General features: G+C 66.4%; 90 protein-coding genes. 4 read left to right on the forward strand and 86 right to left on the reverse strand.

Annotated features, from left to right (window positions below; all coding sequences use genetic code 11):
- Positions 1-264: 264 nt before the first annotated feature.
- The 37 genes from ACL03I_RS32485 to ACL03I_RS32660 form a co-directional block, all read right to left on the reverse strand.
- On the reverse strand, positions 265-441 hold the full coding sequence (locus tag ACL03I_RS32485; RefSeq protein ID WP_412807793.1) for a hypothetical protein: 177 nt from the start codon (positions 439-441) through the stop codon (positions 265-267).
- A gap of 9 nt (positions 442-450) precedes the next feature.
- Complete coding sequence (locus ACL03I_RS32490) at positions 451-753, reverse strand: hypothetical protein (RefSeq protein ID WP_412807794.1); 303 nt, start codon at positions 751-753, stop codon at positions 451-453.
- 43 nt (positions 754-796) lie between these two features.
- Positions 797-1,192 carry a helix-turn-helix domain-containing protein gene (locus ACL03I_RS32495; protein ID WP_412807795.1) on the reverse strand — a complete coding sequence of 132 codons (396 nt, stop codon included), beginning with the start codon at positions 1,190-1,192 and terminating at the stop codon, positions 797-799.
- 101 nt (positions 1,193-1,293) lie between these two features.
- Positions 1,294-1,641 carry a hypothetical protein gene (locus ACL03I_RS32500; RefSeq protein ID WP_412807796.1) on the reverse strand — a complete coding sequence of 116 codons (348 nt, stop codon included), beginning with the start codon at positions 1,639-1,641 and terminating at the stop codon, positions 1,294-1,296.
- Positions 1,638-2,021, reverse strand: a complete 384-nt coding sequence (locus ACL03I_RS32505) for a hypothetical protein (protein WP_412807797.1) — start codon at positions 2,019-2,021, stop codon at positions 1,638-1,640. Before ACL03I_RS32505 ends, ACL03I_RS32500 begins: the two co-directional genes overlap by 4 nt.
- Positions 2,021-2,185, reverse strand: a complete 165-nt coding sequence (locus ACL03I_RS32510) for a hypothetical protein (protein WP_412807798.1) — start codon at positions 2,183-2,185, stop codon at positions 2,021-2,023. The genes ACL03I_RS32505 and ACL03I_RS32510 overlap by 1 nt, the downstream gene beginning before the upstream one ends.
- Entirely contained in the window at positions 2,182-2,409 is a 228-nt protein-coding gene (locus ACL03I_RS32515; protein ID WP_412807799.1) for a hypothetical protein, read from the reverse strand. The genes ACL03I_RS32510 and ACL03I_RS32515 overlap by 4 nt, the downstream gene beginning before the upstream one ends.
- On the reverse strand, positions 2,406-2,774 hold the full coding sequence (locus ACL03I_RS32520) for a hypothetical protein (RefSeq protein WP_412807800.1): 369 nt from the start codon (positions 2,772-2,774) through the stop codon (positions 2,406-2,408). Before ACL03I_RS32520 ends, ACL03I_RS32515 begins: the two co-directional genes overlap by 4 nt.
- Positions 2,767-3,111 (reverse strand): hypothetical protein, encoded by a 345-nt coding sequence (locus ACL03I_RS32525; protein WP_412807801.1) that lies wholly within the window; start codon positions 3,109-3,111, stop codon positions 2,767-2,769. Before ACL03I_RS32525 ends, ACL03I_RS32520 begins: the two co-directional genes overlap by 8 nt.
- A complete protein-coding gene (locus ACL03I_RS39580; protein WP_459561394.1) occupies positions 3,108-3,287 on the reverse strand; it encodes a zinc finger domain-containing protein in 180 nt (59 codons plus the stop codon). The genes ACL03I_RS32525 and ACL03I_RS39580 overlap by 4 nt, the downstream gene beginning before the upstream one ends.
- Complete coding sequence (locus ACL03I_RS32530; protein ID WP_412807802.1) at positions 3,284-3,661, reverse strand: hypothetical protein; 378 nt, start codon at positions 3,659-3,661, stop codon at positions 3,284-3,286. The genes ACL03I_RS39580 and ACL03I_RS32530 overlap by 4 nt, the downstream gene beginning before the upstream one ends.
- 6 nt (positions 3,662-3,667) lie before the next feature.
- Complete coding sequence (locus ACL03I_RS32535) at positions 3,668-4,045, reverse strand: hypothetical protein (protein ID WP_412807803.1); 378 nt, start codon at positions 4,043-4,045, stop codon at positions 3,668-3,670.
- Positions 4,042-4,488 (reverse strand): hypothetical protein, encoded by a 447-nt coding sequence (locus tag ACL03I_RS32540; RefSeq protein ID WP_412807804.1) that lies wholly within the window; start codon positions 4,486-4,488, stop codon positions 4,042-4,044. Before ACL03I_RS32540 ends, ACL03I_RS32535 begins: the two co-directional genes overlap by 4 nt.
- Before the next feature lie 72 nt (positions 4,489-4,560).
- A complete protein-coding gene (locus tag ACL03I_RS32545; protein ID WP_412807805.1) occupies positions 4,561-4,911 on the reverse strand; it encodes a hypothetical protein in 351 nt (116 codons plus the stop codon).
- Between the two features lie 322 nt (positions 4,912-5,233).
- On the reverse strand, positions 5,234-5,467 hold the full coding sequence (locus ACL03I_RS32550) for a hypothetical protein (RefSeq protein WP_412807806.1): 234 nt from the start codon (positions 5,465-5,467) through the stop codon (positions 5,234-5,236).
- Between the two features lie 3 nt (positions 5,468-5,470).
- Positions 5,471-5,761 carry a hypothetical protein gene (locus ACL03I_RS32555; protein WP_412807807.1) on the reverse strand — a complete coding sequence of 97 codons (291 nt, stop codon included), beginning with the start codon at positions 5,759-5,761 and terminating at the stop codon, positions 5,471-5,473.
- Positions 5,762-5,808: 47 nt separating this feature from the next.
- Positions 5,809-6,165: a DUF6283 family protein gene (locus ACL03I_RS32560; protein WP_412807808.1), complete on the reverse strand. Its 357-nt coding sequence runs from the start codon at positions 6,163-6,165 to the stop codon at positions 5,809-5,811.
- Complete coding sequence (locus ACL03I_RS32565) at positions 6,162-6,527, reverse strand: hypothetical protein (RefSeq protein WP_412807809.1); 366 nt, start codon at positions 6,525-6,527, stop codon at positions 6,162-6,164. The genes ACL03I_RS32560 and ACL03I_RS32565 overlap by 4 nt, the downstream gene beginning before the upstream one ends.
- Positions 6,524-7,012: a hypothetical protein gene (locus tag ACL03I_RS32570; protein WP_412807810.1), complete on the reverse strand. Its 489-nt coding sequence runs from the start codon at positions 7,010-7,012 to the stop codon at positions 6,524-6,526. Before ACL03I_RS32570 ends, ACL03I_RS32565 begins: the two co-directional genes overlap by 4 nt.
- An 87-nt stretch (positions 7,013-7,099) precedes the next feature.
- Complete coding sequence (locus tag ACL03I_RS32575) at positions 7,100-7,228, reverse strand: hypothetical protein (RefSeq protein ID WP_412807811.1); 129 nt, start codon at positions 7,226-7,228, stop codon at positions 7,100-7,102.
- A gap of 87 nt (positions 7,229-7,315) precedes the next feature.
- Complete coding sequence (locus ACL03I_RS32580) at positions 7,316-7,543, reverse strand: hypothetical protein (RefSeq protein ID WP_412807812.1); 228 nt, start codon at positions 7,541-7,543, stop codon at positions 7,316-7,318.
- A gap of 202 nt (positions 7,544-7,745) precedes the next feature.
- Positions 7,746-8,288: a hypothetical protein gene (locus ACL03I_RS32585; protein WP_412807813.1), complete on the reverse strand. Its 543-nt coding sequence runs from the start codon at positions 8,286-8,288 to the stop codon at positions 7,746-7,748.
- Positions 8,289-8,300: 12 nt separating this feature from the next.
- Positions 8,301-9,005 carry a hypothetical protein gene (locus tag ACL03I_RS32590; RefSeq protein WP_412807814.1) on the reverse strand — a complete coding sequence of 235 codons (705 nt, stop codon included), beginning with the start codon at positions 9,003-9,005 and terminating at the stop codon, positions 8,301-8,303.
- Between the two features lie 83 nt (positions 9,006-9,088).
- Positions 9,089-9,355 carry a hypothetical protein gene (locus ACL03I_RS32595; RefSeq protein WP_280185422.1) on the reverse strand — a complete coding sequence of 89 codons (267 nt, stop codon included), beginning with the start codon at positions 9,353-9,355 and terminating at the stop codon, positions 9,089-9,091.
- A gap of 79 nt (positions 9,356-9,434) precedes the next feature.
- The gene (locus ACL03I_RS32600) at positions 9,435-9,575 is read right to left on the reverse strand and encodes an RNA-binding protein (RefSeq protein WP_280185421.1); all 141 of its coding nucleotides are present in this window, start codon (positions 9,573-9,575) and stop codon (positions 9,435-9,437) included.
- Between the two features lie 133 nt (positions 9,576-9,708).
- Positions 9,709-10,677 (reverse strand): DUF3560 domain-containing protein, encoded by a 969-nt coding sequence (locus tag ACL03I_RS32605; RefSeq protein ID WP_412807815.1) that lies wholly within the window; start codon positions 10,675-10,677, stop codon positions 9,709-9,711.
- A gap of 125 nt (positions 10,678-10,802) precedes the next feature.
- A complete protein-coding gene (locus tag ACL03I_RS32610) occupies positions 10,803-11,021 on the reverse strand; it encodes a hypothetical protein (protein ID WP_280412308.1) in 219 nt (72 codons plus the stop codon).
- A gap of 92 nt (positions 11,022-11,113) precedes the next feature.
- The gene (locus ACL03I_RS32615) at positions 11,114-11,335 is read right to left on the reverse strand and encodes a hypothetical protein (RefSeq protein WP_412807816.1); all 222 of its coding nucleotides are present in this window, start codon (positions 11,333-11,335) and stop codon (positions 11,114-11,116) included.
- 31 nt (positions 11,336-11,366) lie between these two features.
- Positions 11,367-11,537 (reverse strand): hypothetical protein, encoded by a 171-nt coding sequence (locus ACL03I_RS32620; RefSeq protein ID WP_412807817.1) that lies wholly within the window; start codon positions 11,535-11,537, stop codon positions 11,367-11,369.
- An 11-nt stretch (positions 11,538-11,548) separates the two neighbouring features.
- The gene (locus ACL03I_RS32625) at positions 11,549-11,737 is read right to left on the reverse strand and encodes a hypothetical protein (protein WP_412807818.1); all 189 of its coding nucleotides are present in this window, start codon (positions 11,735-11,737) and stop codon (positions 11,549-11,551) included.
- 104 nt (positions 11,738-11,841) lie between these two features.
- Positions 11,842-12,123 (reverse strand): hypothetical protein, encoded by a 282-nt coding sequence (locus ACL03I_RS32630; RefSeq protein ID WP_412807819.1) that lies wholly within the window; start codon positions 12,121-12,123, stop codon positions 11,842-11,844.
- Between the two features lie 60 nt (positions 12,124-12,183).
- The gene (locus ACL03I_RS32635; RefSeq protein ID WP_412807820.1) at positions 12,184-12,588 is read right to left on the reverse strand and encodes a hypothetical protein; all 405 of its coding nucleotides are present in this window, start codon (positions 12,586-12,588) and stop codon (positions 12,184-12,186) included.
- Between the two features lie 165 nt (positions 12,589-12,753).
- Positions 12,754-13,356 carry a hypothetical protein gene (locus tag ACL03I_RS32640; RefSeq protein WP_412807821.1) on the reverse strand — a complete coding sequence of 201 codons (603 nt, stop codon included), beginning with the start codon at positions 13,354-13,356 and terminating at the stop codon, positions 12,754-12,756.
- Positions 13,357-13,789: 433 nt separating this feature from the next.
- On the reverse strand, positions 13,790-14,185 hold the full coding sequence (locus tag ACL03I_RS32645) for a hypothetical protein (protein WP_412807822.1): 396 nt from the start codon (positions 14,183-14,185) through the stop codon (positions 13,790-13,792).
- A 300-nt stretch (positions 14,186-14,485) separates the two neighbouring features.
- Positions 14,486-14,698, reverse strand: a complete 213-nt coding sequence (locus ACL03I_RS32650; RefSeq protein WP_412807823.1) for a hypothetical protein — start codon at positions 14,696-14,698, stop codon at positions 14,486-14,488.
- Positions 14,695-15,105, reverse strand: a complete 411-nt coding sequence (locus tag ACL03I_RS32655) for a hypothetical protein (RefSeq protein ID WP_412807824.1) — start codon at positions 15,103-15,105, stop codon at positions 14,695-14,697. The genes ACL03I_RS32650 and ACL03I_RS32655 overlap by 4 nt, the downstream gene beginning before the upstream one ends.
- Positions 15,102-15,887 (reverse strand): hypothetical protein, encoded by a 786-nt coding sequence (locus tag ACL03I_RS32660; protein ID WP_412807825.1) that lies wholly within the window; start codon positions 15,885-15,887, stop codon positions 15,102-15,104. The genes ACL03I_RS32655 and ACL03I_RS32660 overlap by 4 nt, the downstream gene beginning before the upstream one ends.
- 114 nt (positions 15,888-16,001) lie before the next feature.
- On the opposite strand from ACL03I_RS32660, the gene ACL03I_RS32665 reads away from it, so the two are divergent.
- Positions 16,002-16,226, forward strand: a complete 225-nt coding sequence (locus ACL03I_RS32665) for a hypothetical protein (RefSeq protein ID WP_412807826.1) — start codon at positions 16,002-16,004, stop codon at positions 16,224-16,226.
- Positions 16,227-16,284: 58 nt separating this feature from the next.
- On the opposite strand, the gene ACL03I_RS32670 is transcribed toward ACL03I_RS32665, so the two are convergent.
- From ACL03I_RS32670 to ACL03I_RS32905, 48 genes are all read right to left on the reverse strand, one after another.
- A complete protein-coding gene (locus ACL03I_RS32670) occupies positions 16,285-16,911 on the reverse strand; it encodes a hypothetical protein (RefSeq protein WP_412807827.1) in 627 nt (208 codons plus the stop codon).
- A complete protein-coding gene (locus tag ACL03I_RS32675; protein WP_412807828.1) occupies positions 16,908-17,264 on the reverse strand; it encodes a hypothetical protein in 357 nt (118 codons plus the stop codon). Before ACL03I_RS32675 ends, ACL03I_RS32670 begins: the two co-directional genes overlap by 4 nt.
- Positions 17,257-17,643, reverse strand: coding sequence for a hypothetical protein (locus tag ACL03I_RS32680; protein WP_412807829.1), 387 nt, complete (start codon positions 17,641-17,643; stop codon positions 17,257-17,259). Before ACL03I_RS32680 ends, ACL03I_RS32675 begins: the two co-directional genes overlap by 8 nt.
- Positions 17,636-18,193 (reverse strand): hypothetical protein, encoded by a 558-nt coding sequence (locus ACL03I_RS32685; RefSeq protein ID WP_412807830.1) that lies wholly within the window; start codon positions 18,191-18,193, stop codon positions 17,636-17,638. The genes ACL03I_RS32680 and ACL03I_RS32685 overlap by 8 nt, the downstream gene beginning before the upstream one ends.
- 76 nt (positions 18,194-18,269) lie before the next feature.
- The gene (locus ACL03I_RS32690) at positions 18,270-18,425 is read right to left on the reverse strand and encodes a hypothetical protein (protein ID WP_412807831.1); all 156 of its coding nucleotides are present in this window, start codon (positions 18,423-18,425) and stop codon (positions 18,270-18,272) included.
- A complete protein-coding gene (locus ACL03I_RS32695) occupies positions 18,418-18,573 on the reverse strand; it encodes a hypothetical protein (protein WP_412807832.1) in 156 nt (51 codons plus the stop codon). Before ACL03I_RS32695 ends, ACL03I_RS32690 begins: the two co-directional genes overlap by 8 nt.
- A gap of 25 nt (positions 18,574-18,598) precedes the next feature.
- A complete protein-coding gene (locus ACL03I_RS32700; RefSeq protein WP_412807833.1) occupies positions 18,599-18,832 on the reverse strand; it encodes a hypothetical protein in 234 nt (77 codons plus the stop codon).
- A 3-nt stretch (positions 18,833-18,835) separates the two neighbouring features.
- The gene (locus tag ACL03I_RS32705; protein WP_412807834.1) at positions 18,836-18,994 is read right to left on the reverse strand and encodes a hypothetical protein; all 159 of its coding nucleotides are present in this window, start codon (positions 18,992-18,994) and stop codon (positions 18,836-18,838) included.
- On the reverse strand, positions 18,991-19,170 hold the full coding sequence (locus ACL03I_RS32710; RefSeq protein WP_412807835.1) for a hypothetical protein: 180 nt from the start codon (positions 19,168-19,170) through the stop codon (positions 18,991-18,993). Before ACL03I_RS32710 ends, ACL03I_RS32705 begins: the two co-directional genes overlap by 4 nt.
- Complete coding sequence (locus ACL03I_RS32715; RefSeq protein WP_412807836.1) at positions 19,163-19,882, reverse strand: hypothetical protein; 720 nt, start codon at positions 19,880-19,882, stop codon at positions 19,163-19,165. Before ACL03I_RS32715 ends, ACL03I_RS32710 begins: the two co-directional genes overlap by 8 nt.
- Positions 19,883-20,187: 305 nt before the next feature.
- Positions 20,188-20,439 carry a hypothetical protein gene (locus ACL03I_RS32720; RefSeq protein ID WP_412807837.1) on the reverse strand — a complete coding sequence of 84 codons (252 nt, stop codon included), beginning with the start codon at positions 20,437-20,439 and terminating at the stop codon, positions 20,188-20,190.
- Positions 20,436-20,849, reverse strand: coding sequence for a hypothetical protein (locus ACL03I_RS32725; protein ID WP_412807838.1), 414 nt, complete (start codon positions 20,847-20,849; stop codon positions 20,436-20,438). Before ACL03I_RS32725 ends, ACL03I_RS32720 begins: the two co-directional genes overlap by 4 nt.
- Positions 20,846-21,286: a hypothetical protein gene (locus ACL03I_RS32730; RefSeq protein WP_412807839.1), complete on the reverse strand. Its 441-nt coding sequence runs from the start codon at positions 21,284-21,286 to the stop codon at positions 20,846-20,848. The genes ACL03I_RS32725 and ACL03I_RS32730 overlap by 4 nt, the downstream gene beginning before the upstream one ends.
- A complete protein-coding gene (locus ACL03I_RS32735) occupies positions 21,283-21,432 on the reverse strand; it encodes a hypothetical protein (protein WP_412807840.1) in 150 nt (49 codons plus the stop codon). Before ACL03I_RS32735 ends, ACL03I_RS32730 begins: the two co-directional genes overlap by 4 nt.
- Positions 21,432-21,821, reverse strand: a complete 390-nt coding sequence (locus tag ACL03I_RS32740) for a hypothetical protein (protein ID WP_412807841.1) — start codon at positions 21,819-21,821, stop codon at positions 21,432-21,434. The genes ACL03I_RS32735 and ACL03I_RS32740 overlap by 1 nt, the downstream gene beginning before the upstream one ends.
- Positions 21,818-22,138: a hypothetical protein gene (locus ACL03I_RS32745; protein ID WP_412807842.1), complete on the reverse strand. Its 321-nt coding sequence runs from the start codon at positions 22,136-22,138 to the stop codon at positions 21,818-21,820. Before ACL03I_RS32745 ends, ACL03I_RS32740 begins: the two co-directional genes overlap by 4 nt.
- Positions 22,135-22,683 carry a 3'-5' exoribonuclease domain-containing protein gene (locus tag ACL03I_RS32750; RefSeq protein ID WP_412807843.1) on the reverse strand — a complete coding sequence of 183 codons (549 nt, stop codon included), beginning with the start codon at positions 22,681-22,683 and terminating at the stop codon, positions 22,135-22,137. Before ACL03I_RS32750 ends, ACL03I_RS32745 begins: the two co-directional genes overlap by 4 nt.
- 229 nt (positions 22,684-22,912) lie before the next feature.
- Positions 22,913-23,296, reverse strand: a complete 384-nt coding sequence (locus tag ACL03I_RS32755) for a hypothetical protein (protein ID WP_412807844.1) — start codon at positions 23,294-23,296, stop codon at positions 22,913-22,915.
- A gap of 273 nt (positions 23,297-23,569) precedes the next feature.
- On the reverse strand, positions 23,570-24,166 hold the full coding sequence (locus ACL03I_RS32760) for a hypothetical protein (protein WP_412807845.1): 597 nt from the start codon (positions 24,164-24,166) through the stop codon (positions 23,570-23,572).
- Positions 24,163-24,690, reverse strand: a complete 528-nt coding sequence (locus tag ACL03I_RS32765) for a hypothetical protein (protein ID WP_412807846.1) — start codon at positions 24,688-24,690, stop codon at positions 24,163-24,165. Before ACL03I_RS32765 ends, ACL03I_RS32760 begins: the two co-directional genes overlap by 4 nt.
- Positions 24,690-25,073 carry a DUF7694 domain-containing protein gene (locus tag ACL03I_RS32770; protein WP_412807847.1) on the reverse strand — a complete coding sequence of 128 codons (384 nt, stop codon included), beginning with the start codon at positions 25,071-25,073 and terminating at the stop codon, positions 24,690-24,692. Before ACL03I_RS32770 ends, ACL03I_RS32765 begins: the two co-directional genes overlap by 1 nt.
- Positions 25,074-25,557: 484 nt before the next feature.
- Complete coding sequence (locus ACL03I_RS32775) at positions 25,558-26,109, reverse strand: hypothetical protein (protein WP_412807848.1); 552 nt, start codon at positions 26,107-26,109, stop codon at positions 25,558-25,560.
- A 358-nt stretch (positions 26,110-26,467) separates the two neighbouring features.
- Positions 26,468-26,746, reverse strand: a complete 279-nt coding sequence (locus tag ACL03I_RS32780; RefSeq protein ID WP_412807849.1) for a hypothetical protein — start codon at positions 26,744-26,746, stop codon at positions 26,468-26,470.
- Between the two features lie 16 nt (positions 26,747-26,762).
- A complete protein-coding gene (locus ACL03I_RS32785; RefSeq protein WP_412807850.1) occupies positions 26,763-27,527 on the reverse strand; it encodes a VWA domain-containing protein in 765 nt (254 codons plus the stop codon).
- Positions 27,528-27,541: 14 nt separating this feature from the next.
- Positions 27,542-27,925 carry a hypothetical protein gene (locus ACL03I_RS32790; protein WP_412807851.1) on the reverse strand — a complete coding sequence of 128 codons (384 nt, stop codon included), beginning with the start codon at positions 27,923-27,925 and terminating at the stop codon, positions 27,542-27,544.
- A complete protein-coding gene (locus tag ACL03I_RS32795; RefSeq protein WP_412807852.1) occupies positions 27,915-28,115 on the reverse strand; it encodes a hypothetical protein in 201 nt (66 codons plus the stop codon). Before ACL03I_RS32795 ends, ACL03I_RS32790 begins: the two co-directional genes overlap by 11 nt.
- A 17-nt stretch (positions 28,116-28,132) precedes the next feature.
- A complete protein-coding gene (locus ACL03I_RS32800) occupies positions 28,133-28,261 on the reverse strand; it encodes a hypothetical protein (RefSeq protein ID WP_412807853.1) in 129 nt (42 codons plus the stop codon).
- Positions 28,258-28,626, reverse strand: coding sequence for a hypothetical protein (locus ACL03I_RS32805; RefSeq protein ID WP_412807854.1), 369 nt, complete (start codon positions 28,624-28,626; stop codon positions 28,258-28,260). Before ACL03I_RS32805 ends, ACL03I_RS32800 begins: the two co-directional genes overlap by 4 nt.
- Positions 28,623-28,823 (reverse strand): hypothetical protein, encoded by a 201-nt coding sequence (locus ACL03I_RS32810; protein WP_412807855.1) that lies wholly within the window; start codon positions 28,821-28,823, stop codon positions 28,623-28,625. The genes ACL03I_RS32805 and ACL03I_RS32810 overlap by 4 nt, the downstream gene beginning before the upstream one ends.
- Positions 28,820-29,083, reverse strand: coding sequence for a hypothetical protein (locus tag ACL03I_RS32815; protein WP_412807856.1), 264 nt, complete (start codon positions 29,081-29,083; stop codon positions 28,820-28,822). The genes ACL03I_RS32810 and ACL03I_RS32815 overlap by 4 nt, the downstream gene beginning before the upstream one ends.
- Before the next feature lie 70 nt (positions 29,084-29,153).
- Positions 29,154-29,990 carry a DUF2303 family protein gene (locus ACL03I_RS32820; RefSeq protein ID WP_412807857.1) on the reverse strand — a complete coding sequence of 279 codons (837 nt, stop codon included), beginning with the start codon at positions 29,988-29,990 and terminating at the stop codon, positions 29,154-29,156.
- On the reverse strand, positions 29,987-30,352 hold the full coding sequence (locus ACL03I_RS32825; RefSeq protein WP_412807858.1) for a hypothetical protein: 366 nt from the start codon (positions 30,350-30,352) through the stop codon (positions 29,987-29,989). The genes ACL03I_RS32820 and ACL03I_RS32825 overlap by 4 nt, the downstream gene beginning before the upstream one ends.
- A gap of 59 nt (positions 30,353-30,411) precedes the next feature.
- Positions 30,412-30,738: a hypothetical protein gene (locus ACL03I_RS32830; protein ID WP_412807859.1), complete on the reverse strand. Its 327-nt coding sequence runs from the start codon at positions 30,736-30,738 to the stop codon at positions 30,412-30,414.
- Positions 30,735-31,340, reverse strand: coding sequence for a hypothetical protein (locus ACL03I_RS32835; RefSeq protein WP_412807860.1), 606 nt, complete (start codon positions 31,338-31,340; stop codon positions 30,735-30,737). The genes ACL03I_RS32830 and ACL03I_RS32835 overlap by 4 nt, the downstream gene beginning before the upstream one ends.
- A complete protein-coding gene (locus ACL03I_RS32840; RefSeq protein ID WP_412807861.1) occupies positions 31,337-31,681 on the reverse strand; it encodes a hypothetical protein in 345 nt (114 codons plus the stop codon). The genes ACL03I_RS32835 and ACL03I_RS32840 overlap by 4 nt, the downstream gene beginning before the upstream one ends.
- Positions 31,678-31,803, reverse strand: coding sequence for a hypothetical protein (locus ACL03I_RS32845; protein ID WP_412807862.1), 126 nt, complete (start codon positions 31,801-31,803; stop codon positions 31,678-31,680). Before ACL03I_RS32845 ends, ACL03I_RS32840 begins: the two co-directional genes overlap by 4 nt.
- A complete protein-coding gene (locus tag ACL03I_RS32850) occupies positions 31,803-32,102 on the reverse strand; it encodes a hypothetical protein (protein ID WP_412807863.1) in 300 nt (99 codons plus the stop codon). Before ACL03I_RS32850 ends, ACL03I_RS32845 begins: the two co-directional genes overlap by 1 nt.
- Entirely contained in the window at positions 32,102-32,761 is a 660-nt protein-coding gene (locus tag ACL03I_RS32855) for a hypothetical protein (RefSeq protein WP_412807864.1), read from the reverse strand. The genes ACL03I_RS32850 and ACL03I_RS32855 overlap by 1 nt, the downstream gene beginning before the upstream one ends.
- Positions 32,758-33,102, reverse strand: a complete 345-nt coding sequence (locus ACL03I_RS32860; RefSeq protein WP_412807865.1) for a hypothetical protein — start codon at positions 33,100-33,102, stop codon at positions 32,758-32,760. Before ACL03I_RS32860 ends, ACL03I_RS32855 begins: the two co-directional genes overlap by 4 nt.
- A gap of 157 nt (positions 33,103-33,259) precedes the next feature.
- The gene (locus ACL03I_RS32865; RefSeq protein WP_412807866.1) at positions 33,260-33,943 is read right to left on the reverse strand and encodes a helix-turn-helix domain-containing protein; all 684 of its coding nucleotides are present in this window, start codon (positions 33,941-33,943) and stop codon (positions 33,260-33,262) included.
- Positions 33,944-34,029: 86 nt separating this feature from the next.
- Positions 34,030-34,560 (reverse strand): hypothetical protein, encoded by a 531-nt coding sequence (locus ACL03I_RS32870; protein WP_412807867.1) that lies wholly within the window; start codon positions 34,558-34,560, stop codon positions 34,030-34,032.
- A gap of 38 nt (positions 34,561-34,598) precedes the next feature.
- Positions 34,599-35,102: a hypothetical protein gene (locus tag ACL03I_RS32875; RefSeq protein WP_412807868.1), complete on the reverse strand. Its 504-nt coding sequence runs from the start codon at positions 35,100-35,102 to the stop codon at positions 34,599-34,601.
- A complete protein-coding gene (locus ACL03I_RS32880; protein ID WP_412807869.1) occupies positions 35,099-35,965 on the reverse strand; it encodes a hypothetical protein in 867 nt (288 codons plus the stop codon). Before ACL03I_RS32880 ends, ACL03I_RS32875 begins: the two co-directional genes overlap by 4 nt.
- A gap of 131 nt (positions 35,966-36,096) precedes the next feature.
- Complete coding sequence (locus tag ACL03I_RS32885; RefSeq protein WP_412807870.1) at positions 36,097-36,429, reverse strand: hypothetical protein; 333 nt, start codon at positions 36,427-36,429, stop codon at positions 36,097-36,099.
- Positions 36,430-36,518: 89 nt separating this feature from the next.
- Complete coding sequence (locus tag ACL03I_RS32890; RefSeq protein ID WP_412807871.1) at positions 36,519-37,208, reverse strand: ERF family protein; 690 nt, start codon at positions 37,206-37,208, stop codon at positions 36,519-36,521.
- The gene (locus ACL03I_RS32895) at positions 37,205-37,789 is read right to left on the reverse strand and encodes a hypothetical protein (RefSeq protein WP_412807872.1); all 585 of its coding nucleotides are present in this window, start codon (positions 37,787-37,789) and stop codon (positions 37,205-37,207) included. Before ACL03I_RS32895 ends, ACL03I_RS32890 begins: the two co-directional genes overlap by 4 nt.
- A gap of 136 nt (positions 37,790-37,925) precedes the next feature.
- Entirely contained in the window at positions 37,926-38,168 is a 243-nt protein-coding gene (locus tag ACL03I_RS32900) for a helix-turn-helix domain-containing protein (RefSeq protein WP_412807873.1), read from the reverse strand.
- Positions 38,165-38,401, reverse strand: a complete 237-nt coding sequence (locus tag ACL03I_RS32905; RefSeq protein ID WP_412807874.1) for a helix-turn-helix domain-containing protein — start codon at positions 38,399-38,401, stop codon at positions 38,165-38,167. The genes ACL03I_RS32900 and ACL03I_RS32905 overlap by 4 nt, the downstream gene beginning before the upstream one ends.
- A 142-nt stretch (positions 38,402-38,543) precedes the next feature.
- On the opposite strand from ACL03I_RS32905, the gene ACL03I_RS32910 reads away from it, so the two are divergent.
- The 3 genes from ACL03I_RS32910 to ACL03I_RS32920 all read left to right on the forward strand — a co-directional run bounded on the left by ACL03I_RS32910 (position 38,544) and on the right by ACL03I_RS32920 (position 40,328).
- Positions 38,544-38,810 (forward strand): helix-turn-helix domain-containing protein, encoded by a 267-nt coding sequence (locus ACL03I_RS32910; protein WP_412807875.1) that lies wholly within the window; start codon positions 38,544-38,546, stop codon positions 38,808-38,810.
- 452 nt (positions 38,811-39,262) lie between these two features.
- A complete protein-coding gene (locus ACL03I_RS32915; RefSeq protein ID WP_412807876.1) occupies positions 39,263-39,577 on the forward strand; it encodes a helix-turn-helix domain-containing protein in 315 nt (104 codons plus the stop codon).
- A 58-nt stretch (positions 39,578-39,635) separates the two neighbouring features.
- Entirely contained in the window at positions 39,636-40,328 is a 693-nt protein-coding gene (locus tag ACL03I_RS32920; protein WP_412807877.1) for a hypothetical protein, read from the forward strand.
- Between the two features lies 1 nt (position 40,329).
- On the opposite strand, the gene ACL03I_RS32925 is transcribed toward ACL03I_RS32920, so the two are convergent.
- Positions 40,330-41,673: a tyrosine-type recombinase/integrase gene (locus tag ACL03I_RS32925; RefSeq protein WP_412807878.1), complete on the reverse strand. Its 1,344-nt coding sequence runs from the start codon at positions 41,671-41,673 to the stop codon at positions 40,330-40,332.
- Positions 41,674-41,804 lie beyond the last annotated feature (131 nt).

Genomic DNA, 41,804 nt, shown 5'->3' on the forward strand with positions numbered 1-41,804 from the left:
CTCCTATTCGTGGTCGAGTTGGGGGCTTGCGCCAGCGCGGCGGGCTGTTCGGACGGCGTCCAACCAGCATCGACGGTCGATCTCCCTATTCGTCTGGCTGCGGGTACGGCACGGTGGCCGGGTCGATGCGGAGATAGATCCCCGATCGGGTGGGATCACCGCATTTGCAGCAGCGGTCGGGCGGGCCGACGGGATCGTTGCCGGCCTGCCGGTCGGGGTTGTCGCGGTTCCAGCAAGCGACGCACAGGGGTTGTGTCCAGCCCATCAGAACACCTGGGGTTCGGCTGAAAGACCGGGATTGGTCTCGTACCAGGCATCGGCGGCAGCTTGGAGCGCGGACCGGAGGCCGTCGAACACCTGCTCCTGGTCCATGTTCTCGGGAAGGTGGTCGGTGTCGTTGACCACGAGACTGTATGTGCCACTGAGCATCAGCTTCGCCACGGTGATCTCCTAGTTCTGTTCGGCTGCGGCCGGGTCGAGCGCGGAATACGGCCGCAACACACCCTCCGCGAAGCGGGTGGGTACGAACACCTGCGGCAGCTGCACGACGTCCATTCCGGGGTACATGCCGGCGACCGTCTCCCGGTGCGGGTTGCACTGCGGGGTGAACATGTTGAGGCGGTGGAAGAACAGCGGGTCACCGTTGTGGTCCACGCACCACCAGTGGTCGATGACGTTGCGCCCCGCCCCCGGTTGACGGTTCAGCAGTTCGACGGGGGCGGTGTGCATGAGAGCGGCGATGGCGGGATTCACGGCGTGGCTCCGGCCTTGTCGTGTTCGGCGATCACGAGCGGTCTCATTCGTCGTCGTCGGGGTATCGGGGGCGGATGCGTGGCTGTTCGCGGGCGGCTTCCCCGACGACTCGCAGCCAGACACCGGGGAACGCCTGGGGCCATTCGGTGTTCTCGTCGCGTTTGCCGCGCCACACCCTGACGTTGACGGGGTCGGTGCCTTCGGGGATGGACTGGAGAAGCTGGTCGACTGCTTCGTCGAACATTTCGTACAGGCGTTCGACCCGCGGCCAGATGCCTGTGGGGATGCGGTCGCGTCCGTTCTCCCACCGCTGGTAGGTGGAGAGGGCGACGCCGAGCAGGGTTGCCATGTCCTGCATGTTCTTGATGTCGATCCCAAGGTGTGCGCGCAGTACTCGCATTTCGGCGCCGCGCCCGTACTCGTATCCCTGATCCGTCATTGTGTGGCCCCTCTCGCCATGCCATCCCGGGGTGGGGTGGCGGGGACCATGGTGGCACGGAGTCCAGTGCGACCACGGGGTGAGGGAGTGGCGTGTGACGGTCACGTGCGGTCCTCCCGCTCTGGCTGCCACAGGACGGCGATGCCCGGCCCGCAGGCGCGCATGACGGTCTTGCTGGCGTAGAAGCTCGGCCCGTTTGTCCAGTAGCCGATGGCACCGCACACCCATGTGCGAACCAGTCCATGCCCGGTGCGGATCACCGATCCCACGGGCAGTGCGTCAAGTTCCTCGGCGCTCCCGATCGCCCGGGGCTCGCTGGGCAGAGTCCATCCGAGTTCGATCAGATGCTCGGCCAGTGCACGCGCCTGCCGTTGGTCGGCGGGTGTGCGCTTCCGGATCTGGCGGGACAGGGCGCGGGTCATCTGCTCGCGGTCGTCATCTGTGGTCACGACCGCACCTCCCGCCACTCCATGCGGGCCCGCTGCTCGATGATTTTCCCGCCCGGATGGAACCGGTCACGGTTCTTGATCGCCTTCGCCAGGTCATCCCCGGCGAGCGCGCTCACATACCCGTCGTCGACGAAGTAGACAACGTGGTCGCGGGCGCGCACGGGTTCGCCCTGCCCGAGTGGGGGACACTGCGCTGCCTCCAGTGCCTCAGAGGCGTCTATGGCATGGCAGTGCGGGCACATCCGGTACTGACGAGGTGTGGACTGCGGGTTGTTGTGCCACTGCCAGTCGTGCTGGTTGCTGGCCCTACATGGGAGCTGGCCAGTCTTGTCACCGTCGCCGGGTTCGCCGACCATCCGATGCGCAGGGAACGCGCTCATCACTTGCCTCTCTTCTTGGTCACCCGGACCTCGAAACGGTCACCGTTCGGCATCCGGTAGATCAGGCTCTGACCCCACTGGCCGACGATGTGGAACCCGTTGTCCGCGAGCGTCTGCCGGACGTCATCCAAGGCGTCTGCCGCAGTGAAGGGTTCGGCGGTCACGGCTGCACCTCCCGGACGGCCGAATGCGCCTGTGCGATCAGCTGCTCCACCTCGGCCGCCGACTCCAGGCATTGCCGCTTCTCGCCGCCCTCCAGCAGGATTTGAGCCTTCGCGTGGTGGCCGTACGCCTGAGTTATTGGCTCGACCAGCACGACCGAGCTTGCCGACACCCAGAACGATTCGTACGGGGCCGTCGGCATCGTGAGTTTGATCAGGTCGCTCACGGCTGCACCTCCCGGACCTCGCCGAGCACGTACTCAACGTTGCCGTAGCGCTTGCGGTCCGCAATGGCCGCGTCCTGCCATGCCCCCGCGTCACTCTCGGCGGGCTCGCGCTCGCCCCAGATCGACCCGACAGGGCGGTAGTCGAAATCGCCGGGCTCGCTCCGGTGGGGACGCTTCTCCAGGACGACATACCCGATCGGGGGACGCTGCGCCGCCTCCAACTCCGCGATCCGGGTGCGTGCTTCGGCGAGCTTCTCCAGCGCCTCGAACACATACCCCGGGTCGATGACCAGGGTCCGGCCCTCCGCGTCCGCCTCACGAGCAGAGGTCTTGAGGAACGACAGCTCTGGGTTCGGCTCAGACATTGGTCTCTCCGTCCTCGGGGAGTGGGGACCACGCCAGCACGTGATGGAACAGCGCTTCACCGAGCCGGGTATTCGATGCGAAGTCTCGCGCCTCTTCGGCGGACTCGACCGGCACGACGCCCCATTCCGGATCCGCGCGCCACCCGTACTCCAGGCCGACAACCTCACTGTGGGGGACGACCAGGAACTGCTCGACGATCATGTCCGCCACATGCTCGGCGTGCTCGCCCTCGTGCATGAACTCCACACCGGGGCAACCAGTGCAGCCGATGCTGACACGGCCGGTGAGCTGATGGCCGGAGATGACGCGGGCGAGCTGGTCTCGGGTGGCGGTCATTCGGTGGCTCCTGCGAGATGTGTGCGGACCAGTGCGGCTACCGCCCTGCGGGCCGCATGCGCCACTGGACGTTTGTTGTGGAAGTAGTTGCCGCCGTGAGGCTTCATGCATCCCCAACCGATGAGGGCACCGCAGTGTGGGCAGGGCACTGCGAAGTCGCTAACGAGGTCGATCATTCGGTGTCTCCGTCCTCGGTCGGGACGTACAGGACTGTGACGCCAGCACCACGGCAGTCGGCCAACAGTTCGGCGCTGGTCTGGGGTCGGCCGGTGGGCTTCAGCCACAACGCGGGATAGTTCGACCGGCCGTAGCCGGGGCACGCCTGGTGCGCGACGCCATAGCCGCGGACCACAGACCCGATCGGCAGGGTGTCCAGTTCGGCGGGGTCAGTGATCACCCGGGCGGGTGGACGCCAGCCCAACTCGATCACGGCGTCCGCGAAAGCCCCCGCGTGCCCGGTGTGGATGTCGTCCAACTGTCGTGCGCGAGCAGTGTCGTACAGGTGTCGCGCGAGGCGATGGCGGGCGTGCAGTGGGTGTCGGTCAGCCATTGGCGCTCACCCCTGCGCTGGTGCGTCACCGGGCAGGTAGACGGTGACCATCGGGCGGCCGGGCGGCTCGCATGCGCACTCGACTTCGCCGCAGTTCATGCACTCGCCGCAGTCTGCGCACGGGTCGCGGCCCTCGTCGGCATCCAGGTGTATCCAGAACAGTTCGGCGACACTGAAGCGGGCGCGGCCGTGGCGGTCGACGGTGGCGAGCACGGCGTGGTCGGCGCCGACGTAGGTGGCGGTCGTCAGGCCGGGTTCGCTGCGTTGAATGCCGAAGTCGGCCGGGGTGATCGAGTCGGTGACGCCGTGCCGCTGCGCGAAGGCGCAGGCTTCGGCGAGTGCACCCTGGAGCGGTGTCTTCTGGTCACGGGCGCGGTCGGTCACGGCTTCACCTCGTGCAGCTCGTAGACGCGGAACTGTGTATCGGGGTCTTCGGGTCCGCACTCGGCGAGGAACAGCTGCGCCTCGCCGAGTGCGGTGGCGGGGTATGTGCGGGCGCGGTCGCCTAGGATGCCGACCTCGTCCTCATCGAGGGCGAGGAATGTCCGACCGCCGTGCTGCCAGCCGACGACGTACCCGAGTGGGGGACGCTGCGCCGCCTGCAGCTCGGCAACACGCTGCTCGGCCTCGATCGTGCGCTGGTCGGCTTGCATGCGATCCGTGTGGAGCTGGCCGCGCTCGGCCTCCAGCTCGGCGGCGCGGGCACGCAGCTCGCGCAGCTCGATGGCCATGCGGCGCGGAATGTCGGGGGCGTACGACACCCATGGGTCTTCGGCGATCTGGCGCAGCTCCTCATCGGTCGGGCGGCCGGTGATCTGGTCGGGCATGGGGCTCCTTCGGGTGGATAGGCTGAAGCCGCCAGACCCCGGCGGTGGGTCTGGCGGCCGGTGGTTTGGGGGTCAGGCCGCGACGTTGTGGACGTACGCCAGGTACCACGGGGACACGCGCAGGTCGATGTGCTCGGTGTGGTCGACGCTGTCCAGGTTGGAGAGGACGCCGAGGAGGTCGGCGAGGTGGTCACCGCAGCGGCTCTCGTCGGTGCGGCCGTCCTTGCGGTCGGCCCATTCGACGGCGGTAGCGGCAGTGCGTCCGCATTCCTCGCACTTGGTGCCCCGGAAGAAGTCGCCGTCCTCGATGTGCAGGACCAGGGAGCGGTCCTCGGCGCGGGCGGTGAGGTCAGGGTCCTCGAACACTTCGAGGACGCGGCGGCGGGTGTCGGTGTCGGTGCGGGCGTAGAGGGTGGTGCTCATGGCCGGTTCCTTCCGGTGGGTGACGGTTTATCCGTCTGACATGAGAGACATTACACACGCTCACCCCAATAGTCAAGTGGTGAGACGAGCATGAACCAACGGGGCGCAATACACACACCAACCCCGCTAGTGATGGTCAGAGCGAGTTCACAACAGGACCGTCAGCGACAGCGTCATGACCGTCATGAACGTCACCCACGACGCCGCCAACGCCAGCGCAGACCGATACGACGACAACGGCCGCGGCGCCGCCCGATGTCGCCCCGCACCCCGACGATGACGCGACACCGGATGCGTACCCACGAACACAACGCACGAGATCTCAGACATCGGCCACCGCCGGCACGTCACGAGATGTGTCGGCGCATCCGCATTCAGCGCGGGTGTCCGATAGGGGTTTGCCGTCGATGGCGTCTTGGATCTCCTGCATGGTGACGTCGCCGAGATCCCGGCCGCAGCCGGAGCACATGCGTTTGATGACCCCTGTACGTGAGCCGTCCGGGTTGGTACGGATCGGGGTGTATGGGCGTCCGGTCGGGGCGGTCTGGTCAGGCACGATTCACCACCTCCTGTCGGGGCACAGGCAGCCGGGGCAGTGGAGTTCGCGGCCGGGCTGCCACCTCTGGTCGTCCTCGAGGCGGTAGCCGTTCGGGAGGATCACCTCGTGGCCGGTGCGGTTGATGAGCGTCCGGCCCTGCGCGATCGCGGTTTCTAACCGCCAGGTGTCGGAGGGATGGAACGCCTGGCCGATGATGCAGTCCGTGCAGCCGCAGCCTTCGGGGTCGATCGCGAACGCATTGCCCGTGAACTCGGTTTCGGTTCTCAGGCCGTCGCGGTAGCCGTCAGTCACGGTCGCCTCCCGGCCTTCGCGCATACTCCGTTTTGAGGGCGGTCTGATCAGGCATGGTTGCTCGCTTTCTGGGTGGCCATCTCGGTGTAGGACTCGTGCAGCGGCGGCCATCCGTCGCCTGGGGAGAGGGCGGCGGGGTCGAGGCGACCGGACGCGACCGCCAGCCGGACACCGAGATGCTCGACACCGGCGACTGCGAGCCAGCCCGCGCAGGCTTCCTCGCGGCCCTCAGGGCTCTTGTGGCAGGCGAACATCGGGGCACTGAAGTCCGCCTCCCGCCCGGGACCGCCCGCGGTGCAGGAGAGCGCTTCGAACCGCTCGGCGGGGAACTGGCCGGGGGCAACGTCGGTGCGCCACGGGCATTCCGCGCAGGGATAGCGGCGGTGCGGCAGCGTTGAGCTCACGGCTGCACCTCCTTAAAACCCTCGGGGAACTTGGCGTCCAACTTGCGGGCGTCCTCGATCCAGGCGATCGAGTCGGCAACCCGAACGGCGTCATGCGTGAACCGCCGCCACACAAGCGACCCATCGGGCAGCCCACGGAACAGAGCATCGAAGGGGATGCCGTACACCGAGTTCCAGGTACGGGGCGTCGCCTCCGAACGGGGGACGACAAGGGCACGGGACAGCAGGCTGTCGACTACCGCGGCGATGCCCTCGCTTCCACGGATGGTCACCTCGTTGTTGCCGACCTCGACGTGTTCACCGCGGGCGTCGACCAACGCGGCACCCAACAGTTCGGCGACGGTTTCTCGGGTGTCGGTCATCCCAGGGATTTCCATTCGAGTTCGGTGATGCGGTTGGCCTGGATGTCGGCGGGCACCGGCATTTCATAGAAGGCGTTGCAGGTGCCGCACTTCGCGGTTCGGGTGAGGTAGACGGGGAACCCTTTCCGGTTCCTGTCCTGGGCGTAGTCGATGTCCTCGTGGGGGATGCGGGTGATCCGGTTGCAGCACGGGCTGCCGGTGAAGGCGGTGAATCCGGAGTGGAACACCTGCCGGACCACGACCACGCTGCGGCGGAGTTGCGACGGCTGGTAGGGCTGGCCGAGCGGGATGCGGTCCGGGTCGGGGTCCAGGCGTGTGGCGGCGTCTTTCAGGAGTTCGTTCGCGCGCTGATGGATGAGTCGGATGAGGTGTTCAGGGATGTCGGCGCAGTCTTCGTGGTCGAACACCTCGCTGTATTCGATGTCGGCGGTGAGGTGTTCGTTGACGAGGGTGCTGGCGATCTGGTCGATGTCGGCTTGTTGCACGGGTCGTGTCCTTACGTGGCGGGGGGGCGGGGTGAGGCGGCCGGGATCAAGTCCCAGTAATGCCATTGAGCGCGAGCAGAATTCGGTTCATATTGAGACCGCCGCCGACCACGCCAGTACGAACCAGACGAGCGCACCGGCGGCAATAATCAGGACGACGTTGCCGATTTCGCGCAGCAACCGCCGGGTACCTCGGGAGATGTGGGGCAGATGCATCGCTCTATCCCCGCGATCCGGCGATGACAAGTGCGACGATCCCGGCCGCGCCGAGACCGCCGAGCGCGACGATCGCGATCAGGGCGCTCACCGTTTGGCAGCTTTCAGCTCGTGCGCCTTGTCGCGTGCCCAGCGGCCCTCTTGCTTGCGTTGCTTCTGAGCCTGCGCGCGGGATTCGGCGGCGGCGCGGTTCGAGGCGGCCGACTGCTCGTCACGCAGGGCGCTCGGTGCCCGGCCCGCCAGCACGTCATTGAAGTGCTGTTCGGACTGGAATCCGAACGCGCGAGCGATCAAATCGAGGTGGGTTGTACTCATGCGATCGCCGCCTTGTATCGCCTCATGGTGTCGTGCGGGATCAGGGTGCATACCGTGAGATCGGCGGGGAGATTGTGGATGTAGTGCTGTGGCGGCTTGTGAGGGTGGGACATTGGTCCGGTCCTTGTCCGGTTGGTGACGGCGTTGTCCGTCGGAGATGGTGAGCGCGGCCCGCGCAGGGAGGGGCGGACCGCGCGCGGGGTTATTCGGCGGGACCTCCGTCCTGTGGCGTCCATTCGCCGGTGAAGCCCGGCCCGGATTTGCGGCGCATGAGGATGCCGAGCTTCCCTCGGGTTTCGCCCTGGGACAGGAACCGTTCGGCGGTCTCGGTCGCGATCGGCAGCGTGAGGCCGTTGTGCGCGTATCTGATCCCGAACTCGATACGGGTGAAGGGGGATTCGGGCGTCGGTGTCTCCTGGTCGTGAGATTCTTCGTCTATCTCGATGCCGTCTTCCGGATCGCTGTAGTACGAGCCGAACCACTGGCCGGGCGACGCCCATGCCCGCATCCGATAGGTACCGGGTTCGGGTGGAATCCCGTACACGTCCGGTTCGCCCGCAAATTCCCGGATGATGTGGTCGAGGTGGCAGCGCGGTTCCGGCCAGTGGTGGGGATCAGGGGCGGTATCGGCGGGCGCGCAGGTGTCGGGGTGGTCCAGTGTGTAGTCCAGCAGCGGCTTGCCGTCCTCCTCACCGTCGAACCCGACGGTGAGGGTGTGCCATTCGCCATAGGTCGTGTTGGACATCGGGTCTCCCGGTCAGTCGGGGGCGACGGCGGCGTACTCGTCGTCCAGGCGGCGGGCCTCCCGCCGGTACAGGGCGGCGATGGTGTGGGCCTTGGTGATCAGCGGGGAGAGCGCGGTCAGTTCGGCACGCATCTCGTCCAGGTCGAACGGCATCCGCACCGGCGACTTCTCGTACCATTCCTCGTGCCCGTACGGGGTTTCCGGCAGGTTGACGCCGAGGCTGCGGTAGGCGGAGAGGGTGTCGGCCACCTTGGTCCAGAAGTCGGCGGTGCCGTTCGCAGTCCCGACAGCCTCGGCCAGCGCCGCGAGCATCTGCCCTTCCTCCTCGAGGTCCACGGACTCACCCGATTTGAGGGGTTCGCCGATGGGGGCGGCGGATTCGATGTGCGCCTGCGCCTGGCTGAGCACATGCTGTTGTTCGTCGGTGGGGGTGATGACGTGTTCGGCGGCTTCGAACTCGTCGGTGAAGCGGACGTTGCCGACGATCTCGAATCGACCGTCCGGGTGGCGAACGACCCAGTTGTTCAGCCAGACGCGTTCTTGTCCGCCGTTGATGGTGAAGATGTAGAGGGCGGGCACTCCGGCGTTGGGGTCGTCGGCTCGCCACAGGTTCGGCGGTACCCAGTCCCAGATCTCGGTGTCGGGGGTGTTCTGGAGTGCTTCGACTTCGAGGCCGTCGGAGCGGCGGCGGTAGCGGGCGGGCGTGGAGGTAGGCATGTCCGGTTCCTTCCGGGTGGTGACGGGTGTGTCCGTCGGGGTGGTGCGCAGCCGCTGGTGTGCGGCTGCGCGGGGCGAGCAGGCTAGACGGCCCAGGGGAAGGCGTAGAAGGGCAGGTTGTCGGGATCGGCCGCGGGTGCCCAGACGGCGGGGAGGGCGGCGGGGTCGAGCGCGAGGAGAAGCATGAATCCGGGGTGTGGGGCGGTGGCGGGCGCGTACCCGGCGTCGCGCGGCGCGTCGGAGCCGAGCGCGCAGATCGCGACCTGGAGCGCGACGGTCTCGTTCAGGTCCGGGGTGAGCGTCGTGGGGTCGAGGCCGTCGATGATCGCGGTGGTGTTGTGGTTGAACATGTTCCGGGTCCTTCCGGGTGGTGACGGCTATTCCGTCAGTCCCAGGGGCCGCCTGGGTGGGGCGGCCCCGGGGGGTTGGTCAGGCGGCGGTTTCGAGGGCGGACGCCTCGGCGTACCCGCAGTAGGTGACCCATTCGCCGGTCTGGGTGTCGCGGAGGGTGGTGCAGTCCTCGACGTGTCCGCAGGTGGGGGTGGGGTCGGTGGTGAGGGTGGCTGCCATGTTCCGGTTCCTTCCGGGTGGTGACGGTGTAGTCCGTCTGCACCTCCAACTATACGGGTGACTGTGTGTAGAGTCAATAGGTTTGCGTGGGACCGGCCACCACGGACCGAAGCATCGGCGGCCGGCGGATTGCCTACGCCTCCGGCTTGTCGAGGTCGGCGGCTTTGCGGTGCGCGCGGATCTCCTGGTACGGCACGGTGCCGTCATGGCCTGCCATGAAACGGCTTTCGACGGTGACGGTTTTCGCGTTGGCTCGGACTACCCGGTACCAGTCGCCGCGGACTTTGACGGCGTCGCCCTTCTTGACGTCGGCTTTCGTCAGCCCCAGTGTTTCGCCGTCAGCGATCTGCTGCGCCCGCACAGCTTTCCAATGCTCGATGTCGTCGGCGCGCTGAGCCATCCGCGCGATCACCTTCTCGCGGTACTCACCCGAGGCGGGCGCGTGGATGGTCACGTACGGCGGGCGTCCCCGTTCGCCTCCGTCCAGGATGCGTTGGTCGCCGCGCTGTTCGGCTTCGAGCTTGTCGATACGGTTTGCGACGGTGACGGGGTTGTGCCGGTGCGCGGTGGTGCGCGACGCGGCGTCCGCGCGCTGGGCCGCCAAGTTGGCTTCGCGGTCCGCTGCGACGGATCGACTGGCCGCCTCTTGCGCCTTCTCGATGCTGCGGCGGTGCCGGTGCTCGGAGTGATGTCCGATCTTGATCGGCTCTCCCATCGGGGGCACGCGGTACGCGGCCCGCCTGCTCGCCTCATGGGCGGCGGTGGCCTTCGCCGCGCGGCGGTCGGCTTTCGCGTTGAGGGCGTCGACGCGGTCCTCCTGCCGTTCGGCACGGGCCGCTTCGGCTTCGGCGGCCGGGCGGTGGCTGCGGTCGATGGACAGTTCGACATCGAACCCCGCGGCGCGCAACGCTTTCGCGGCGGCGTCGATGTAGTAGTCCTTCGGCTGCCGGTCCCGCGACGAAACGATGTACCACTGTTGGATGCTGCGGCCCCATTTCCAGTTGGGCCACAGGGCTTTCATGACTTCGTAGCTGCCGTCTCCGCGCACGGTGCCGTCGAGCACGGTTCCGGTTTCGGCGGTGTGGGTGATAGTGAGGCTCATGGTGTCCCGGTCTCCTCCGGTAGGTGACGGTGCAGTCCGTCGAGGGGGTGGTTGGTTGTTGGGGTGGCTGTCGCACGCGGGAACATCGTTGGCCCTCCGCACGCCGCCCCGGCCAGGGCGGTGGGTCAGGCGGGGCTGTCGCCCTGGAGCCGCGCGAGCAGGGCGCGCAGGTCACCCCAGGTGATGCCGGTGGTGAAATGGCCGGGGATTGCGTTGCGGGTGGCGATGACCACCCAATCGTCGTCCGTCCGATTCGTGTACGCGGCGACGGTGTGCGCGAGACGCTGCACGGGGTCGTCGTTGAACTCGGGCAGGCGGGCGGCGATGTTGTAGCGGTCGAACATGGTGCGTTCCTTCGGGGTTGTAGGCCGGTGCGGGGTGTCCCGGCCGGGGTGGTGGGTCAGGCGGCGGCGTCGGCCGTCGGCGTGCGGGGCGGTTAGAACAGTCGGGCTGTCTGCCGAGACAGCGTGAACAGATAGAACGTCTTGTGCCCTGTGGTCCTCCCGTGGTTGTAGTCCCACGGGCCGTCTGGATAGCCGTGGTCATCGGCGCGGACGGTGGGGCCTTTCTCGCCGCAGGTACGGCACTGCAAGAACACGAACGTCACGTTCTCGTCCGGGCCGATCCCGTCTGGCAGCGTGATTTCAGTGGTTTCCATAGCGGGCTTTCCTGTCCGATTCGAGTTGTTGTCAGGCGCGGCGGTCGTCGGTGGTCCACGCCATGAGCGTTTGGGTGTTGTCGAGCAGGCGGCGGGCCTGCGCGTAGCGCTGTCCGGTCGGCACCTGGCCGAGGGCGAGTGCTTCCGCCTGCTGCGCAATGGCATTCGCCAGCGACCGGTACATGGTGTCGTTGCTGTCCATTGGGTCCTCCGTCAACTGATCCGGTGCCGGGTGCCGTTTGTGTCGGTGATGTAGACGCCTCCGGATTTGTAATCGCCGGTCGCGGCGAGGATGTCGGCGTACTGGGTGGCGCGGTTGCTGTTGGCGAACCGGGCGGTGGCAGCGGGGTCGGTCTTGCCGGGCAGGATTTCGGCGGTGACCTGGATAGGGAAGTCGTTCATCGTGAGTTCCTTGCAGGTGTTTGTTGCTGTCCATCTGGGATGCGCTTTTCGGGATGGGGCAGGGGGCCGCCCGACCTCCCATCGAGGCCGGGCGGCGGAGTAGGTCAGAACGGCGGCTCGTCGCCGTGCACGCGCAGGCCGGTGTCTACGGCGAGGACGTGGGCGAGGCGGGCGCGGGCGTTGTTCCATCGCCACGCGATTTCGGCGGCGATGATGTCGGCGGGATCGGGACCGGCGGCTTCAGCGCGCTCGGCCGCGGCGTCGAGTGCGGCGCCGATCGCCTCGCAGGCGTAGCAGTCGTACAGCTCGGTCTGGTGCGCGGTGGCGTCGTGCATCAGCGGGGGAAGAGGGCGGTGGGTGGTGATGAGCGAAAGCGGTGCGGGCATGAGGGGTTTCTCCTGGGAGGGGCGGCGGGCCGGGGCGGTGCGCCCCGGCCGGTGGGCAGGTCAGGCGGCGACCAGGTGGGCGGTCCGGGTGTAGGCGGCGAGACCATCGCGGATCACGGGCTCGGTCGCGGTGTAGGCGGCGACCTGGCGGGGGCGGCCGTTGACGACCTTCCACACCTGGACGGGTTCGCGGCCCTCGTAGGTGTTGAGGTAGGCCCGCTTGATCGCCTTGCCCGCCTGAGAGGCGTAGCGGCGGATCAGCTCGGCGTCGGCGCCCAGCTCGGCGAGGGCCTGGGAGACGGTGACGAACTCGCCGCGCTCGAGGAGGCTGGTCATCCAGAACCCGTTGAGGCGGCGGAGGGCGCGGACGAGGCGGGCGGCCTGGGCGGCGGAAATGCGGGTGCGGATGATGTGGGCGGTGGCGATGCGGGTGGCGCGGGCGCGGGTGTAGGTGGTGCGGATCATGCCGGTCTCCTCCGGTTGGTGACGGTTCCTCCGTCTGACACCATCAACTATACGGGTGAATGTGTGCATAGTCAAGTGCCATTCGGGATGATCCACTCGAATTCCCGTCAGGGTCTGAGGATCTGGTCAGCCTCGCGCCCACCACAGTGGGCGCGAGGCAAACGACTAGGCGACCGAGACGCCGTATGGGGCATCGCCTTTGCAGGCGTTGACGCTGAGGAAGAACCGCTGGTCGAAGTAGTCGGTGGTGATGTCGCTGTTGTCGTGGTTGTAGGCGTTGGCCAGCGCTTTCAGTGCCTGCCCGAGGGTGCGCAGGGGCTCGCTGGGCCAGTCCTCGGCCTTGCCGGTGCCGTAGCGGTCTTCCTGCACCCATCCCCACTCGTCGGGAACGTTGCTGATGGTGATGTTGATCGACCCGTGATGCGACGTGGTGACACTGAACTTGAGGTCGGCGGGGGCGTCGCCGATGGGGTCGTGAAGCTTCACGCTGCCATCGCCTGAGACCTTCTTTGCCACCTTCCGGATGGTCTTGATCTCCTCACGGATAGCCTTCGTGATCACCGAGGTTGCGCAGAAGCGGGGCACCTCGTCGTACTTCGCGCCGTACCAGGTCGGATCGATGTAATTGGCCTTCGCCTCTGCGTGCTGCTTCTCCACGAGCCGAGTGAGCATCGCCTGTGCCGCCTGCCGCTCATTCTCGGGAGTGCGAGGGTGCGCGATGAGGGCTTCGAGCAGGTCGAGCTTGCTTTTGCGGGCGGTGGCAGCCATAGCCGGTCCTTCCGGTTGGTGACGGTTCTCCGTCTGACACCACCAACTATACGGGTGAATGTGTGTATAGTCAACCGCTAGTCGAGGTCATCTAGACCAGGCAGAAACGGCCGCTCCTGCCGCAACCGCTCCCGACACGGTCTGCACAGACGATCGGCCGGAACCGGCGACGACGGATCGAACGGGGCACGACACGTCGACACCCGGCACTCCATCAACACCGTCAAATCGCTCGGTCTCGTCTTATACCGCTGAGGAATCCGACCCCGACGCCCAGCAACCGGACCGCGACCCCTACCCACGGCCCGGACCGCCGGCGGTTACAGCCCCGCAAAAATCGGAGAATTTTCCCTGGTCGTACATTCCGGCCGAACCCGCCACTATCCGGCTCAACAGCCCGGTAGACGCCCTGACAGCAACCATGCGGCACCGATCACTGGTCGACCACCTCCGCATCGATCGGCGCCTCCCCGTCCAACGCCGCCGCAAACGCGTTCTTCAAGTCGACCAGCGCGCCGGGATCGCCGGCGAACTGCACCACCGTGTTCGCCTGGTCCAACCCCATCAACCGCATGATCCGAGCCGCCGCCCGGTCCGCCACCACAGCCCCAGCCTTCCATTTGTCCAGGTCGTCCTTCTTCTCCCCCTGCTCCATCATCGCGAAACCGCGCCGATACATCTCCGAGAACTTCAAGAACAGCTCCGGCCGCAGCTGTTCGGCCCCCTCCGCCGCCGTCCGCTCCAGGACCGCCTTCACCGCCATCCGCGCCCCGGACTCGCTGGCATACCCCTCATCCAGCGCGATCTGCGTATATGACTTCCCCGCCACAAAAGCAGCCAGACACCGCTGCTGACGCGCCATCGCCAACACCGTCACACCCCGACGCCCCCGCTTAGGCACCGTGACCACCCCTTTCCAACCCGACCGCAAACCGCCCGGCCGCAGAGATCTCTATGGGATCGGGTGTTTCTGGCGTGTTGGGGGATGGGGCGGAAGTTGTGGGGGGGAGGGGGTAGTCGGGGGTGGGGCAGTCGGGGTGGTGGAGTTCCCACTGGTAGGCGGTGAACTTGGCTCCGCATTCGGGGCAGGTCATGCGGTAGTCACTGGTGTGTGGGGTGTCGGGCGTGATCACGGTGCCACCGCTTCGGCCGCAACACCGTCAGGGCCGAGCGTGATCCGCACGTCCTTGAGCAGCATGGCCAGCGCGGTCCCATCCAACGAGCCGGCGGGAATCTCGCGCTCGCGCTGGTCCACCAGCACCCCGCCGCGGTGCCCGACTTTGCCCAGCCGGACCGTAGCAAGGTTGTTGTCCAGGATGGACCAGCTGTCAGGTTTGGTCATGGTTTCCTCCGGATCTCGACCACTTCCACCGTGGTGAAGAACTCGGCGGGGTGGTCGTCGCCGTAGACCCTGGTCGGGATGGTCTCGTTCAGGCCGCGGATGAGGTCGGCGGTGGAGGTGGTCGCTGTGTGGTCGTCCACCCCCGCGTAGAGGTGCCAGCGGCCGTCCTGGGTGCGTGATCCGACGCTGTAGCCCAGGAGTTCACCGGGCGAGGCGATCTGCGCGTTGGGCTCGCGGCTCTGGTAGAAGCGGCGCGTTATCTCGGCTTTCAGCTCGGCGAGTTTGCCGGCGCCGAATTCAACGCCGGTCGATGTCGTCCACCAGCCGTTGTCGTCTGTGCACTCGTCGCGGTCGATGCCATGGAGGAGTTCGTCCACCCAGCTCAGATCCAGTTCGCGTTCGGTCATGGTCTGGGCTCCTCGATGACGGTGAGTCCGCGGGCGCCGTTGCAGGGGTTGGCTGGATGGTCACCGCAGGGTGCGTCGACTGGCTCGGCGTGGAAGCCGTACAGATCGACCGGGCATGTGTGGAGTCCGGCCTGCGCGCCATCGGAATGGACCCAGTCGCCACCTGCCTTCGGGCTCTGGTGGATTGCGCCGTCACAGTGCTTGCAGGTCGTCTGCTTTTCCTGCGCGGCGGGCTCGGTGCGCCATTTAGTGAATGCGTCGTCACGCTCCGCTTGGTCGCTCTCGTGGCAGCACGGGTGCGCGTCTGCCCACCACTGTTCGGCTGCAAGGTATCCCGCCTCGAAGGCGTCGCGGACCACCTGCTGCGCCTTGACCTCTTCGAGGGCGTCAGCGAGGTCCGCGATCAACTGCTCACGCATCGACCTGTCTTCGATATGCGCCACCTGGCGGCGTGCGTCCTTGATCAGCTGGTCGATGCCCGATCGGCGGTCACCATCCTGGCTTTCAGAGCGTTCGTACGTCTCAGCGAAGATGTCCGGCTTGCACGGGTAGAAACCTCGGCTGTCGCGGATGATCCACTCACCGGTCTCCAGCGTCAGCCATGCCTCGTTCGCCTGTACCCAGAGCTGCAAACCCTGCGGCGCGGCGGCGACGATCTCGTGCCCGTCGTCGCGGTTGCCGGTCCAGGCGTAGAGGTCTGGGTAGTTGTCGCCTGTCCACTGCATTGCCTCGATCGTGACTGGCCTTTTGCGGTACCGCTGTGCGGTTGGTGTGCTGCCCATGGCCGGAAGCTACGAGCCAGGGGTGCAGCGGAATCGGCCGTGATCCACGCATTCCGCGGGCACGTACCGCATAGGCTCTGCGGCAGGTCGGGGCATCACACAGGAGGGTATGAGTTGGCAGGTACGACGACGCTTCACTACGGCGGCACGACACACGAGCTGGATCATGAACTGGCCGAGCTGTTCATCGCGAAGGTCGAGAGGGTCTTCGAGTCCGACAACGGCATCGCGTTCGTCGAGGCCACGTTGAAGGATGGCGGCAAAATCCAGGTGGCGGTTTCGAAATCCATCCCGCTCGCCATCGAGTGGAAGCCCAAGAAGGGCGCGTCGTTCGTCTGACGGATGGCACAGGACAACTACGGCCAGCCGGTGAAGGGTGGCCGTAGCTGTGTCGCCTCTAGCACAGAGCGTTTCGCTCGTCTGGTGGTCTCAGTTCTTCGCCTGCCTTGACCAGCATGTTGCGGACATTGGCCTCCGAGTAGCCGAGGTGCTCGCTGATCTGGCGCAGCCCTGCGCCTTGGATGTACATGAGGGCGGCGATTTCCTGCGAGACCTTGGCGCGTCTCTGGTCGCGGCTTCGTTCTCCGGCGAGCGCGTTGCGGATCGCGGTGGTGCTGCGGTTGTACTGGTCGGCCAGCTGCTGGATTGATGCGCCTGTCCGGTAGTCGGCGCGCATGGTTGCCTTGTCCTGCTCGGTGAACGGTGGCATCCCCAGGATCACGTGTTTCGGGTTGACGCAGTGGTGGAAGTCGGGGCCGTGGCGGCGGTCGGTGCACGTCATTCCGGTGATGTGCATCGGGGCGTCCAACGCTGGGAGCATCCCGGCCTGGTAGAGGGTGAGCCGCAACGGCGAGATTAGGACGTTCGAGTCGCTCAGCCGCATTTTGAGGTTGGTGCCGGAAGGTAGGTCCAGCCGCCACCCCCAGCAGGTGCCTTTGTAGCGTCGGGTGATCGACTGCGCCAGCTGCCGCCAGTGGGCTCGGGTGGGTTCGAAATCGCTGAGGGACGGTGCGGAGCGGGTCATGGCAGCCCGATGCAGGTCCGCGATAGGCCGGTCACGCCGGCGACGCCGCGTAGGGCGTGCCACATCTCGCCGTTGTAGTCGATGAGGTGCGCGCCGCAGGCCGGGCACAAGCGCCGAAAATCCTGGCCTTCCAGATGCTGTCTCAGCGCCGCCATGAATTGCGGCGGTTGGCCAGCGCCATACACGTAGGGCTCACCGAGCCACACCGGAATGCTGTCCTCGCTCGCCGGGCCTGGCCCCTGCACCTCACCGCCGACAGCGAAGCGCCGGGGGTAGGGCGGCCACAGCCGATCAGCCAGGCGGGCGAACCAGTGGGAGAACTGACCGGCCCAGCCCGCCAACCACTTATGCATCGTCGCCCTGCCCTGTCCATGGCAGGTGCAGGCCGTTCTCGTGTGAGGATTCGAGGGAACGCGGCCCGGCGATGCTGCGGGCCGGGGTTGGGGGCTGCCACATCGTGAACAGGTTGCGCATCGCGTCGGCGTAGTCGGTGCCGGTGGCGATGGCGATCCTGCCCATTTCGGTCGTGAGGGTGTACCCACGGCGGATCGGGCGCGGCCTTGCGAGGAAGGCGGCGTTCTCGCCGTATTCGGCGAAGTAATCCAGGTCCGCTCTCCGGAGTTCCTTCGACGCGTAGACGATGACACCGCCGTCCGGGTTGGGTAAGCCGAGGATCACGAAGTCCGGGCGCTGGCTGGCATCGGGGCCGGGGATGGCGAGTTCGTCAGACACCGGTGTCGTCCTCTCCTTTCCATTCGGTGGCGGCGAGGATGGCCAGGGCGAGCGCGCGGGCCTCGGGATGGGTCCACTTGCTGACTTCGTCGTGCAGGTAGATGCCGACGGTGGGGATGTCGGAGTCGTCCCGGTTGATCGGCGCTGTGGGGGTAATGGATGCTTTCGTGTCGCGCCAGTCAGCGTTGATTTCCCAGCTGGGTTCGCCGCTGCTGCGCCAGCTGGTGGGGGCGGGGAGGAGTGCCGACGACGACGCGGCGATTTCGATGGGAACCTGAAGCGCGCCGGGTGCGGGTGCGGTGGCGCGCAGTGCCTCGCGCTTGTCCAGAGGGACGTGCTGGAGCTTGCCGACGAGATGAGCAGGCACCGTGATCCCTGGTGTGCCCGTGGCGGTTCCGAAGTTGAGTGCTCGTTCGACCTTGCCGAGGACGCGGCGCATGATGCGTGCGAGCCGTTCCGTTTCGGGTTCGGATTTCAGGGAGACGGTCTCTTCTTCGCGCACGTCGAGTTCGGCGCCGTCGGATCGGACGTAGATGCGGATGAGGGTCATGACTGTCCTTCCGGATTGGCGAGCTGGCAACCAGGCTGGCCGTACACGGTGATCTCCACGGGCGTGGATGGGGTGGTCATTGGGTGCGGTCTTTCGCGATACGGCGGATACCGGCGAGCACCGAGTAGGAGACGCTGCGGACCGCCGGCGGTTTCGGTGGGGGCTGGTATTCGCCGCGGTTGATTCCTTGCTGGATCTGCCATTCCACGAGGTCGTCTATCCAGTCAGCCACGGTCCACCGTCTTCCATTGCGGATGCAGTGTTGGGTTGCTGCTGAACCGGGCGCGGGCCGCGGCGGCTTCCCGGCCGACGACCAGTTCGGTGGGCGCGTTGTGGCAGAGCTGGACCACGGCCTGGTCGATGTCGTGGTTCCAGGTCACCGACAGGGTCGGTTTGCAGGGGCAGTCAGCACCCGCGGTGTGTTCCGGTATAGCCGGTGAGGGGCGGCTGCTCGTGCTTCCATTCGCCGGACCATTCGTCTCGGGCGTGGGCTTGCATCGCGCTCTCATCCCAGTCCGGGTGTGTCCAGGTGCAGCCGGGCACCATGCACCGAACCTGGGGGCCGATCCAGGGTTCCTGCCGGAAGTGCACGCCGAGTTCGTCGTCGTCGCGTCGGAGGAGATAGGTCTTCGCGGGCATGGTTCAGCCCTCCTCGGTGGTGAAGCGGCGCGCGATTCGTTCGGGTACGCGGAACACCTCGAGCAGTCCGGCGATGGCCACGGCGAGCAGCAGCCACAGCGGCCACGGCACGAGACCGGCGGTGGTCATGCCGACGGCGATTGCGAGGAGGAGGCGGCTCATCGCAGCGGACCGCCTTCGAAGCTCTTGCCGCGGGCGGCTTCCCACCCGGCTCTGAACGCCTTGTGCGTTTCGGTGAGGGCGTGCTCGCTGACGCCGAATGCCGTGCGGTAATCGCACCATTCGCACGCGATTAGGTCTTCCTCCGTCATTTCGGGGTCTTGTCTGGTGTCAGGCATGGGTGTGCTCCTGGAGGTTGAAGAGGGTGAGTTCGTTGACGGGGCCGGGGTCGGCCAGCTGTTGCAACGTCAGCTGGACCAGCGCGCCGAGGTTGCGCGTGTTCTCCGGGTAGGTGCGCCACCAGGTTGTTGCCTGGGCTCGCACGTCGGCGGGGAGTGATTCGCACCAGCGGTGCAGCCGCGTGTAGCTGATGCGGGCCTCACGCAGTAGTTCGCCTTCGCGGAACATGATCGGCGTACCGGTGGGGCGGATGTCGTCCGGCGCGGCCCAGGCGATTGGGATCCAGTCGTGCCATTGGCCTTCGATGGCGGTGCGGGTGCACTGGTAGTGCAACAGCACGGCGCCAGCCGTGGTGAACTCGCCGCCGCCACCGCCCAGGTGGCCGTAACGCAGGGAGGCGATGCCGTGCTCTGGGCTGGAGATGCAGGCCCCAATGTACTGGGGAATGCGGCGCAGTAGGGCGCGCTCGGTGGCGGTGAATTCGCCGCCGGGGTGAGTCGGCGCGGTCACGGGTGGTGGTCCCGCCCGGAACACAGCGTCCGCGACATCGGGGGGCGGCATCTCGTCTGACCGGCACGTCGAGCACAGCTTGCGTGAGGAGGCATGAGGGGCGTCGACGTACAGGCTGCACTCGGTGCAGCGGGCCGGTACCTCGATCACGTCAGGATCGGGACACAGTTCGTCCATGGCCTTCACCGGAAGATCAGCCATGCGAGCCACGCGAAGGCCGCGAGAGTGGACATCGAGACGATGCCGTCGACCACGGCGTTGCCAGTGGAGGGGATCGTCTCGCATTCTTCGGCGAGGTTCATGCTGGTCCTTCGGGGTAGTAGACACGGTTCGCATTCAGGAGGGTTTCGGCGGCGGCGAACTCTCGGTCACCGCCGTGGAGGAGGGGGAGCACGTCGTCCGCGTGGAGGAGGGGCAGATGCTTGTAATGCCGCTGGTATGCCTCCACCAGGCGGACGACGAGCTCTCCGGGCAGGCGGGGTGGTGGCGGGCCGAGTGTGGGTTGGTCAGCCACGCAGGACGTGCCAGACGACACCGGCCAGGACGCCGGCGCCGATCACGATCCCGGCCGCCGCTGCGGCGACGGAGCCGAGCAGCAGGGTCAGGTTCCACATCAGCAGCACGGCGAGCGGCAGGCCGATGGCCAGGCCGACAGCGATGACCAGGAGGTAGCCGACGACCTGCAGCCAGTGCAGGACCGTGGCGCGGGCCGGTGATTCGTCGGCGGTGGCGGGTGGTCGGGTGTCGGTAGGGGTCACGACGACCACCGGCCGAGATCAGTGAGGATGTCGTGGGTGAGGTTGGGGCCGAGGGCCTTTCGGGTGGTCTCTTCGTCCCACTCGGCGTTGTCGAGGTCGACGGTGTTGCCGAATACGAGGACGAGTGCGGCGCCGGTCGCTTCGCGGAGCAAGGGGGCGGTGGTGTGGAGGTGCGCGGCCTGCTCGGCGGTGCAGCGGTCGAACACGATCAGGAACGGGATGGTGTCGTCCGGGCGGGCGGGGAGGCTGACGATGCGCAGGCGGGCCGCTGGTGGGGCGAGGAACACGGGGCCGCCTTCAGCGAACCGGGGCGGGTTGTCCGCATCCTGTGCAGACAGGGCGCGGGCGGTGTTCGTGAACTCGGTGGCGTTGGGACTCAGGCCGGTGTCTGGGTGCGGCTGATCGGTCACGGGGTCTCCGTTCGGTTGGTGTCGAGGAGCGCGCGGATGAGTGCCGAGAACGGCTCCCGCTCGGCCTGCGCCTGCCGCTGCCACTCCGACTGACGTGGCGGTGTACGGGTGGCCTCGGTGGTGGCCTGCTCCAGTAGGCGTGTCTCGGCGGCCGTGAGAGTGCAGAGCAACGCACCGCCGTCCGGTTGCGGGCACTGAAAGGGCGCGGGCGGGCGCTTCGGTGCCAGTAACCGTTGGAGCTGCTGGACTGTTTTCCTGTACGGATCTGGTTCGGGTGGGAGTGGGCCTACCGGTGCGGGGGCGGGTGGGAGTTCACCGCGGTCGGCCGCCTCGCGCAGGAGAGCGAACGTGTAAGCGGCGCCGGGTCCGCAGTAGCCGTAGTCGCGGGTGAGCAGTTCGGTCCAATCCAGTAGGCGGGCCTGCTGGGTGTCGATCATGGTGTTCGCCTGGCGAAGATCCGGTACAGGGCGACCAGGCCGCAGAGGATCGCGGCGACACAGAGGATGAATCCCAGCGTGCCCTTGAGGGTCGTGCCGAACACGACCAGGCAGCCAGCGGTGATGATCAGGATGGCGGTGCTCATCAGGTCTCCGTAGGGATGGGTGTGCCGACCTTGGACAGTTCCGTGTACGTCGCGGTGATCACGCCGTGTTCGATATGGACGGTGACCAACGCCCGGTCCGGATCGAGGTCCAGCAGCCGCATCGCCTTGTCGTAGTCGGCGAGCGGCACCCGCGCCGAGACGACCTCGGTGGTGTGTTCAGGGGCGGCCTGCGGCGATATCCCACATGGGTCCGGCGAGGAACTGGTGACCGTGGCGTCGCTGAGCCCGACGAGTCCGCTCGGCGAGATCCCCGCCCGTCCCTCCGGTGGATGCTCCGGTTTCTGCCAGACGGTGATGGGGTGCCGGTACGGGTGCGGGTCCGCGGGCTTACCGCACGTGGTGCAGGTCGGGATGGGGCGCGGGCTCATCGCTGTGCCTCCTGCCGGGTGATGTGGCGTCGGAGGTCGGCGGCGGCACGGCGGCGGGTCCAGCCGGTGCCGGCGCGGGTGATGCGAATGGTGGGGTCGAGGGGTTCGGCGAGGTAGCCGTTCCACGAGCTGCGGCGGTCGCAGAATCCTGGGATGCGTCGCAGCCGATCCCATGCGTTCCGGTAGCGGCCGTGCCGGGCGAGGTTGTAGGCGAAGCCGAGTGCGTGCAAGACGCCGATGGCGTAGATGTCGATGCCGTCGGTGGTGGTCTCGCTGAGCCGCACAAGTCCGCGCGGGCGGCGGGTAGGCGTGCTCATGATGGGAGGGCCCCACATTCACGGAGAGCGCGCAGGACGGCGACGTTGTGGCGGGCGTCCTCGAGTGCGTTGTGGTGTCCGCTGGGCTGGACGGGTGCCTGGAATCCGGGGACACGTTCGATCTCCTGTTGGAGTTCGTGGGTCCACATCGGGATTCCGGACGGCAGACGGCTCATCGGCCCCCACAACTGCGCCAACAGGACATGGTCGTAGGCAACGTAATTCGCCCAGAGTCGCGGCTCGTCGGCGGCGAGCAGGAAGTCCCGCACTTCGGTGGCGATGCGGGATCGCTTCTTCACCACGGGGTTGTGGTAGTCGAACAGCCAGCGGCGCGGCATGTGGTTGTTCCAGTCGCCTGCGGGTTTCGGGAGACCTGGCACCACGTTGTTCATCAGCCACGGGTGTTTCCGAATCCTTCGGACAGGCATGTCCGCGTTCACGGCGTAGTACTCGCGGCCGTCGTCCTCGCAGACGATCCCTATCGAGATCAACTCGATGGTTTTCCCGTCCTCAAGGAATTCGCAGTCGTAACAGTAGGTGGTCATCGTTGGGTCTCCTGGCTGTGCGGGACGCGGCCGAACACTTCCCGGCAACGGCATCCGTCCAGTGGTCCCCAGGTCGTGCAGATGCTGACCGTTCCGGCTTCGTGCTTGCAGGGGATCAGCCAGTTGCTGGACTCACAGCCGCACTTGTCGGGGTGGTGGAATCCGGTTGCCTGCTCGTCACATTCGGTACAGCGCAGATACGGGTTCGCGAACGGGACGTGAGTGTGGGTCATCGCAGCAGGTCCGGATTCAATCCGCTGACGGACTCGATCCGTCCCGCTGCGTCGGTGATGACGATCGGCCCGTTGGTGGTGCGGCTCTGCTGGGCGCTGTCAGCGATGTGCCGTTCGGCGGCGCGGGCGCGGTACCGCCAGTAGTCGCTGCTGAGGATGGCGGAGAAGTAAGACGCCACGACCATCAGCGTGATCAGGTCGTACCACTCATCGGCGTAGTCGGTGACGATCATGCGGACAACGTGAATGGGGATGAAGGCGGCGGTGATCACGGAGAGAACGCCGATAACGATGGTAAAGATGCGGTCACCCCGGCCCATCGCGCGGAGGGCTTCGATTCGGGTGGGGGGCTTGTACTGGGTCATTTCTGTGGCTGCCATATCGGTGAGTGTGGGGATGGTGGGTGCAGGGGAATACGGGGCTTCGGCCGTACGCGGCGGGTCCAGGCGTTGGTGCCCGCCAGCGGTTGGGGTCTGCGGTTGGGGGCCGGGCGGGGGTCCGTATCCCGCCCGGCCTGTTCGGTGGTGCGCAGCGTTGCCCCCCGCGAGAGAAGGGGCGGGGTTGCGGAGCGCGCGGGCCGCGGGAACGGCCTATTGCTGCGCTCGTTGGGGCGCTTCCGGTGAGTCAGTCCGGTTGGACGCACCACGAACCATTCAGGAGGTCAATGCGGTGATGGCGAGACGCATCAGCCGATCGCATTCCGTCTGGTCGTAGGTCTTGAGTTCGCCGTCATCATCGAACTCGGCGGCGATCATCCATGCGCGGGCGAGGGATTCGACCAGGTACGTCCGCCACCCGGACTCGCCGAATATGCGTTTGCCCGATGCGTTGCCCCCGTCGCTCCACACCGCTGACAGAACAGCGGCGAGGTATTCGCCGACGGTTCCCGCCTCGGCGGGATTGGATTCCATAGGCACGGCGAGGACGACGCGCGCCGGATCGTTCAGCCATCGGCCGACCCGCGCGTGCAGCTCGGCGGCCTCGGCGCGGTTCAGGTGCGCGGTCGCTTCCTTCGGTTTGTCCAGGGGCAGGAACTTCCCCGGCCGGTGGGGGTCCTCGTCGGGGTATGTGCTGGTGACCCTCAGCCACATGAACGGGCCGCTGTCGCCTTCGGGGTTGGTACGTGACCCGCACCAGGCGGCCGACGATTCGGACACATCCACGGTCGCGGGCATTCCGGTGCTGGTCACGATCGGACCGGCGCCGTAGTGGATGAATCCGCGGTCGGTGATTCTGTCGTTGTCGGTCACAACAGGTCCTCGGTGTCGGTTGTGGCCTGTGCGGTGATCCGATCGCGGATCGAGCACAGTTCCCGGAACGGGTAGGCGGTCCCGGTGATCGCGCGCAATCGGTCCATCTGCTGTTGGATGTCGGCGATGACGCCGGGCGCCGAGCCGCGGAAGACGGCGCGGTCACGGTCAACGCGGACCAGGGAGTGCAGCAAGGTGTTCATGTCCGACAGGGCGCGGTACTGGATCTCGGTGAGGTCGGTGAGCGTGACCGCGAAGACGGGTTTGTCGGTGGCCTGCTCGTCACGGGGTGGGGCAGCGTGGGCTGTGCGGCGGGTGTGGATGCCGTACATGTTGACGCTGCCGTAGGTGAGCGCACTCAGCAGGAACCACCATTGGCCGGTGCTCACCGAGTAAGTGATCCACAAGCCCTGAACAGCCAGTCCGATGCCAGGGCCGAGGACAGACCGGGGGCGGGCGTAGACGAGGGCCAGGCCGACCACACCGATCGTGGTCAGGGCGAACGACCACCAGAGAGAAACCATCAGATCGTCCCCGCTGCCCCGAAGTCTGGGAGCATCGCGGCACCATCGACTCTTCCCCACAAATGAAGCGTGTATTCATGGATGTTGACGTGGCTGGCCGGTGGCGCGAATATCTGGTAGGCCCACCCGCGGCCGAACACTGCCCTGTGCAGCAGCGCCAGTTCGTCGTAGCTGGGCATGGTCTGGTCGTAGTGGGCAATGGATGCGTGAATCCAGGAACCACCTTCGAGGTCGAAGGCACTCACGATGACGCCGGCCTTCTTGTCCAGGCGGGCGATGGCCCAGCCATCTGTGCCGAACCGTTGCGGTATCGACCAAGCTGACTTGCCCAGTACGGCACGGAGTTTCAGCGCGTTCACAGTGGTCGGGGCAGGGGTGGTCACGGTTGCTCTTTCGGGGTGGGTGATTTCGTGGTGCGGTGTTTGGCGCGCTGGTATGCCTTCGATCGCCTGTTCTCGCAGGCGCGGCAGATTCGGTAGGAACTTCCGTCGGGGCGCTGATGAACCCGGATGTTGTTGCCCGACAGCGGGTGCCGGTACTTGCAGTGCGTTCGTTTGGCGGGGGGATTGCGGGGTGCGGGTTTCACCGGGTCGCCGTTACGGCACCAGGCGTGGTAGTGCTTTGTGCACCAGCCGCGCGCGTGGGCCACCCGATCGCACCCGATCACCGAGCACAACACCGGCGGTTTTCGTGGGCCGCGTTTGGGGGGAGGCGGCGGGCAGAAGGGCAGCACGGTGTGGGGATCGCCGTGGCGACGCCAGCGGGAGTAATGCGTGATGCACCAGCCGCGGGAAGCGTGCGGTTTCCCGCACCCCGCGATAGAGCACACCGGGTCATAGACGCGGACACCGGGACGGGGCCGCTTGGTCACTCGACGGTCCGTCCCGGTATGAAATCGCCCAACTGGTGCACTATCGCCCGCGCGCTGGCTTCGTCCAGTTCGATCACCTCGACCAGTGCCCCCATCAGTCGGGTGTCGAGCTCGGTCGCGGCGAGCGCACTGAGCACACCGGTCGCGTGGTTTCGCAGTTCTTCCGGGGAGACCCATCCCTGCTCGATGCCGTCATGTTCGATGCGGACGAGGCCGATCGTCTTCCCAGCGTCCGGACATGGATGTTTGGCCCGACCGGCGGCGGCGATGAACCGTACGGGAGCGGTGGCCCTCGCGGTGCTGGGGTCGGGGGCCAAGTCTCGTCGCACGAATGCGGCTGCCTCTTCGCGTGGAATATTCAGCTTCTCGGTGAACAGCCGCAGGACCGCCGCGGAGTGTTCGGCTGCGGTCGCCTCATAACAGCAGGCGGCGGCGTATTTGAGGGCCGCGGTGCGGTCGAGGGTGAATGCCCGGTCGGGTCCGAGTTCGATGCTGACGCCGTATCTGCCGTCGGGCATCGTCGCGGACCGGACCCAGAAGTGGGTCATCGGTCGGTCTGCTTTCGTTTGGGGCGGCGGGGTTCGCATTTCGACATCGGTTCGTTGCGGTCGGGCCACCACACGACTCGGCAGTGTGGCCGTGTGCACGGCATGACCGGCGTGCCGTCGCGCATGACCGGCGGTCCCCATTCATGGCTGCTCGTCTGGTTCGCTGGCGTGTCAACCATGCGTAGTCGGAGCCTCTCGGTAGATGGTGCAGCGGCATCGGTGTCCGAGGGGGTCTCGGTGCAGGCACTGCTCGCGGCGGCGGATGTGGGCTGCGTAGCGGTGGCCGCACATGCAGCGGGGGCGAGGAATGGGGCTGTTCATCGAGACCACCGCGGGCGACGCGCGGGCGTTCGGAGGGTCACGGTTCTCCTTCGGGTGTGCCCAATCGGGGGATGCGGTCCAGTACGGGCGGGTGGTTGTTCCACTGGCCGTGCTGGGGTGGCTTGACGCAGCGCACCGACAGCCAGCGGTCGGCGTGGTTGTAGGTGATCGTGTGGCCGTTTTCGTCCGGGGTGAGCCTGATCAGCTGGCCGCCGATGGTGACGCTCGGCGGGTAGCGGCCGTGGCGGTCGACGGTGATGCGGGTGACGGGGAGCGCGGTCTCACGGCAGAACCACCACTGCGCTTCGTCGGGCATCACTCGAATCCCGCCGCTACTGGAGGATTCCGGCGCGGGTGGCGAGTTCAACCCACGTGGACCACTCGTCCACCATCACGTCGGCGAACGCGAGATCGGACATGCCGGCCGGGTCTTTGATGCGTTTGGCGTCGAGGTTGTCGATCAGGCCGGGGACGGTGAGGTCGTCCATGCGGTCCCAGAACGGGGCTTTGACGAGTGTCAGGACTTTCACGAACACCGCGTGCCGCTTCAATTCCTTGAGCAGGCGGATCACGTCGTGTTCGTCGGTGGGGTCGTCGTCGGTGACGATCACGACATACAGGGGTGAGTTGGCGGTCTTGGCCATGTCCAGCACTGCTTGGAGCGGGTAGCTCAGGTAGGTGCCGCCCATCCGTTGCGGGCGGAAGATGTCGCGGTCCACGACACCGTGGTAGTTGTCGAGGCCGACTGTGACGGTGGGCCAGAGGCGGGAGTCGAACGGCAGGACGGGGATCTTGCCGTCGCCGTCGATCTGCAATGTGAAGGCGAGCGCACGGTCCACGAGGGTCTGTACGAGGCCGTTGCGGTAGTCGTCGAGCATGGAACCGGAGTGGTCGAGGATCATTATGGCTTCGGCGCGGATGCCGTCGAGTCCGGCCTTGGACAGGGAGATCCCGGCCTTGTCGAACTTTTTGGTCAGGTCGACGCTGCCGCGCTGTTCGACGGTGGCGCGATCAACAGCTGGTCCGGTGCTCTTGGTGAGGGTGATCGTGCGTGGGGCGGCGGTGGATTGGCCGCGGTTGCGGTTGAACAGTCCCATGGTTCGGTTTCCTTTCAAGCGGCGAGTACGTAGCCGCCGGTGTCGTCCAGGCGGACGGCGCCATATAGCCAGTGGGTGATCGGGATGAGGGCGGGGTTGTCGCCGTGTTTGAGGGCGTAGCCTTCGCTGTGAGCGTTGTCGGGGTGGGTGGTGATCCACCCGTGGCAGAGGCGGGTTCCGTCGCCGCACAGGTGGACGCAGTTTTGGGGGGTCCAGGGGCCGCCTTGGCCTGCGTTGCGGCGGTGGTGGACCGAGTGGGCGCGCGCGCCGCAGCGTTCGCATAGCCCGCCGGAGCGGGCGGTGACGATCGGGCGGGTGCGGTACTCGCCGATGATCAGCGGTTCAGGTTGCTGCGCTGAGGGTTTCGGGCAGGCGCGGCGGACGAGTTCAGCGGGCACGTCGCCAGCTCCATACCGCGTACGCGCTGAACGCGAGGCCGATGAGGATGCATGTCACCGCGGCAGCAGCGGGGCTGATGCGTGGGGAGAGGGCGGTCATGAGACCCACGAACGCGCAGAACCCAGCCAGGACGGCGACGATCCACAGGGCGACGATGGCGAATGCCGCGCCGACCGAGCGTCGGAACACCCAGAGAGCGTGCCGGGTCACCGCGGTCCCCACGGGATACGCAGGATCGGTGTCGAGTAGACGGGCTCCCAGAGTTCGAGGGTGCGTATCGGGTAGTGGAGTACGCAGTCGAGGGATTCGCGGAGGGTGAGCAGGAGTTCGGTCATGGCGTGTTGGTTCCTTCGTGGTCGTCGGTGGCGTTGTCGAGCGCGTCCAGATAGTCGATTTCGTCGCGGGTGAGCAGGCGGCCCTCGTACTCGCGTGGGGTGGGATCGTCGGGGCGCATCGGGTAGCCCCTGACCTCGCCGCCGGGGTTGCAGCCGAGCGCGTGAGCGATGTTCACCGCGGTCATGAAGTCGAAGGCGCGGACGATCGATACACCCAGGAAGCCGCCACCACCGGGTACCTGCTCGTCGGGAGGTGCGGACTTGGTGGTGTCCACGAAAGACAGCCACCAACGCGGCAGATCGGGGAGGTTCTGGACCTGCTCGGCAATCGTCTCGGAGTTGTCTTCGAGTCCGGGGTTGGTCATCGGCGATGCCTCCCGCCGGTGGTCGGTTGCGCGGGTCCTGCGGGTCGGAGCGCGGCGGGCAGGGTGGGTTCGGGGAAGTCGGCGGTCACCGCGATGCACAGGACGGTCGCTGCGCCGACGAGGAGCATGAAGGGCACAGGCAGGACCGCAGCGACGACGAATCCGGTGAGGGCGAGGATGAGCATGTCGCGGTTCATCGCAGATCGTCCGCGGCGAGTTCGGTGTATGCGGCTGCCTGGTCCGTGTCGTCGGAATTGAATGCGTTGGCGACGATGCCGGACAGGTGGGCGAGGCCCGTGAGGGTGGCGCCGTTGTCGAGTTCAGGGAAGGCGAGGCGGAGTCCGGCGATCAGGGGGCGGAGTTCGGCCAAGACCTGGGGGCGTTCCTCGGTGGTCCATCCGCGGGTGCTGATGGTGAAATGGCCGCCGGGGGTGGTGAATTCGAGTGGGGTGGGCAAGAGTTCTCCAGAGGGGGCGTTCGAGGGGGCGCGGGCCGCAACCCCTTACGGCCCGCGCCGGTCGGGTGGATCAGGGCAGGGGGCGGATCTCGGCGGGAGCGGGGCCGTAGACGACGGTGTGGCCGTGTGGCTCTGCGAGTCCGGCGATGACCTCGGCGGTGGCGTCGGTGAATGCGCGCAAGCCGATGTCGTCCAAGCCGGGCACCTTGAACCCGAGTTTCAGCCGGTGGTCCTCGATGCGGTAGCGCAGCTTCGCGACGATCTCGACGTAGTCGCCGCCGCGCAGGATCGGGATGCGGAGGATGAAGGTTTCCGGCACCTCGAGTTGTCCGGCGCCTGCTGTGGCGTTGACGTCTTCCCGGAATCGGAAGGACACGGCCCCGTTGTCGAGGCGGGTGGAGGATTCGAACGAGCCGGTGCGGGCGGCCTGGAACGACTGGGCCAGTTCGATCATGTCGGCGGCGGCCGGTTCGTAGATGTCAGCGGCGAAATCCTCGAGCATCTCGGCGAAGTCGAGTTGGTTGAACCACTTTCCGGAGCGGGCGGACCATCGCTGGTACTGGTCGGAGTAGGTGAGCTGGAGCACGATCCGGTGATCGGCCCAGCCGTCCCAGTTGATGACGGCGGTGAGCCGGTTGGTGGTTTCGTCGGCGTAGACCAATGCGCCGTGATGGGGGTCCATCGCGAGGAGGGTGGTGAACGATCCCGGTTCGGTGACGGAGCTGGTGCCGCGGGGCCGGGTGGGTTCGTCCAGGTACTCCTCGTAGGAGCGGGCTTCCACGCGCTCGTTGTCGCGGCGGATGTTGATGTGGAGGACTCCGTCGCTGGGGGTGTACTCCTGCGCGAATCGGTCGCTTTCGTGGGCGATCTCGGCGATGGCTGCGGCTTCGGTGGTCTGGTCGGTCATGCCTTCTTCTTTCCGGGGGTGATGACGCGGACACCGGCGGCCACGTCGAGCTGGAGTTGGGTGGGGTCGTGGCGGGTGGGGTTGCCGTCGCCGTCTACGAACCAGAGGGAGTGCGGGCGGTCCAGGCGCGGCAATCTCGTGGTGACGGCGTCCTTGATCAGGACCATGTCGGTGCCCTTGTTGATGCCGACCTCGAACGTGATGGTCAGGCGGCCCGACTTGCGGGTTTCTTTGACGGCGGCGATGAGGTCGTGCAGGGCGGTGCTGGCCTCCTCGTGGGGTGCGCCGCGGCGTAGGTCGGCGAAGAACTCCACGAACGGGCGGATGTGCTGGGGGTCGTCGTCTTCGGTGGCGTCGGGCACGGGGTGGTCCTTTCAGGGGTGAGGTCGGGGACAGGGGTACGCCGTCGATGTGCAGTCCGTTATGGGGTTTGGTCTCTCTTGGTGAGGTGCCAGTAGCCGCACCGGCAGAGGTAGGTGTGGGCGATCAGCTGGCCCGGATGGATGTGCCGCCATCGGCGGCCGAGGTTGGCGACCGCAGTTTCTTGCCGCAGGAACCGTTGCTTGCGGGGATGAGGGCAGGAGTCGAGTCGGTTGGCCTCCTTGCGGATATGTCCTTCGATCAGGCGAATCGCTGCCTTGCGTTTCTTCTCGCCAGGGGTTTCGAACTTGCATGCGCACACCGCGATCCACACGCCGCTGCCGATGGGGCGGCGTGTGTCGGTGAGTTCGTGGTGGGCGCGGTTCAATGGGTGGCCGCCTCGCGGTAGCGGCCGATGCCCCAGACGATGGCGTGGCAGGCGCGCAGGTAGTGGATGGACCAGTCGTCCAGATCCCATTGCGCGGAGTCCGGGAAGGTGAACAGGGTGCCGTCGGTGAGGCGGTGGCAGAACTCCTCCAGGGCTTCGCGCTCGCCACCGTGTCCGGCCTGTGCGAGGACTTCATCCCGGATCGCGCGGAAAAGTTCGGCGTTCTCGCCGATCGAGTTCCCGCGGCGCCGCCAGAAGTCGCGGACGGCGTGGTGGATGACCTTCTGATCGGAGACCTCCCGGACGGGGTCGCCCGTGGCGCGCAGGAGAGTTGCCCAGTAGCCAGGGTTGATCCATCGTTGTGACCCGCGGAAGTACTCGAACATGTCCTCGCTTCCGGCGAACATGTAGTCGCCCATGTCGCCGGTGATGACGAGACGGCGCGGCCAGGTGACGAGGGCGAACCAGCCGACAGCGCCGACCTGACCGAATCGAATGTGCCGGTTCAGGTCGTCGTCGTACACCACTTCCATATCGAGAGTGGACGTGGAGGAGAGGAAGCTGCGGTACGACCGCGCGTAATCGCCTGTGTCGGTTCTCATTCCGGTTGGTCCTTCGATTCGAAGAGTCGGCATGCTGGCCACCACGCTCTTACGTCGGGTCCCCATGAGCCGCGCGCGTTGTACGTTCCGGCCTTCTCGCATTTGAGGAAGTCCTTGTTCCCGGCGCCTGTGCGGTAAAGGTGGGTGCAGTCGCGGCAGCGCAGGCCCGGTCCGCTGCGGTCGGTGGCGGCGTCGCGGTGCAGGGGCAGGCGAGTAGCCGGGTTGGCGCCCGCGGCGATCAGGTCGGCTTGGCGGGCGGTGCGGCGCGCGTCGTGGCCCATGCCCTCGAACCGGTCCGGGGTCTGGACTGGTTCGAGGTCGGGGAACAGGGAGTCGGTCACCGGGCCACCCGGTCGTCGTCGGTCGAGATCTCGCCGCTACCGCCGGGGCAGAGGTAGCAGCCGACGAGTTCGCCTTGGCCGTTGCAGAACTGGCACAGGGCCCAGCGGAGTCGAGTGCGCATCAGGGTGACACCTCACGGTCCGGGGCGGCCACGAGGCGGGTATGTCGCCGCGCCTGGTGGTCGTTCCACCGTTGTTGCGCGGCCGATTTCAGCTGTTCGTGGGTGACTGCAACGAACCGGCCGTGACGGTCACGCGGCTTCCAGCCGTGGAGAGGTTCGTCTGTCTGGCAGGAGGGTTCCTCCCGGCAGCCGTTTACGCACGACGCGTCCTTGATCCCCTGGTAGTGGGGGCAGGTGAGCATGACGGTGTCGAGGTTTTTACATTCCGGCAGATCGGCCGGTGTGATGTCGGCACTCATCAGAACGGGGGCTCGTCGATGTAGTCGTGCTGGCGGGGCGGCATCGGCTTGGCGTCCCAGGCGTCGGCGGGGTCGGGCTGGGTGAATGCGCCGTTGCGGCTGTAGTTGCCTGCACAGGTGTTGCAAGGTTCTTCGCCGTGGCCGCCTGATCCGCCGCAGTCCGGGCACACGCCGTCGGCGCGGGCCTGCTCGAGTTCGTCGTCGGGCACGGTTTCCCAGTCCGTGGTGTGCATCGCCCATTCCCGGCGGATGACCGCCGCGCCGCAGGACTCGAATCCGAGTTCTTCGGCCTGAGCCTGCATGTTGTCGAAGCGGTTGACCGCGAAGTCCAGCGAGGGAGATTCGATGATGTCGCCGTTGCGTTTACACACCGCGTACTGGGTGCCGCTGTCGCTGACGGCCCCAGCGGGCCGCCCGCTGGCCGCCATCGCTTCGGCGCGCTGCCGTTGCAGCTCGAGCTGGAGGTTGTGCACGTCGGCGGTCGCGGCGTACAGCTGGGCGTGCACGCATTTCGCGACGAGCCGCAGGGCTTCGGCGTCAGCGGGGGACAGCTTGCCGTCGTGCTGGTTCTGCTTCGTGTACTGGAGCAGCAGCGTCGCGGAGGAGGAGTCGGTGGGGTGCAGGTCTCCGCAGTCCCCGCACAGCTTCCAGTCGGTCATTGGTCGGTTCCTGTGTCGTTGTGGCACCAGCAGGCGAGCCCGCCGGGGCACAGGGGCGTGGCGATGCTGGCGGGCGGGGGCGCGGCGGCGGTGAGCTGGTTGCGGAGGGTGTCGAGTGCGTCAAGGACGTGGACGGCTTCGGCGGGTTCGGTGATGGGGATGACGGAACCGGTTTCCCATGCGGGGCCGATGATTTCGGCGGCATAGTCGCGTGCCTGCTGCCAAGTGGTGACGGTGCGGGGTTCGCGTTCGATGACGATGCGGCGGGTGTCGGCGGGGTTGAGCCGGTTGGTGAGGTAGACGACGAACCGCGCGACGGTCCGGTCTTGGGTGTCGATCATGAATCCGGTTCCTTCCGGTGGGTGACGGTGTAGTCCGTCTGCGGGTTTGACTCTACATACCTGATGACGACTATTCAAGTCGATACTGTGCGCTGTAAAGGCGTATTGATATCAGTTGGTCGACGGTATGAACTTGCGACAGTACAAACTATTACCCTTATGGTTGCGTGGTTGGGTCGCGTTTGAGTAGCCGTTCCACCTGCCGTTCCGAGATCCCCATACGGCGGGCGATTTGCTCGACCGACGAGCCCAATCCGAGGTGATCCGCGGCTTCGGCGGCGCGGCGCGCGGATAGCTCCTGAGTGGTTCTCGGGAGTTCGCGTCCACTTGCCTGCGGGGTTATGCGGGGATCATCGATATCGACGTCTTCGGCTTCCCAGTCCATCGTGGATAGCCAACCGGCGGCGATGGCTTCACGTTGCGTCTGGGGGGATGGGCCGGGAGTGCCGGACAGTCCCGGATAAATCGAGTGGATCGCTGACCAGATCTCCCATCTGGTGGTTTTCTGCGTGCGGTTGCTGAGTTTCCACAGCGTGCCGAGTTGGATACCGGATTCGGCGGCGAGCACCACCAGCGGCCATGCCAGGGTTTGCAGGGCCTGCAATCGGCGGGTGGCGCCGATCGCGAGGACATGGGGTTGGCGTGGATTCGGGCTGTGGGTGACGGAGAGTATGGCGACCGAGGTGCGTGTCCGGACCATCTGGTATTCGCCGGCGGCGATGAGGCGCACCGTTTCCTGACTGACCCCTGAGTCGGCGGCGATGGTGCGCTGCGACATGCCGAAGTGGCCGAGTTCGTGGATGTGGGCCTGTACAGGGGCGGCGGGGCTGTAGCCGGGCATTCCTGGGTAGTGGGTGGCGAGGGTGTATCTGGCGTGTTTGCCACCGAGGAATGTTGCCCGGCTGCGGATGTACGGCGTTCTGCCTGTCATCTGGAGGCGACCTCGAACAGGGGCATGGTGGGTGCGCAGGTGCGTTGGGGGCGGCGGCGTCGCGGCTGGATGGGTTTGACGATCACGATTTGGTCGCAGGGTTCGTTGCAGCGGCGGCGCATCTCGGCGAGTTGGTCGATCAGCTGGCCGCGTTGGTCGCGGAACCGGTCGCGTTCGGCGAGGATCTGGGCCATCGCGGCTGGGGTGACGCGGGCGGCGTCGGCGCGCGCTGAGGCGCGTTTGGCTGCCTGTTCGGCGGCGAGTAGCCGCAGCGTGAGTACGGCGACGGCTTCGCGGCGCACCATTTGAACGGTGCGCCGTGAGCAGTGCAGCCATGCGGCGATGGTTTCGGTTGTGTGGTTGCGGTGGGTGAGTTGGGCGATCAACCATGCCCGGTCGACGGGTTGGAGGTGGGAGTGGTGGACGCGGCCGTTCATCGCCGCCTCTATCAGTGCGTCGTCCTCTTGCCAGCGGGGCGGCCCGTGTAGTGCGGTGACCGCTGCCACGTCGAATAGGTGATCGCTCATCGCTGCTCCTTCGATAGGGCGGATCGGGGACGGCGGGCTCACCGGGCGCTCTTCGGCTCGGAGGGGTCCGGTGCGGCGTGCACGCGGCGGTAGTGGCCCTCGTCTTCGAGGGCGCGTCCGGCGCGGATCAGCTGGGCGGCTTCGTGGTGGTCGTCGGGGCGGGGCGTGAAAACCTGGTTCGGGTCGTGGCGGCAGCGGATCACCCACCCGTAGCGGTCTTCGCTGTCGAGCACCCACCCGTACTCGTCGCACATCGCGCAGTCCGGGTCCGCGTGTGGGCTCAGCGCAGGTTTCCTGCTGGGCTGGCCGGGCAGTCGTGGGATGTCGCGGGCGGCACGGATGCGCTCGGTGATGTCGAGGGGATAGATCTGGCGGCGGTGCTCCCGGAAGTGCGCGTGCACGGCATCCAATGCGTCGGCCACGTGCCAGCGGGCGCGGCGGGCCTGCTCGTACCACGTGTCGACCGTCTGGTTCGTGAACGGGCGATTGTCATAATGCGCGACGGTGGTGAGGATTTCGGCGACCTGCTCCCGGCTGATCACGACGCTCTCCTTCGTTGAGAAGCGCTGCGACCGAACCGGGGTTGCTTGTTCCGGAAGAACGTGCGGGACGCGGCGACGGCGGCGCGGCGGGCTTCGGGGTCGCGGTGGTTGCAGTTGCGGCCCTCACGCTGCCCGTGCCGGTCGCAGAGTTGGCACGCCGCTATATCGGCTGCTCGCTGCTGCCGCTCGCGGGCGGCCTCTTCTGCGGCTAGGGCGATACGGCGGTGATGGGCTTCGAGTCTGGCGCGGTCGGCCGCCCGCGCCTGCTCGGCGTCGCGCTCGGCCTTCCATGCCTCGTGCCGGAGTCGGTGCCATTTGCAGGGGCCGCAGGGATCGGGTGTTCCTTCGGGGTGCTTAGGGCATGCGGAGGGGGGAGGTGAGTCCGGCGAAACCGATACGTCCGCAGCATGTTTCGCCGCGCGTCTAGTTCCCCCTTCCTCTTGAAAGCTCTGGAAAACAGACCCGGCAAACTCGTCACCGCTGACAAGTTTGGTTTCGGGGTTTCCGCTGGCCTCCGATCTGTCCAGCTCACCACCGGTAGCAGTGTCGGTGGCCGGACCGGTCGAATCAAACTCGTCACCGCTGACAAGATCGATGTTGTCAGAAGTGACAAGTTTGCCGGACAAATCTTCGTCTGCCAGGAGATCTTCCAGGGGCTCCCATAGCAGGCAGTATTCGTTACTGGAACGGCCGCCGCCCCTCTTGCCGCGCGCCCGCACAAGGATGGCGCCCGCGTCTTTCAGTTCCCGAAGGCCGCGATCCACCGTCGAAAGGGACACATGCATTACCTCGGCGATGGTGGCGCGGAAAGGATGTCCCTTGCGGGACTTGAACCCGATGTAGCGGGCGATCGCTTCCCACACGTCCCGAGCCCTGCGCGAGAGCCCTTTGTCCAGGAGCCAGTACGGAGGCTGGGTGAACCTGATGTGCGCAGCGCGGACGCACACCATGTTCCAGATGCGGTCTGTGACCGTCCGGGCTAGAGATGGTTTGGTCACTGCCCACCCTCTGGAGCAACAGAGTTCAAGTTCACCAAGCCCTGGGCATCGAGTTGCGCGAGCGCGCGCCGAAGTTTGTTGTGGGACATCGGCACCGCTGCCAGCAGTTGTTCATGGGTCATCGGCTGCCCGTGAATGCCCAGCTCCCAGTAAAGATTGCGGGCATGGTGGGAGAGTCGGCGTGTGGTGAGCGCCGTGAGGTTGAGCGCCATGTGCGCCCCGAAAGGGCTGGTATCGACGGCCTCCCGCTCGGCGGCCGAAAGCGCCACGTACACGGGCGAATCGACATCCTTCGTTGTGACCGACGCGGCTTGGCTTATGTGGTCCATCTCGAGTAGCCTCGCTTTCGTCTCGTACTACTGGTTGGAAGGCGGGCACCGGGTGCTTCCGGTGCCCGCACCAACCACAGGGGAATCAGTCAGGAAGCCGGGGCGGTCAGCTTCGCCCGGTACTCCTCGGTCAATGCCTCGATCGGTTTGGGGTCCAAGCAATTCCGGATGTCAATGCCGCCGTGGCGTTCAGCGAATTCCTTCACGGCCTCGGCGTGCATCTGCGCCAGCACTTCTTTGTCCCCGCCCGCGTGCTCGCGGAACAGTTGGGTCATGGCGTCCATCGCGGCGGCAGCCTCGGCACTGTGCGCCGCCCGCTTGTGGCTGGACCCATCCGGGTCCGGCTGTTCGGTGGGGATCGTCATCCCGGTCGTCAGGAAGATCCGGAACGCCACACTCTGCGCGGAGGCTAGGGCCTTGTCGCCACGATCGGCGGCTTCACCGACAGCGGTCCCGGTGAAGCTGTCCCCGGCGGGACCTCGCACCGTGTACTCGACCTCGACCTCTGCGCATTTCATTCCGACGTTGTCGGTGGTGCGGTACCGCTCGGTCTTCCAGCTCAGGACCCTCGGTGTGAAGAACACCCCGTGCTTGCGCTGAGCCGGACCCACGGCGTTCATCACGGCGTCGATGCCCCGGAAATTGAATCCGTCGTCCTCGTTGCGTGAGGTCTTCGCGACCTCCTGCACGTCACGCTGGAGTGCCGCGAACGCCTCGTGTACCGGGATCTGCGGCGGGGCCAAGGCCTCCGGCTCGGTGGTCTCGACTGGTTCGGTCACTTCTTCTTCGCCGGGATTTCCAGGCCACGCAGTGCGGGCATCGAGTCCAGCAGCGCTTTCACCGCAGCGCGGGTATGCGTGGTGGTGGAGACGGTGAGCTGGGGGTCCTTCTTCTTACGGGCGGTACCGGGCACCTCAGTGGTCACAGCAGCCGCGAGCGCGGCTTCCTCGGCTTCCTTGCTCACCCCTTGATGCAGCAGCACCAGGTGGGGGGCGCGCTCCCGGACGATCTGCGCGGCGGCTTCCGGGTCGATGAATTCCCACCAGTCCTCGACCTTGTCCGGATAGACAGCGCGGCAGTGCTTCTCGAATTCGGCGCGGTCGGTGACGTACGCCTCGTCTTTCAGCGGGTTGGACATACTCGCCGACCCGAGAGTGGATTGCCCGTCCTCGCCGAACACGGTGCACTTGTTACCGCGGCCGAGTCGCCGTTCCAGCGCCGCGCGGTGCATCGCACGCAATACCCCCGCGTCGGCGATCAGGGCCGACAGGATGGCGACACGCTCGGTGATGGTCTCGATACTGTCGTCGTCGTACGGGCGTGACACCGGTTCAGCGATAGTGGGTTCAGTGGTGGTCATCGGGGACTTTCCTTCTTCTCGTGGGGTTATGCGGAGGGCAGGGATGCGTACCAGAGGCGTGCGGATTCGGCATCGATCAGGAGCTTCCGGCCGCACTTGCGGGCGGCGAGCTTCCCTTCGCGCACGAACCGGCAGATCATGTATTCGCGGCGCACTCCCGCTCGACCTGCCGTTCCGACGGCAGCGACTGGTAGTAGCGCTCAAGGGATTTCGCGTCGATCAGGATGCTTGCTCCGTGATAGCGGGCGGCAATCTTGCACTCCCGCACCAACTTCCGCAGCGTGTACTCGGCGATGCCTGTGGCCTCCGCCGCCTGGCGCACGTTGTAGCTGATCTGGACCGGACCAGCCGTGACCTGCGCTCCGGATCGTGTCTTCACGATTTGCTCCCCTTCGTGGTGTCGGGGAGGAACTCGTGCGCGGGCACCTCGAGCACTTCGGCGAGCGCCACCATTTGCCCGACGCGCGGCTCACGTTCGCCGCTTTCGAAGCGCCTGATGGTGTTGACGTTCATTCCGGCGCGTTTGGCCAGCTCAACTTGTGACCATTCACGGTCGCGTCGGCAGCGCCGGAGAGTGGCCCGGTAGTGCTGGACCGATGCTGAAATCTCCATGCGGAGAGCCTAGAACCCCAATTGGGGCGTTGGCAACCCCATGAAGGGGTTTGATCGCTCCGTGATCGCTCTGTGATCTTGGCTCCCCATGGTGGGGTCCGCCACCTTGATTCCACCCCGACTGGGGGTAAGACTGTCCCGCATGGGTGACACAGAGGGCCAAACGGAGCGAACCTCCGTTGAGGCTGCCAACTACGCCGTCGCGCGGCACTTGAAAGCCGAGCGCGTCAGGAGGGGGCTATTGCAAGCCGACTTGGCAAAGAAAGCCGGCCTAGCGGTCAACACGATCCGGCGCCTGGAGAACGGCGAGCGAGAGATGAAATTCAGTCAGCTATTCGCGCTCGCGGAAGCATTGGGCGTAAGCCCGGGAGCCTTCATCGACGCGGCCCAGGCGGCAATGCGCGAGTAACTCGCTGGCCGACATGTGAAGACGCGTAGCTGTTTCAATGAACTCGGGAACCGACACCAACTCTGGATGTTGCCTGTCGATTGCCGTGACAACGCGATAGAGCTGGAAGAGTTCGGCGGCGCGGGCTGACTGGTCGTAACCATTCATGACCGGTCACCCCGCCGCTGGATCTGGCTGCCGCCGGTGCGGTGGGGTAGCCGAGCTGGAGCACTTTCGGGCCGCGGCGGCCAGTGGGTCAGCCTTTCGAGCAACACGCCGGATGATTTGCACACATTCCACCTCTGGAAACGTTGTGCGCGTAGGCAGGTCCTCCCCCGACAGTTGGGCCAGTCGAACGCGAATTTTTGAATATGTTCCTGTTGTGTCCCGCAAAAAGTACGCTTGCTTGACATAGCAACATAGCCCCCACATGGGGGTACCGCAAGGTCTCTTTTGCCCGTAAGGTTGGGACCGTGGCACGACCAGCACGACGGGGAGAGCTGAACTGGGCGCTGTCTCGCGAGCTGACCGAACGCCGCGAGGAACTCGGGCTGTCCCAGAAGGAAACCGCGCGCCGAGCTGGACTGTCGTCCAACGTCTATCAAAGGCTCGAATACGACGAGCGCGCCATGTCCGTCGAGCAGCTGGACGCCATAGCGGAGGCACTCGAAACCACCGGTGACGCAATCTTCAAGTCCGCAAAGGGAAGGGTGCAGCGCGGCGAGTGCCCCACCTTCGCCGAGCGGGCCGCGATGAAGCTCGACGCCGCGATCGGCTATCGCAAGTAATAGTGCAACATTTGGCGAATCTCCCGCTACTGTCCGATTTGCGCGTTACGCTCTCGGTGTGCTCGTCGTCGTCTTCCTGATGTTGGTCGTAGCTTTCGCACGGGTCCGCATCTGGTCCGACAAAGACAGCCGGGCAATGACTCTCGTACTGTTCCTGTCCGTCGCCGGGGTCTTCACGACCTGCCCCCTGTTCGACCAGCAAGTAGACGCCTCGCTCGCGCCGACGCTGGGGGAGAACATGAGCGACCTGATCCACGTCCTCATCCTCGTAGCGCGAAATTTCCTGATCGGCCTGATCGCCCTGCGCCTGTACGACGATCGCGCTCGAGGACGTTGGGCAGCGTTCATCGCAGCTATCGCCGTCGCGATGATCGCGACATCCAGATTGGGCCATGCGGCCGATATCCCCGTGTTGGACGAATGGGAGCTGCGCGACGCACCGACCGTCGCCTACAACGTCCTCTACGCCGTGACACTCGGAGCCACCTGCGCGCTCGTCATCGCTGGCGTCGTTATCGCCATGCCCGGACTGCGGGGCATCCGCCGTGGCCCTTTCCTGGCCCTCGCTGCGGTCGGTGCAGTCGGAGTCGCCTACGCGATCACCACCATCACCCTGCTGATCGCGGCCCCCGACATCCTCCGAGACCACGCCGTCCCCATCGTGAAGGCATGGAGCACGGCCCTGACCGTATCCCTGACCCTTGCGGGTCTGTACGGTCTCGGCCGTCGACGACCGAGACCGTCGGCGTGATTCAGGACAGCTCGAGAAGCACATCGAGTTTGCCCAACGCCTTTCGCGCCATCGTCAGATCGACACGCTGATACTTCCGCGTCACCAGCACCGACGCATGACCGAGGATCGCCTGCACCACGGAGTCCGGCACACCGGCCTCCATCAACAGCGTCGCCGTCGTCCCACGCATCCCGTGCACGTCAACCGGATCGCTGATCTTCGCGCGCTTCTGCGCCGCCGCCCAACCCCGCCGGTCCGCTGCATCCGAGATCGGCGTCTCCCGTGCCGACACCCACACCAGATTCCACGGGTTCGGTGTCCAAGACTTGCGGTACACCTCGAGGATCGCCGCCAACGGCTCCGGCAGCGGAATCATCCGCTGAGACAACGTGGTCTTCGGCCGGGTCAGAGCAGCACCCCGCCACAACGGGATGTACTCGAAACCCGCGGGCACGGCGAACCGTTTCGGGTCATCGGGCTTGGCGCCCTTGTGCAGCGGCAACCATTCCAGCTGCCACGCCAAATCCAGCGTGCCCTCATCCAGATTCACCCGATCCCACTGCAACCCCAGCAACTCGCCTTGCCGGCCGCCGAGCATCAGCCCGGCCGCCCAGCGGGTGACGAGCGCGTCGCCGTCCTTCATGGCGGCGATGAGGACCGACCGGGCCTGCTCGGAGGTCAGTGCGCCGTGCGACTCCGACAGCACCGTCGGCTTGGCGACGGCTTCGCACCAGTTGCGGTGCACCAGGCCCTCGGTGAGTGCGTCGGTGAGCGCGGCCGAGAGCACGTTGTGCGCCTCCTCCACTGACCTCGTGGTGTAGGGAATCTTCTTCCCGCCGCGCTCGTAAGTGGATGCGAGGATCCACTTGTGCATGTAGCGGATGTGCTCGGCCCGTAGATCGGCGAGCCGCTTGGGGCCGATCGCCGGAACGATGCGGGTGTTGACCGCGGACCGGTAGGACTTCCACGCGTGGGGTCGCATCTTCGGTCGCGCGATCTCCTCGAGCCACCGCTCCAACCATGTCTCCAGGGTCAGTTGCCTGTCGAGCTGATCGAGACCCTTCGCCAGGACGCCTTTCAGCTTCTCCAGCTTATCGACCACCGTCGCACGGTCCTTGGAGTACACCGGCTTGGAACGCCGACGCTTCCCGTCCGGGCCCGGGGGCAGCTCGACACGCCCGACCCACATCCCGTCACCGCGTTTGTAGAGCGCCCCCTCACCCTGAGCGCGCGGCGGCTTCTCCCTCTCCTTCTCCAACTGCCGAAGCAACCGGTTGACCGCGGCGACCCTTTTCTTCAGAACCGCCGGGGTGTCGGCCGTGACTTCGATGGTGTCGACCCACCGGCCATCTCGTTGTTCCATCGCTGCTCCCCATCGCGCAGGTGTGGCCAACGACTGTAGCCGGTGCCAGACTGTTCTGGACTGTTCTAGCCGTACCGTTTTCCTGACCTGCGCGGAAGCGCCCAGTTCACCACACACGACTCGGGCGGCAC

Source organism: Nocardia sichangensis, from assembly GCF_047200615.1.
GTDB lineage: Bacteria > Actinomycetota > Actinomycetes > Mycobacteriales > Mycobacteriaceae > Nocardia > Nocardia sichangensis.

Bases quoted from the DNA above. Each gene is read 5' to 3' on its own strand.
- ACL03I_RS32925 (WP_412807878.1), bottom strand. From the start codon at position 41,673: ATGGAACAACGAGATGGCCGGTGGGTCGACACCATCGAAGTCACGGCC.
- ACL03I_RS32620 (WP_412807817.1), bottom strand. From the start codon at position 11,537: ATGGACAGCAACGACACCATGTACCGGTCGCTGGCGAATGCCATTGCG.
- ACL03I_RS32675 (WP_412807828.1), bottom strand. From the start codon at position 17,264: ATGCATAAGTGGTTGGCGGGCTGGGCCGGTCAGTTCTCCCACTGGTTC.
- ACL03I_RS32630 (WP_412807819.1), bottom strand. From the start codon at position 12,123: ATGCCCGCACCGCTTTCGCTCATCACCACCCACCGCCCTCTTCCCCCG.
- ACL03I_RS32895 (WP_412807872.1), bottom strand. From the start codon at position 37,789: ATGACCACCACTGAACCCACTATCGCTGAACCGGTGTCACGCCCGTAC.
- ACL03I_RS32640 (WP_412807821.1), bottom strand. From the start codon at position 13,356: ATGGCTGCCACCGCCCGCAAAAGCAAGCTCGACCTGCTCGAAGCCCTC.
- ACL03I_RS32495 (WP_412807795.1), bottom strand. From the start codon at position 1,192: ATGACGGATCAGGGATACGAGTACGGGCGCGGCGCCGAAATGCGAGTA.
- ACL03I_RS32655 (WP_412807824.1), bottom strand. From the start codon at position 15,105: ATGACCGAACGCGAACTGGATCTGAGCTGGGTGGACGAACTCCTCCAT.
- ACL03I_RS32860 (WP_412807865.1), bottom strand. From the start codon at position 33,102: ATGATCGACACCCAAGACCGGACCGTCGCGCGGTTCGTCGTCTACCTC.
- ACL03I_RS32835 (WP_412807860.1), bottom strand. From the start codon at position 31,340: ATGAGAACCGACACAGGCGATTACGCGCGGTCGTACCGCAGCTTCCTC.
- ACL03I_RS32605 (WP_412807815.1), bottom strand. From the start codon at position 10,677: ATGAGCCTCACTATCACCCACACCGCCGAAACCGGAACCGTGCTCGAC.
- ACL03I_RS32775 (WP_412807848.1), bottom strand. From the start codon at position 26,109: ATGACCCACTTCTGGGTCCGGTCCGCGACGATGCCCGACGGCAGATAC.
- ACL03I_RS32800 (WP_412807853.1), bottom strand. From the start codon at position 28,261: ATGACCGAACTCCTGCTCACCCTCCGCGAATCCCTCGACTGCGTACTC.
- ACL03I_RS32685 (WP_412807830.1), bottom strand. From the start codon at position 18,193: ATGACCCTCATCCGCATCTACGTCCGATCCGACGGCGCCGAACTCGAC.
- ACL03I_RS32700 (WP_412807833.1), bottom strand. From the start codon at position 18,832: ATGCCCGCGAAGACCTATCTCCTCCGACGCGACGACGACGAACTCGGC.
- ACL03I_RS32530 (WP_412807802.1), bottom strand. From the start codon at position 3,661: ATGGCTGACCGACACCCACTGCACGCCCGCCATCGCCTCGCGCGACAC.
- ACL03I_RS32545 (WP_412807805.1), bottom strand. From the start codon at position 4,911: ATGAGCACCACCCTCTACGCCCGCACCGACACCGACACCCGCCGCCGC.
- ACL03I_RS32590 (WP_412807814.1), bottom strand. From the start codon at position 9,005: ATGCCTACCTCCACGCCCGCCCGCTACCGCCGCCGCTCCGACGGCCTC.
- ACL03I_RS32600 (WP_280185421.1), bottom strand. From the start codon at position 9,575: ATGGCAGCCACCCTCACCACCGACCCCACCCCCACCTGCGGACACGTC.
- ACL03I_RS32765 (WP_412807846.1), bottom strand. From the start codon at position 24,690: ATGGTTTCTCTCTGGTGGTCGTTCGCCCTGACCACGATCGGTGTGGTC.
- ACL03I_RS32730 (WP_412807839.1), bottom strand. From the start codon at position 21,286: ATGATCGACACCCAGCAGGCCCGCCTACTGGATTGGACCGAACTGCTC.
- ACL03I_RS32850 (WP_412807863.1), bottom strand. From the start codon at position 32,102: ATGAGTGCCGACATCACACCGGCCGATCTGCCGGAATGTAAAAACCTC.
- ACL03I_RS32525 (WP_412807801.1), bottom strand. From the start codon at position 3,111: ATGACCGCCACCCGAGACCAGCTCGCCCGCGTCATCTCCGGCCATCAG.
- ACL03I_RS32650 (WP_412807823.1), bottom strand. From the start codon at position 14,698: ATGACCAAACCTGACAGCTGGTCCATCCTGGACAACAACCTTGCTACG.
- ACL03I_RS39580 (WP_459561394.1), bottom strand. From the start codon at position 3,287: ATGATCGACCTCGTTAGCGACTTCGCAGTGCCCTGCCCACACTGCGGT.
- ACL03I_RS32670 (WP_412807827.1), bottom strand. From the start codon at position 16,911: ATGACCCGCTCCGCACCGTCCCTCAGCGATTTCGAACCCACCCGAGCC.
- ACL03I_RS32740 (WP_412807841.1), bottom strand. From the start codon at position 21,821: ATGAGCCCGCGCCCCATCCCGACCTGCACCACGTGCGGTAAGCCCGCG.
- ACL03I_RS32615 (WP_412807816.1), bottom strand. From the start codon at position 11,335: ATGGAAACCACTGAAATCACGCTGCCAGACGGGATCGGCCCGGACGAG.
- ACL03I_RS32910 (WP_412807875.1), top strand. From the start codon at position 38,544: ATGGGTGACACAGAGGGCCAAACGGAGCGAACCTCCGTTGAGGCTGCC.
- ACL03I_RS32905 (WP_412807874.1), bottom strand. From the start codon at position 38,401: ATGGAGATTTCAGCATCGGTCCAGCACTACCGGGCCACTCTCCGGCGC.
- ACL03I_RS32885 (WP_412807870.1), bottom strand. From the start codon at position 36,429: ATGGACCACATAAGCCAAGCCGCGTCGGTCACAACGAAGGATGTCGAT.
- ACL03I_RS32855 (WP_412807864.1), bottom strand. From the start codon at position 32,761: ATGACCGACTGGAAGCTGTGCGGGGACTGCGGAGACCTGCACCCCACC.
- ACL03I_RS32610 (WP_280412308.1), bottom strand. From the start codon at position 11,021: ATGTTCGACCGCTACAACATCGCCGCCCGCCTGCCCGAGTTCAACGAC.
- ACL03I_RS32735 (WP_412807840.1), bottom strand. From the start codon at position 21,432: ATGAGCACCGCCATCCTGATCATCACCGCTGGCTGCCTGGTCGTGTTC.
- ACL03I_RS32580 (WP_412807812.1), bottom strand. From the start codon at position 7,543: ATGAGTACAACCCACCTCGATTTGATCGCTCGCGCGTTCGGATTCCAG.
- ACL03I_RS32715 (WP_412807836.1), bottom strand. From the start codon at position 19,882: ATGGCTGATCTTCCGGTGAAGGCCATGGACGAACTGTGTCCCGATCCT.
- ACL03I_RS32810 (WP_412807855.1), bottom strand. From the start codon at position 28,823: ATGAACCGCGACATGCTCATCCTCGCCCTCACCGGATTCGTCGTCGCT.
- ACL03I_RS32870 (WP_412807867.1), bottom strand. From the start codon at position 34,560: ATGAGCGATCACCTATTCGACGTGGCAGCGGTCACCGCACTACACGGG.
- ACL03I_RS32505 (WP_412807797.1), bottom strand. From the start codon at position 2,021: ATGAGCGCGTTCCCTGCGCATCGGATGGTCGGCGAACCCGGCGACGGT.
- ACL03I_RS32595 (WP_280185422.1), bottom strand. From the start codon at position 9,355: ATGTTCAACCACAACACCACCGCGATCATCGACGGCCTCGACCCCACG.
- ACL03I_RS32820 (WP_412807857.1), bottom strand. From the start codon at position 29,990: ATGACCGACCAGACCACCGAAGCCGCAGCCATCGCCGAGATCGCCCAC.
- ACL03I_RS32540 (WP_412807804.1), bottom strand. From the start codon at position 4,488: ATGCCCGACCAGATCACCGGCCGCCCGACCGATGAGGAGCTGCGCCAG.
- ACL03I_RS32785 (WP_412807850.1), bottom strand. From the start codon at position 27,527: ATGGGACTGTTCAACCGCAACCGCGGCCAATCCACCGCCGCCCCACGC.
- ACL03I_RS32635 (WP_412807820.1), bottom strand. From the start codon at position 12,588: ATGATCCGCACCACCTACACCCGCGCCCGCGCCACCCGCATCGCCACC.
- ACL03I_RS32780 (WP_412807849.1), bottom strand. From the start codon at position 26,746: ATGCCCGACGAAGCGCAGTGGTGGTTCTGCCGTGAGACCGCGCTCCCC.
- ACL03I_RS32845 (WP_412807862.1), bottom strand. From the start codon at position 31,803: ATGCGCACTCGACTCCGCTGGGCCCTGTGCCAGTTCTGCAACGGCCAA.
- ACL03I_RS32745 (WP_412807842.1), bottom strand. From the start codon at position 22,138: ATGAGCACGCCTACCCGCCGCCCGCGCGGACTTGTGCGGCTCAGCGAG.
- ACL03I_RS32710 (WP_412807835.1), bottom strand. From the start codon at position 19,170: ATGCCTGACACCAGACAAGACCCCGAAATGACGGAGGAAGACCTAATC.
- ACL03I_RS32755 (WP_412807844.1), bottom strand. From the start codon at position 23,296: ATGGCAGCCACAGAAATGACCCAGTACAAGCCCCCCACCCGAATCGAA.
- ACL03I_RS32660 (WP_412807825.1), bottom strand. From the start codon at position 15,887: ATGGGCAGCACACCAACCGCACAGCGGTACCGCAAAAGGCCAGTCACG.
- ACL03I_RS32865 (WP_412807866.1), bottom strand. From the start codon at position 33,943: ATGCCCGGCTACAGCCCCGCCGCCCCTGTACAGGCCCACATCCACGAA.
- ACL03I_RS32705 (WP_412807834.1), bottom strand. From the start codon at position 18,994: ATGAGCCGCCTCCTCCTCGCAATCGCCGTCGGCATGACCACCGCCGGT.
- ACL03I_RS32520 (WP_412807800.1), bottom strand. From the start codon at position 2,774: ATGTCTGAGCCGAACCCAGAGCTGTCGTTCCTCAAGACCTCTGCTCGT.
- ACL03I_RS32575 (WP_412807811.1), bottom strand. From the start codon at position 7,228: ATGCATCTGCCCCACATCTCCCGAGGTACCCGGCGGTTGCTGCGCGAA.
- ACL03I_RS32585 (WP_412807813.1), bottom strand. From the start codon at position 8,288: ATGTCCAACACGACCTATGGCGAATGGCACACCCTCACCGTCGGGTTC.
- ACL03I_RS32805 (WP_412807854.1), bottom strand. From the start codon at position 28,626: ATGACCAACCCCGGACTCGAAGACAACTCCGAGACGATTGCCGAGCAG.
- ACL03I_RS32750 (WP_412807843.1), bottom strand. From the start codon at position 22,683: ATGACCACCTACTGTTACGACTGCGAATTCCTTGAGGACGGGAAAACC.
- ACL03I_RS32625 (WP_412807818.1), bottom strand. From the start codon at position 11,737: ATGAACGACTTCCCTATCCAGGTCACCGCCGAAATCCTGCCCGGCAAG.
- ACL03I_RS32565 (WP_412807809.1), bottom strand. From the start codon at position 6,527: ATGACCGACACCCGAGAAACCGTCGCCGAACTGTTGGGTGCCGCGTTG.